The organism is Streptomyces sp. NPDC052042 (assembly GCF_044548345.1).
In the GTDB taxonomy this organism is placed as follows: domain Bacteria; phylum Actinomycetota; class Actinomycetes; order Streptomycetales; family Streptomycetaceae; genus Streptomyces.
In genome coordinates, this window is sequence record NZ_JBIUBU010000014.1 from 115,344 (window position 1) to 173,014 (window position 57,671).

Consider the following 57,671-nt stretch of genomic DNA (forward strand, 5'->3'; position numbering starts at 1 on the left):
CCCAGACGGCCGTATGCCTCGACCTGCTCGGGGTCGTCGGGAACGCCGTACACCGCCACCGGCACCTCCCGGTCGGCGAGGTCGCGCAGCCGCTCGATCTGCGGACCGAGCTTCTGGGGCGACTCGCCGAGCGCCAGCCAGGCGTCCCCGAAGCGGGCCACCCGCCGGAACGCTCCCTCCCCGCCGCCGACGTAGATCGGCGGATGGGGGCGCTGTACGGGCTTGGGCCAGCAGAAGACCGGGTCGAAGTCCACGAACTCACCGTGGAACTCGGCCTGTTCCTCGGTCCACAGCTCCCGCATGGCGCTCAGTCGCTCGTCGACGAGCCGTCCCCTGGTGGTGGGATCGGTGCCGTGGTTCCTCATCTCCTCGCGGTTCCAGCCGATGCCGACGCCGAGAATCACCCGGCCGCCCGAGATCAGGTCGAGCGAGGCGACTTCCTTGGCCGTGATGATCGGATCGCGCTGCGGGATCAGCGCGATGCCGGTAGCCAGCAGTAGCCGCTCGGTCACCACCGCGGCGGCGGTGAGGGCGACGAAGGGGTCGAGGGTCCGGTAGTAGATGTCCGGCAGCTCGCCCCCGCCGGGGTACGGCGTCTCGCGGCTCACCGGGATGTGGCTGTGCTCGGCGATGAACAACGAATCGAACGAACGTTCCTCAAGGGCGGTTCCGAGCGCGGTGGGGCTGATGCCCTGGTCGGTGATGAAGGTCGATACCCCGAATTTCACGACGGCTCCTCGAAGGGGGTTGTTGTGTACGGGACGGACGTGGAAGGCCGGGCACGGGCGGCCTTGGAGGCTGTGCACGGGCGGGGGCGTAAAAGGGCGCGGACGGGCCCACCGCTCTCCTGCCTACCCGCCCCGGACCGCCCCGCCCCGGACCGCCCCCATGACCACCCGGGAGAACCATCGCCAGCCGACGGGGCAGCCGGCGACGGGGCGTCCGTGACGCGGCGCCATCCATCCCGCAACGCCCCGTGCTGCGACCGGAAGGGTTCACCGGCTCGCGGCGTCCAGCACATCTTCCGATCCCAGCACGCGCTGGCGACGGTCACGTCACCAGGGCTGGGGCCCCATATCGAGAGTGCCACCGGGGTCCTGAGCCGTCCGCCCGAACGATGAGCGCAGCTCGGTGGCGTCCGGACCCATCCGTCGGATCTGCACGCGACACGAATCAGAATCGCCGCAATCCAGGATCCACTTTCGGTACACGCACCATGCACGTGACACCGCTGGCGAGCGATCCAAAATCACGTGCGGCCTGCGCCCAGGCATGCTGGGATCATTCGTTATGAATGTCCATTTGCTCAATGACACCGACTTGACGGACAGGATGGAGCAGAATCTGGCGGAACATGCCTGTCACCTGCATCGGAGCATGAGCGGTGCGACCGTTACAGAGACTGATGACCTCCTGGTCGCCGACAGCAGCCTGGACGACGACACTTTCAACATCGTTGCCGCGGCCCGCTTCACCGCCACCACCGCCACGGCCCGTATCGCCGAGACCGCCCGGACACTGGCTCGCACAGGCCGCCCCTTCTCCTGGTGGGTGGGGCCCGCCTCGATGCCACCGGACCTCACCGCCCGCCTGACGGAGGCTGGTCTGCCGGCATCCGAACGCGAGACGGCGATGTGGGCCGAGCTGGACGACACCCTGCCGCTGCCCGCCGCCCCGGGACTGGACATCCAGACGGTGGCCACGCCCGAACAGCTCGCCGACTACGCCGCGGTTCTCGCCGCGAACTGGTCCCCGCCTGCTGACACCGTCCGCCGCTTCTTCGCCCAGGCCGCCCCGCAGGCCCTGGCCGCGCACTGTCCGGCCCGTTACCTGGTCGGCTACGTAGACGGCCGTCCGGTCTGCTCGGCCGAAGTGTTTCATCACGCGGGGGTTGCCGGGATCTACAGCATCTGCACCCTGGCCGCCCACCGCCGACGCGGCTACGGCGGTGCCATCACACTCGCCGCACTCCACACGGCCCGCGACCGAGACCACCACATCGCGGTCCTACAGGCTTCCACCGACGGCGAGCCCGTCTACCGCCGCCTGGGATTCCGCTCCTGCGGCCGGTTCACCGAACACACCATCAACCCCTGAACACCCCGAACTCCACAAGCCGCCTGCCCACTTTCACAACGACCCTGGTCCCAGCCACTCGCTGATGGCCGCAACAAGAACGGACGGCCGCCGCTGCTGAGCTGAACGGTCGCCAGGGCATTACCGGCCGCACGGGTTGGAGCTGTTGACCGGCCAGGCCGACACATCGGGGGCGGACTGCACGCTGCCTCGTCGGTGGAACGGTCGGTGAACCCCGAGCGCCAACTCGGCAAGGCGACAAGACCGCGAAGTCAGGTTGGAGCGCCAGGTGCTACGGCAGATCCAGTTCGGCGCGGATCGTCTTTCCCGGTGACGGCACGCGTTCCAGCACCGCCCACCGGTCGGCCAATGCCTCGACCAGCACCAGCCCACGTCCGCCCTCGGCACCGGGCGACGGCACCGCCAACTCCCCCAGCCCCGGCGGACGCCGGTCCTCCCGGGTGTCGCTGACATCGATCCGCAGTGTGCCCGGCGCCTCCGGGGTGCCGTCGTCCGGCACACGGGTGAGCCGCAATTCGAAATCGCGGCCCGGCACCCGGCCATGCGTCACCGCATTGGTGGCCAGCTCGGCGACGATCAGCGCCGCCCGCTCCGAAGCGTCACTGCCGTACGGGATGCCCCAGTCGTGCAGCGCATGCAGGGCGAGGTGCCGGGCGAGCCGGGCACCCCTCGGAGTGGAACTGAACCGCTGCACGAACACACGTCCGGTGAACGGGGTTTGGGGGGAGAGTACGTCCATGCCCCCTACCGTCTCGACCGGAACGCCCTCGGACCAGCGCAGCGACTCGTACGCTGAGTCAGCGTACGAGCACAGACCGTAGACAGTACGCGTAACGGTCGGTGACCATGGGCGAGTTGCGGCCGGGAGAGGCACGAGTACGGGAGGTGGCCGGACATGACGGACGGCGTCGGTATGGCAGGTGGAGCGACGGGCTCGAACGGGGAGCCCGAGCCCTCGGACAGCCTGAAGACTTTCGGAGAGGTCGTCAAGGTCTTCCGCAAGCGGGCCCTGCTCACCCAGGAGCAGTTCGCCCCGAAGGTGCGGTATTCGCAGCCGACGGTCGCCTCGATCGAGCAGGGGCGACGGTTCCCGCCCCTGGCGTTCATCGAGCGGGCGGAGGAGGTGCTGGACGCGTTCGGGGCCATCAGGGCCGCCGCGAAGCATCTGTCCCGGCGCCCGGGGCTGGCCAGTTGGTTCCGTCAGTGGGCCCAACTGGAGACGGAGGCGATCAGCCTGTACACCTACGAATGCCGGTTGGTCCCGGGGCTGTTGCAACCGGAGTCGTACGCACGGACGCTGTTCGTCAATCAGCTTCCGCCGCTCGGTGACGAGCAGATCGCCGCCCAGCTCACGGCCCGGCTGGAGCGTCAACGGCTGCTCACGGAGCGGCCGAACACCAACTACAGCTTCATCCTCGAAGAGCATCTGTTCCTGCGGCATACCGGGGGCGCCGAGGTCACGAGGGAGCTGATCGGCCATGTGCTGGAGCTGTCACGGCTGCGCAACGTCGAGATCCAGATCATGCCGCAGGTGCAGGAGAACCACGCGGGGCTGCATGGCCCCATGCAACTGCTGGAGACTCCGGAGAACAAGTGGTTCGGCTACGGCGAAGGCCAGGAGAGCGGCAACTTCCATGCCGACCCGGCTGTAGTCAGCACGCTCCAGATGCGGTATGCCAGGATGCGTTCACAGGCTCACTCCCTCGAAGAATCCGTGAGCCTGTTGCAGCGGATGCGAGGAGCGGTATGAACACCACAGACCTGGCCTGGTTCAAGAGCAGCTACAGCGGCGGTTCCGGAGACTCCTGCGTGGAGGTGGCCCTCTCCTGGCACAAGTCCACCTACAGCAGCGGTTCCGGAGACTCCTGCGTAGAGGTCGCCGCCTGCCCCACCACCGTCCACGTCCGGGACTCCAAGGTCGAGCAGGGCCCGCAGCTCGCCCTCTCCCCCGCCGCCTGGACCGGTTTCATCGCGTACGCCGTGAGCGCCTGAGCCGACCGCGAGGACCCGACCACCACCGCGCCGTGCACCGGACCGCAACTCCGGTGCACGGCGCGGTGGTGGTCGGGACGCTTGAACTCCTCTCGGCCCGCGCCGGGTTCCGGACGGCCCGAGCATCGACTCCGCACCCCGCGACGCTCTCCGCCGCCGGTGGCCCACGCGTCCATCCAGCGTGTTACGTAAGGCAGTTGTGCCCTTGATAGCGTCGCTCCCGCGATCGTGAACTCCCTCTCCCCCGCCGGGGCCACCCCCGCGCCCCCGCACGACCCGCTCCGGCGAGCGGTCGACGGCGGCGGCGAGCACGGCGTCGGGCACGGGGAGGATCACGGTATGGACGAAGAGGGCCGACGGACGAAGAGGGCCGACGCATGAGCCTCGCGCAGTTGCACTACACCTCCGACCCGGCCGCCCCCGCGGGTGCCGCCGGGGCAACAGGGGCACGGTTCACGGCGGTCCGTGCCGGGCTGCCCACGCAGGTGCTGGCCGAGGCCGAACAGCTCCTCGGCTACGAGCCGCCGGCCGACGCTCCGCGCCACCCCACGGCCGACGAAATCCGCTCCTTCCCCGAGGCGTTGAGCTTCAGCGCGCTGTCCGACGGCGGTCATCTGCTCAGCCGCACGGTGGCGCGCGCCGGGTCCGGGGGAATCGGTTTCCACGCGCACGCGGTGCATCTCCCCGCCGGGACCCGGCTGCCGGGCGACGCGCTGCCGATCTCGGCCTGGCGGTCACCGGACTGGGCCGTCACCCCGCCGGACGGCACCGCGCCCGGCCCCATGGCGTCCCTGCGCGCGTCCGCCGCCTTCGGTCCGGAGGCGCTGAACGACTTCGCGGTCTCCCGGAGCCCCTGGCTGGCCGCCGTCCTCGCCGATCTGCGCCGGGTGTGCCAGGAGCCGTCGTCGGTGCGGGTCGTTCTCGTGGAGCGGCAGAGCGCCGACGTGGCCCGGTGGCTCACCCTCGCCGGGACCGTGCTCCCGTCGGAACACGCGCACCGGCTCACGTTCACGACCTACACCCGCCGCCCCGCCCACTCCCCGTACCAGGTCGTCGGGGTGCTGCCGCAGGACGCGCCGCGCCCGGGCGATGCGACCGACGGTCCGGTGCTGCGGATGCACGCCTGCGCCGGAACGCCTCCGGAGGAGAGGGTGGACGACGTCTGGGCCGAGACCTGTGCCCGGATCTGGCGGAGTCGGTCTCCCGAACTGTTCCGGGAGGCAGCGGAGTTGCCCGGCGCTCCGTTCTCCGCCGGACCGCTCGCCGTCACGGCACTCTGCGCGGGCGTGCCGCTCGGTCCCGACGGGCGTGCGGCGGCGGCCGATTGGGCGGCAGAACGCCCCTACGCGCTCGACGAGCAACGCACACGCCTGCTGACCGACGCCCTGACCGCTCCCGGTCTCGACCGGACGGCCCGCGAACTCGCCGGTGTCGCCCGTCTGTCGGCCGCGCTGGACGGCCGCGCCCCCTCGGCCGCCGCGGCCCGGCTCGGCGCCCTGCTCGTGACCGAGGCGGTGTGCGGCGACGGTGCCGTAGCCCTCGAACCGCCCGCGCGCTCGGTTTTCGCCGGACCGGACGGCTCACGCGTCGCCGCCGTGCTCGTCACGTCCCTGGGCGACGATCTGCGCACGGAGCTGACCACGGGGACGACGCTTCCGGAGGGAGCGGAGCCCGGCCGAAGCGTGGGGCGCGCGGTGCGGTTGCTGCGGATCGCGCGCCTGCTCGACGTGGACTGCACGGATCTGCTCCCCGATGTCGTGCACCGCATGGCACGGTCTCTGCTGGACGAGGGGGCGGGCGAGCACGCCCGGGGGCTGCTGGACCTTCTCGACGAGCAGTTCGACGTACGCACCGCTCTCCTGGGCGAGTTGGACCGGCTCGCCCCGCACGACGCGACGGCGGCGGAACGGCTGCTGAGCGAGATCGCCCTGCCGTTCACCGGGGCGCAGGCCCTGCCGCAACTGCGGATGTGTGCGGCGGCACCGTCCGCCAGGGCGGGATCCGGTGACGACCGGGTGCGGGCCCTGCACGCGGTGCTCCGTGCGGGCGGTCTGTCGCCGTTCACCGAGCCGCTGGTGCTGCGGACCGGGCTGGGGCTGGTCTGGGGCACGGGCACGCCCACCGCGAGCGAGGCGCGTCATCTGCTGGCCGCGACCACCTCCGACGCACACCGAACGGCCGGAACCTGGCAGGTTCTCGTCGACGCCGCGCTCGGCGCGTCCGCCGACGACGACGAGGCCCCCGAACTCGCCCACGACCTGCTGCGCGGCTTTCCGCAGGACATCGACGCGCGGGTACGCGGCGCCCTGCTGCTCCTGGATTTCGCGCGGGACCTGCGGTCCGGGGCGGCGGGGGCCGGCTGGACGGAACGGGTCCGCGAGCTGCGCTCCGGAGCCGAACCGGTCGAACAGGGTGTGCTCGACGCAGCGTTGAACGCCCTGGCCGTACGCCTGCTCGCCCCGGACCGGCCCGAGGCCGAACTGTACGCGTTCATACACAGTGACGACGCCGACCTCGTCACCGCCTACGGCCGGGCCGCCCGCGGTGCTCCGGTCCTCACCCGGCTGCGCACCGACCCGGCGTACGTGGCCGACTGCTTCACCGTGTGGAACTCCCACCCGCACGCGGGACGCGCCTGGTCCGAGACCCGGACGGCCCTGCTGGACGAGGTGCTGCGACCGGTGGTCCGCGCCCTGGCGAACGGTGACCTGGCGGCGGTGGAGCAAGCTGTCGAGCGCCTCGGCAGCAGCCGCACCGCCGAGGCGTTCCGCGCCTGGAACCGCCCGAGCGGCTTCGGCAGGCGCCTCGGCAGCCGACTGGCGGCGCGGGTGCGGAGGTCCTAGGCCCAGGCCGGTCATGGGGGCGGTCCGGCACCGTCGTACTGCGCGTCGAGTTGCCGACGGCCCCCTGGGCAACCCGTGCGGGGGGCCGCGATCAGTGCGGCGTCGTCCCGGTTCTCCGCCACGACGTTGCCGGGTGCGGCCTTCGGGGTGACGGTGAGGTGCTGGGCCCTCGTCCCCATTCTTCCTCGGGCACGAGGCAGGGAGCCGGTCCTCGCTCCGCCGGGGCCCACCCGGCCGGAACCACCCCCGGCTCAGGGGCTCGTCCGGAGGCAGTCCGTAACGTTCTGCGGCGTTTCTCCGACGGGCATCCGCCTCACGGCTCGCGCGAGGCGCGACGTGCGATGCGGCCCGCTGCGACGAACACGACGGTCGCGACCAGCAGATACGCCGGAACGAGCAGCGGCGCGTCCGGTGTCGTCCGCTCCACCGACAGGCCCGCACCACGCTCGTCACCCTCCAGCACGATCCGGTTGACGGTCAGAAAGGTGAGGTGCGCGCCGATGGCGGCCCACAGCGGGGCCTCGGTCACGGCCGTCCTCGCGGCGACGAGCATGAGGCCGAAAACCGTCAGCAGGACGAGGTAGTCGACCGGGTTCTGACCGCCCGGTGCCAGGCCGATAGGCGGGGAATCGTCCCCGAACAGCCGTGCCGCCCCGGCCTGCACCGCCGTCGAAGCACCGGGCACCATCAGGAAGACCGCTGTGGTGCCGAGGGCCGAGGCCGCCGCCCCGAACCGCTCGCGCAGCGAGGTCCAGGTGTAGCCGCGCAGCGTGGTCTCCTCCGGCAGGGCCTCCAGCAGAAACGCGACGACGGAGTTGGAGAGGAGGAAACCGGCCAGGGCGGTGACATCGGGCCGCGCCCAGTCCAGCATCCCCACCGCTGTACCCGCGCCCAGCACGAGTGCCGCCGCCGCGCCCGTCACGCCGGCTCCGGTGAGGAAGGCCCGCAGGCTCGGTCCCGGGCGGCCGAACCCGAGCGAACCGCGACGTGCCGTGCGAAGGATCAGGGGTACGGCCACCGCGGTGACGAGCACGGCCGGGACCAGTCGGGCCGGCAGCTGATCGAGCCCGGCGGCGTCGGCGAGGGCCGGGCCGAACCCGGTGCCGACGCCGAGCGCCACGGCCATGACGAGGCCGCCGCCCAGTGCCCGTGCGACCGCCCCGGCTCCACCGGACGGGGTCGAGGACACGAGCGAGGACGCGCGGAGGCGAGGTGAGGACACGATGCTCCCGGATCTCGGCCGCGGAGGAACGCGGAACTCGCCCGGGCGGCGGCACACGGCACCTCGGGCGCCCGTCCAGCCTCACCTGTCCGCGCGTCATGACCGTCGTCCGTGCGAAGGAATCCGCTGTACACCGTTCGACGGAGCACCGTCACCACGGAACCGGTGCGCCTCACAGAACTGCGGGCCGCCGTGGTCAGGAGCTGTCCGGGGCCGGATGCGGCGGCTCGGCATCGCGCAGTCGCCCATCCACGCGTACGGAACGGCCCTCGGCATCGCCGCCCCGGGCCGTTCGGTACGCACCGCGGCACGCCGCGTCGGACGTCAGGCGTCGGGGGTCAGGCGCAGCGAGATCGAGTTGATGCAGTACCGCTGGTCGGTCGGGGTCGGGTAGCCCTCGCCCTCGAAGACATGGCCGAGGTGCGATCCGCAGCGGGCGCAGCGGACCTCGGTGCGGACCATGCCGTGGCTGCGGTCCTCGATCAGTTCGACCGCGTCCGTGTCCTTGGGGTCGTAGAACGACGGCCAGCCGCAGTGCGACTCGAACTTGGTGTCGGAGCGGAACAGCTCCGCGCCGCAGGCGCGGCAGGAGTAGAGCCCAGCGGTCTTGGTGTCGGTGTATTCACCGACGAAGGCGGGTTCGGTGCCGGCCTGGCGCAGGACCGCGTACTCGGCGGGGGTCAGCTCCGCCCGCCACTGCTCGTCCGGCTTCTCGATGTCGTACGACACGTCGCTCCCTCAGCTCGACAGGTGGTCCAGGATGCGCGGGCCGAGGTCCGTGACGTCGCCCGCGCCCATGGTGAGAACGAGGTCGCCGGGCTTGGCCATTCCCGCGACGACGCCGGGGACCGCGGCCTTGTCGTGGACGGCGGTGACGTCGGCGCCCGCCGCGCGGGCCGCGTCGATGATCAGGTCGCTGGTGATGCCGGGGATCGGGTCCTCGCGGGCCGGGTAGATGTCCAGGACCACGGAGGCGTCGGCCAGGGCGAGGGCCCGGCCCATCTCGGTGCCCAGTTCCTGGGTGCGGGAGAAGAGGTGGGGCTGGAAGACGACCAGGAGGCGGGCGTCGGACGCGGCGCCGCGCATCGCTTCGAGGTCCGCGGCCATCTCGGTGGGGTGGTGCGCGTACGAGTCGATCACCTGCACGCCCGCGGCCTCGCCCTTGAGCTGGAGGCGGCGCTTGACCCCGGTGTACGTGCCGAGCGCGGAGGCGAGGTTGTGGGCCGGGATGCCGAGGGCGACACCGGAGGCGAGGGCCGCGACCGCGTTGAGCGCGAAGTGGCGGCCGGGCACGGAGACCGTGAAGGTGAGGTACTTCCCGTTCAGGAGGATCGTGACCTCGCTGGTCATCCCGCGCGGGGTGATCCGGTGGACGCGCACGTCGGCGGACTCGGCCTCGCCGTAGGTGACGACGTTCAGCCCGGAGCGGTCGCGCAGCCGCCCGGTCAGCTCGACGGCGCCGGGCTGGTCGGCGGAGACCACCAGCGTGCCGCCGGGGACGATCTTGGCGGTGAACGCCTCGAAGGACTCGTAGATCTCGTCCATCGAGGCGTAGTTCGCGTGGTGGTCCAGTTCGACGTTGAGGACGATGGCGACCTCGGGGTCGTACTTCTGGAAGCTGCGGTCGCTCTCGTCCGCCTCGGCGACGAAGATCTCGCCCTCGCCGTGCGTGGCGTTGGTGCCGGGGCCGTCGAGGTCGCCGCCGATGGCGTACGAGGGGTCGAGGCCCAGCCCGGACAGGGCGACGGCCAGCATCGAGGTGGTGGTCGTCTTGCCGTGCGTACCCGCGACCGCGATGGCGCGCAGGCCGCCCATGAGGGAGGCCAGCGCGTCGGAGCGGTGCACGACGGGGACGGACAGTTCGGCGGCGCGCACCAGCTCCGGGTTGTCGGGGCGGATGGCGCTGGAGACGACCACGCACGAGGCGTCGTCCGCCAGGTTCCCGGCGGCGTGCCCGATGTGGACGGTCGCCCCCAGCGCCCGGAGCGCCGCGGCCGTGTCCGACTCCTTGGCGTCGCTGCCCGCGACCTTCGCGCCACGCTGGGCGAGGATCTTCGCGATGCCCGACATTCCGGCGCCGCCGATGCCGATGAAGTGCGGCCGTTCCATGGCGGCAGGAATACCGGGTGCCATGTGTGAGTCCTCCGGGTACTGGGTGTCTTCTCGGTCGCGGACCGGTGCCAGTGCGGACCGCGGGCCAAGCCTATTCGCTGTGTGCGAAGAGCTTGAGCACCGGTACGCCGACCTTGTGACGGGCGCGCGAGGCCCAGTCCCGGTGGAAGAACTCCTCCACGTAGTGGGGCGCGGTCAGCACGATGACCTCGTCCGCCTCCGCCTCCTCGACCACGGACTTCAGCTTGTCCAGCGGATGATCCTCGACCACCTGTCCGACCGCTTCGGAGCCCGCCTGTCTCAGCGCTTCCAGCGACACTTCGAGTGCCAGTTCGGCCGACCGCCGGGCGTCCTTGCCCTCCGGCTCCTCGATCTCCCGGGCCGCCCCTCTCAGCTCGCCCATGGCCAGGTCGTCGATGGCGCGCAGCAGCACGTCGGCCTGGTCACCGCGCGGCTGTATGAGCACGACGAAGGAGGTCGCCTCGTCACCGTGCAAGGTGGTGACGAAGTCCACGTCCTCGGAAGTGAGGGCCTTCTCGATCATCAAAACGCTGGTGAACACCACGGGTGCCCTTCTGCATCAGTAACCGTCGCCGGTCTCTGCTGAAACCATCCTTCCCCGTGTTCCCACGGGGTCTGCGAGAGTAATTGTGCCCACCGGAAGTTAAACGGAACGATGAGTTCCGCCGCGTGTCAGCTCCGGCGGTCCTCGTGCCGACCCCGACGGTAACGGGTGAACAGGAACCCGTCCTCCTCCAGGACCGACGCCAAGGCGAATCGTTCCGGCACGGCCATCGACGGACCGCCCGCGATCCGCTGCGCGTCCCCGGCGGTCAGCATCGGCGCGACGGTCAGACAGAGCTCGTCCAGCACCCCCGCCGCCACGAACTGGCCCAGCAGCCTCGGCCCGCCCTCGGTCAGCAGCCGCCGGAAACCGCGGCCCGCCAGTTCCCGCACCACTCTGGCGGGGTCCACCCGGTTCCCCTCCCCGGCGATCACCACCTCGGCACCCGCGTCGCGCGCCGCCGCCATCCGGCCGGCCGGGGCCCCGGAGCCGGTGAGTACCAGGGTCGGGACGAGCGGCGACACGAAGAGCGGCAGCGAGAAGTCCAGGTCCAGGCCGCCGCTCACCACGGCGACCGCCGGGGCGGGCCCCTGTCCGGCCGCGGCCCGGCGAGCGGCGAACGCCTCACGGGCCCGGGCAGGCCGGTAGCCCTCCCGCCGCACCGTCTCCGCGCCCGCCACGACCACGTCGGCCAGGGCGCGCAGGGTGCCGAAGATCCGCATGTCGCTCGCGCAGGAGATCGGCTGGGAACGCCCGTCGTGCTGAGCGGCGCCGTCGAGCGTCGAGACCATGTTGGCGCGCAGCCAGGGACCGTCCGTCTCGGGGTACGCGTAGGCGTCGGCCAGGTCGTCCAGGCTCCACTCCCCTTCGTCGTCGGTCGGTGTCGGGTCGGTCACAGGGAACAGACGTCGCATGTCCGGCAGTCTTCCACGGCCCGTAGAGTGAGGGGTTGTGTCGTCCTCCACCGCCGTGCCGGGGCAGAGCCCCATAGCCGAAACGGCCCCGCTGTCCCTGTGCGCCCGCGAGCCGCACGTACCCGCCGATCGTCTGGTCGCCGAGATGGTGCCGCCGCCGCGCTTCGACGCCGTGCGTTTCGACACGTACGTACCGGACCCGAAGCAGCCGAGCCAGCGCGAGGCGGTCGACGTGCTGAGCGGCTTCGCGGCCGGGCTCGGCGGCGCGCACGCCACCGGCTCCGGGAAGCGGACGCGGTGGCTGTTCGGCCGGAAGACGGCCCCGGCCGGCGCCCCCCTCGGGGTCTATCTCGACGGCGGCTACGGTGTCGGCAAGACCCACCTGCTGGCCTCCCTCTGGCACGCCACGCCCGCCGCGCCCGCGCTGAAGGCGTTCGGCACCTTCGTCGAGCTGACGAACCTGGTCGGCGCGCTGGGCTTCCAGCAGACCGTGAAGACGCTGAGCGGACACCGGCTCCTGTGCATCGACGAGTTCGAACTGGACGACCCGGGTGACACGGTGCTGGTGTCGTCGCTGCTGAGCAGGCTGGTGGAGGAGGGGGTCGCCCTCGCGGCGACCTCCAACACACTGCCCGGCAAGCTCGGCGAGGGCCGGTTCGCCGCCGCCGACTTCATGCGGGAGATCCAGGGACTGTCCTCGCACTTCCGCCCACTGCGGATCGACGGCGAGGACTACCGCCACCGCGGACTGCCCGAAGCCCCGGCGCCGTTCTCCGAGGAGCAGGTCACCCGGGCCGCGTACGCCACCGAGGGCGCCAGCCTGGACGACTTCCCCTCGCTGCTCGCGCATCTCGCCCGGGTGCACCCGAGCCGCTACGGCGCGCTGACGGACGGCGTGCGGGCGGTCTGCCTCACCGAGGTCCAGGCGGTGCCCGACCAGGCGACCGCACTGCGGCTGGTCGTCCTCGCCGACCGGTTGTACGACCGCGAGGTGCCGGTGCTCGCCGCCGGGGTGCCCTTCGACGCGCTGTTCAGCGACGAGATGCTGAACGGCGGGTACCGCAAGAAGTATTTCCGGGCGATCTCCCGGCTCACGGCGCTGGCACGCGACGCGAAGGGGCTCGTGGCGCAGTAGGTTCGGGGGCGTGTCCCCCGTTCCGGGGAGCACGGATTCCGGGACGTTCCGCACGGGCGCCCCGGAGGCATCCCGTATCAACCGCGCACACCGTTCGAAGGGAAACCGGCATGGCTACCACACGTCAGGCGCACACGGTCTGGGAAGGCGATCTGCTCCAGGGCAAGGGCGTCGTCACCTTCGACTCCTCCGGCATCGGCGACCACGACGTCTCGTGGCCGTCCCGTGCGGAGCAGGCGAACGGGAAGACCAGCCCGGAGGAGCTCATCGCGGCGGCGCACTCCAGCTGCTTCTCGATGGCGCTGTCCAACGGGCTGGCGAAGGCGGGCACCCCGCCGACCCGGCTGAACACCCGTGCCGAGGTCACCTTCCAGCCCGGCACCGGCATCACCGGTATCCACCTCACCGTCCAGGGCGAGGTGCCGGGGATCGATGAGGCGGGCTTCGTCGAGGCCGCCGAGGGCGCCAAGGCGAACTGCCCGGTCAGCCAGGCGCTCACGGGCACGACGATCACGCTCAGCGCGTCCCTGGCCTGATCCCCGCGGGCCCCGGAGCCCGGCACCTCGGCGCCGTCCGCCACGTCCCACCGGCATGTGGCGGACACGACCTCGGTGGTTCCGGGGCCCGTTACACGCGTGAGGCACCGTGACGCGCACCGTTCCCGCGCGCCGACGCGCGTGGTACACACATGCGGGTCACTTCTCCTGTCCGCCAGCAGGGAGTCGCCTCATGCCATCCACAGCGCCACGAGACTCGTCACCCGCAGCATCGCAGGACACCTCGTCCCCCGCGTCGCGGGGCACGCCCCCCGCGGTGTCACGGCGCCCGGCCACCCGACGGCAGGTCCTGTCGGGCGGCGGTGCGGCCGTCGCCTCGATCGCCTTCGCCGGGGCTTTCTGCGAACTCTTCGCCAGAACCGCCGTCGCCCAGGCCCCCGGCCGCCCCGGGAACCGCGGCGGACACACCGTCCACAGCGGACACAGCGGCTACGGCCCGCTGGTCCCCGACCCCGACGGCCTGCTCGACCTCCCGAAGGGCTTCCGCCACCGGGTGCTGTCCCGGGAGGGCGACCCGCTCCGCTCCGGCGAGGGCCTGGTCCCCAGCCATCACGATGGCATGGCCGCCTTCGCGGACCGGCACGGGCACGTCCGTCTCGTGCGCAACCACGAGAACCGTGCCGACGCGGCGATCCCGGTCCCGGCCGTCGAGGGGATCACCTACGACCCGATGGGCAAGGGCGGCTGCACCGCACTGGAACTGGACGGCCGCGGCAACGTCCTGGGCGAACGCGTCGCCATCGCCGGTACGGCGGTCAACTGCGCGGGCGGACGCACCCCGTGGAACACCTGGCTCACCTGCGAGGAGACCGAGGACAAGGCCGGCACCGACGGCTACACCAAGGACCACGGCTTCGTCTTCGAGGTGGACGGCGCCGATCCGCGCCGCACCGGTGCGGTGCCCCTCACCGCGATGGGCCGCTTCCAGCACGAGGCGATCGCGATCGACCCGAGGTCCGGGATCGTGTACGAGACCGAGGACGCGTTCGAGAGGCCGTTCGGGCTCTTCTACCGCTTCCTGCCGCACCAGCCGCTCGGCGGGACCGGATCGCTGCGGGCCGGCGGCCGGCTGGAGGCCATGCGGGTGCCGGGCATCCCCGACCTGTCCGCGGTCCAGGAGGCCGGCGCGCGCTTCGACGGTGTCGAGTGGGTGCCCGTGCCAGACCCACTGGCGGCCGGGACCCCCATCCGCTTCCAGGACTTCGGGCCGAAGGGCATCACACACGCGCAGAAGCTGGAAGGCTGCTACTGGGGCGGTTCCTCCGTCTACTTCGTCTCCAGCTTCGCACGCGGCGCGGAGGGGTCGGCCGCCGACCACCAGGGCCAGGTGTGGCGGTACGAGCCGGGGCGGCGCCGGCTCACGCTGGTCGTCGCGTTCGGACCCGGCAAGGACGTCGACCTGCCCGGCGAATCGCCCGACAACATCTGCCTGGCCCCGGACGGCGGGCTGATGGTGTGCGAGGACGGCGACGGCGCGCAACACGTGTTCGGCCTGACGCGCGGCGGCGAGGTGTACCCGATGGCGCGGGGACGGCAGAACACCGGGACGGAGCAGAAGCCGGAGTGGGGCGAGTTCGCCGGAGTCACGTTCGCCCCGGACGGCAGGACGATGTACGTCAACTGCTACACGCCGGGGACGACGTTCGCGGTGACGGGGCCCTGGCACTGACACCGATGCCGATACTCAGGTTCCGGTGGCCGTGGCTTGGGCACTGACTGACGCCCTGCTGGGCCGTCCTCAAGTTGTTCTGTCCGGCCGCCGGGACCGGTTCTCATGGCTCCGGCCGGGCGGAACACGACCTGATAGGAGCTTGGTCAGAAGCCCCCTCGATGTCCGGTCTGAGCCACCCGGCCGACGCCCACCTTCGGCCGGGAAGGCAGTATCCACAACCCTGGCCTGCAAGCCGCCTACGGATTCGGCCCACCGGCCTGGCGCGACCTCGGCGGAGCAATCCACCGACATCTCTCCCGCGCCAAGAACAGGCAAAGCTCTTCTGAACGCCCACGTCAGAAGGGTCCGGCCGGTACGCGCAGGGGATGACCGCAACACAGCAGCTCGCCCCGGACGACAAGCCGCTCGCCGTGACGCTGACCGGCGGGAACCGGAGCGACGTCACTCAGCTCCTGCCGCTGCCGGACGCCGTCCCACCGATCCGGGGCTGAGGGGACGCCCCCGCCGTGGCGAGCAGCCCGAAGACGATGTCGCTGTAGCTCGCGATGTCGGTGACGATCGTCTCGGGGAAGGCAGCGTCAGCGGACCAGGCTCCGATGCCCGACAACGCCATCCCGGTCCGCCCACCCATCGGCTGAGGCCCGGCCGTCCACAGCCCTGTGAGCGGGCATGAACGGCCGGGCCTTCAGTGGTCAGGTCGCGTCAATCGCCAGTGGGGCGCCACGTTCGAGCGCGGCGCACGGCGATCTCACCACACACGACGGCGACGACGAGGCCACCGAAAGCGATCAAAAGAGAGCCGGTGGCAACGAGCCCGACTGAGAGCTCGCCGCCGTCGCCGATGGACAACAGCATCTGGCCGAGCACATAGGTGGCGGCGCCTGCGCCGACCCCGACGACCGCAAGCGGGACGGAAAGGTTCCAGAAGGCGACCTGCACGTAGAAGCGCCGATCATTGCGGAACGAGGCGATCGGGCCGAGGCTGCGTGCCTGGTCGTCGAAGACCGATGCCGCACCCACCATCCCGGCCAGGACGAGAGCAACCAAGCCGATGAGTGCCGCGTCCAGGACCCATTTGACATATCCGGCTCGCGCTTGTGCCCCCAGCATTCCTGACTCCACGGGCACTTCGAGCATGGGAAGGCCCAGGGTTCGGTAGGCCGCTGCCCAGACCCGGTCGGCTCCAGCGTCGTCCTCCGTGTTGAAGACGACGAGTGAGACCCTTTCAGGGTCCGTGATGTGGGGGTGCTTGGACGTGACGCTTACGCTGTCCGGAGTGAGCCCAAGGACGGCCAGCGCTCGTTGTGGGACCGGCCCGATATTTTTGGTGACGTCGGCCAGAGCCGTGTTCTTTTTGGGGCAGGCTGTCATCGGGCCAAAGAAGGCCAGCGACGTACAGGCACCGGAAAGCACGGTCCTATCGTTCTCCGAGTACAGGAGGACCGAGGGCTGTCCAGGGAGGTCCTTGCGGAGCCGGTCGAACCGGGAGGGGTCCCCGGAGGCGTTGATCAGTACCGCGTTGCGGTCCGTTGCGCCGGCCAGTTGTCTGGCGACGATTTCCGGCCCTTCGAGCTGGCTGGTGACGACCTGTCCCAGCGTTGTCAGCCCCAGCCCCACGATCATCGATGCGCTGAGCACGGCGAGGACGATCGGGCGGGCCGCGAGCCACCGTCCGGCGATCAGGCCGGCGGGACCTCCCCGGCGGGCGGAGAAGGAGGCGATAGCTGAACCGAGCGCACCCGACAAACGCCCCCCGAGGCTCGGCAGAACGCCGAGCACGAGCACGGCGCCCAGGAAGAAGAGGACCCGGCCGGGACCGTCCGCGCGCCACGTTCCGTATAGGCACAGTGTGGATCCGGTCCCGCAGAGGATCCACGTTGTTCGGCCCGATGTGGTCTTGGTCTGCTGAGGGCGGGTGGAGGTCCGCTTGGGCGGTCTGGCGTACCGCAGGGCGCTGATGCCCGTGACGAGAGCGGCTGTGGCCACGATCAGGATCGGGAGCCATGGACGCATGCGGCCGAGATCGTCAGCGCTGACGGTATACCCGGTGAAAGGAAGACGGGTGTCCCAGAGGGTCGTCGCCCACGCGGTGACCGCGGCCAGTAGCGAACCCGCGGCCACCGGGGCAGCGGCCTCACCGATCACCACGAGGAGCCGCGACATGCGGGAAGCACCGAGAGCTTCGAGCATCGAGATACGGCGGTCCCTCAGCTCCGAGCCTCCTCGTACGACAACTACGAGGGCGGCTGCCGTCGGCAGCACCGTGAACAGCAGAAGCAGTACCCACAGGTCTATTGGGGAGCGCTCGAACTGGTGACTGACCGTGAAATAGTCGAGGAATTGGGACCCCGGACGCCCGAAGCCGGAGACGAAGGTGTTATGGGTCGTCTCATCGAAGATCCCCTCGATGGGGGAGCGAGTGTAGACAAGCAACTCATCGGGCTCGGTCAGGCCCTGCCGACCGATGGTTCCCGCCATCGTGCCATAGCGAGAGACGAGTGCCCCATCGGCATGCTTGGCAGCCTGCGGGGAGAGGAACACCTCGCCCTTCTCTGGCCACCGGTCAAGACCCGGAGGACGGGGCGCGGAAGTACTCAGAGGTTCGGTGAAGATCACGGACACCGCTTCGCCGTCCGCGTAGTCCGGGCGCTCCAGCCACCGGGCCACGGCTTCCTGCCGCTGGTCGGTCAGGACCGGAGAGCGGGCATCCTGCCTCTCCTGTCTGGCTTCCAGACTGGCGTCCACCGCGAAGAGACTCCAGGCCACCATGAGAACGAGGAAGGACGCGGCGAAGAGCCCGAAGCGGTGCACCAGGCCGGACGCCCCACTCGCCCGCCCCACTCGGTGTCCCAGGCGGAGCATCGTCAGATGCCTGTTCACCCGGCCTCCCCCGAGTCGGCGACCAGTCGACCTTCCGCCAGCTCAAGGGACCGATCGGCGCGGTCTGCAATCTGCGGGTTGTGCGTGACCACGATCAAGGCGCACCCGAAGCGGGCCGGGAGACCGAACAGCAGGTCGGCCACCACGTCCCCGGTTCGCTGGTCAAGAGACCCTGTGGGTTCGTCCGCCAGTACCACAGAGGGCTTACCGATCAGCGCCCGCGCGACCGCAACGCGCTGACGTTCCCCGCCCGACAGCGCTGCCGTCGCCTTCGACGACGCACCCTGCACACCGAGTTCGTCCAGCAACTGCTGCGCGTCCGCGTACGCGCCCTTTGCGCTACCCCCAGCAAGGAGGACGGGCAGGGCCGCGTTCTCCAACGGAGACAGTTCTGGGATCAGTTCACCGAACTGATACACGGTCCCCACAGTGCGCAATCGCAGGGCGGCACGCTCACCTGCGGACGCCTTCGCGATATCGACGCCACCTACGCGCACCACGCCGGAGGAAGGGATGACCAAACCACTCAAACAGCACAGCAGCGTCGTCTTTCCCGAACCACTGGGACCCGTGACCGCGACAGACGACCCAGCAGGTACGTCGAGGGTCAGTCCGTCGAGGAGGCGGCGATCGCCGATGCCGTAGTGCAGGTTCTCAACTTCCACCGCGGCCGTCTTCCGGCTGCGCAACTCAGTACTCACGTGTCCTCTATCTAGGCCGGGCGGCGCGGAGCCGGCGCTCTTCACAGGCGCCGGCTCCGCGCGGTGGCTTACTGGTGATCAGACCCGGTACTGCCAGGGACCGTACGGGTCGGTGGCCCAGTCACGGATCTGCTGCGAACGGTGCTTGGCCACGCGGTTCTTGGTGTCGGAGCCGCTGGAGCTGCAGTACCCGTTGCCGCGCTGCTCGTGAACGGTGTACGACGAGGTGTTGTCACGCGTGAAGTGGCCCATGACGGAGTTGCCGTCGGTGTCCCCATCGCATGCCTTGACGCCTGCCCAGGACGTGCCGCTGTAGGAGAAGTCCTGGCTGTAGCTGTTGAAGACCCAGGATGTCTTGGCCTGAGCCATGGCGGGAGCGCTGAAGGCTGCCGCGGTGACGACGACGGCAGCCAGCTTCGCTATTCGACGCATTGGGTAGTCCTCCCCTTGGATGAGAGCCCTGGTGGGGCCCGATGTGACGCGAGGGTCATGTACGGCGCCTCTCGGCAGTGCACCGGCCTCCCCTGGCCGGGTGCACCCCATGAGCCCCTCGCGCACCGACATCCTCAGCAGATCTCGTCGGAAACACCATGGGCTATTCCCTCTTGGCCTGAAAAGGTCCGAGCCAATGAAAACGGACAAATCAGACCGCGGTCCACCTGGGGGACTCGGCATCCGGAATGGCCGGCACCGAGGCGCTGGGGCAGCAGCACACTCAGTTTTCGATCATCCGGAGCCCGGATTCCATGCTGAGGTTTCGGACTATTCCCATCAGGGTCACCGCGGCGGGAATGGCCTGATCAGGAACTGTGCTCAGCGGGCCGCCTCCCGTGATCGTCGAGGAATGGCTTTGTACGCGACAGGGGGTTCCGGCACAACTTCCGTATTCAATGACGCTCCGTTATGACTGGGCGTCGAGGAGGGCGATGGAAGGTGACGGCCCTCCGGGTGCTCCGAGCCGGGGCGTCGACCGCCGACGGTGCGGTCGACGCCCGACGCCCCGTCGGGCGACCGCCCGTCGGCGGGGCGGGTGATTCCGGTGCGGACGCGCGCCCGCCGCGATCCCCTGCGCCATCCCGCATCGCATCGGCGGATATTTTCCGTAAGTGACCAAATTCGCATGGAAACTGACGGACCTGGCCTTACTGGGGGTGGCGGGTGCGGTCCTCGGCGGCGGTCTCGTCGGATGCGGGAGCCCCGGCCCCTCCCCCACCGACGGGCACCCGTCCGCGACCGCCGCCTCCCGTCACGGCCTGTCGACCGCGCCCTCCCCTGGCGCCTCCCCCTCCACCGTGCCGTCGCCGCCCGTACTGGTCCCCGGCCCCGACGGGCTGACCCCGGTCTTCTCCCATGGGGCGAGGGGCGGCGGGAAGGTGGTGGCGCTGACCTTCGACGCCGATATGACCGCCGCCCAGGGACCGCGCGCGGCGGCGGGCGAACGCTTCGACAATCCCGGGCTGATCGACTTGCTGCGGAGGTCGCGGGTGCCCGCGACGGTGTTCATGACCGGCCGGTGGGCCGAGGAGTATCCGGCGCAGGCCCGTTCCATCGGCGCCGATCCGTTGTTCGAGGTCGCCAACCACTCGTACAGCCACTACGCCTTCGCGACCCCCTGCTTCGGGCTGCCGGCCCTGACGGAGGGCGATATGCGCAAGGACGTGGCGCGGGCCTTCTCCGCGTTCCGGAAGGCCGGGGTGCGTGCGGTGGTGCCGTACTTCCGTTTCCCCGGCGGCTGTTACGACGACACCGCGCGGCGCGCGCTCGCGGCTGAGCGGGTGACGGCGGTCCAGTGGGACGTGGTCGGCGGCGACGCCTTCGCGACGGACGCGGACGCGGTGGCCCGGCAGGTGCTGGACGGGGTGCGGCCGGGCTCACTGGTCGTGCTGCACTGCACGCTCAGCGCGGCGCCGGTCACCGAGGCGGCGATGCGCACGGTGGTGCCGGAACTGCGCAAGCGCGGGTACCGCTTCGTGAAGGTCTCCGACCTGATGCGCGGATGAACCGGACACGCGGACGAGCCTGCCGGACACACGGGTGGTCGGGGGTCGCTTCGGGGGCTTCTTCGGTGCTCGGCCCGATCGTGCCGTGCGCCGGGCCTCCCTCGTCCCGTTCAGCCGCGCGGCACCCGTGGTCCCCGCAGTCCGTAGCGGCGTCGCACCCCGTCCGTGCTCAGTTGGCCGACGGCCTCTCCTGCTTGAGCTCGCTGGGCCGTACGATCACGAAGCCCTCACCGTCCAGCCGCAGTTGGACGGCCTCGCCGGATCCGCCGCGCACCATCGAACCGAAGCTCTGCGAGCGGTGCAGCGAGGTGGTGAGGTGGGCGCTCCATCCGACCACCGCGTCCGTGTCGACGAACACCGGCTGCTGGGCCGTGACGGGTATCACGATGGGATACCCCTCGCACATCAGGCCGAGCTTGCCGTATCCGGTGAAGACGCTGTTGAAGAGGCCGCCGCCGACCATCCCCGCGCCCTTCACGGTCTTGATCTCGTAGGAGAGCGTGGGGTCGAAGCACAGGACGTTGCGGCCGTTGACGGTGAGGGCGTCGCCCTGCTCGATGTCCACGATGAAGCAGTTGGCGGCCTCGTGCGCGAACCACGCCTCGCCGTGGCCCCGGACGGCCATCAGCGGCAGCCCCTCACCGGTGACGGCGCGCTTGAGCAGACCGCCGATGCCCTGGCCCTTGCGCTCGAACTGCAGATTGCCGCGGAAGGCGATCATCGAACCCTGGCGGGCGTGCATCTCACCGTTGACGGCGTACTTGATGGACTTGGCGTTCTGCAGGGTCATCCCCGGGGCCGTGGCCGACTGCGCCAGGTACTCACTGGAAAAGAGATCGCTCTTCATGCGGTGCATCCTCGCCCGGAGCAGTCCGTTCCGACAACAGGAGCGTCCCGTGCTGCTGGCACACTGGTACGAGTGAACGACGACAACGCCCCCGTGCCCGCGACGTCCGGATCCTCGACGCCGTCCGGCCCCGTCCCGGCGGACAGCCCGTTCGAGTCCGCCCGGTCGAGCCGCGACGCGGCTCCGCAGTACGTCCTGCCGTTGGTCGTGCGCATCGAGAAGGCGACGCCCCCGGCCCGTACCGACGCGCTGCGCACCGCCGCCCGCGCGTTGCTCGTGCTGCTCAGCGACGAGCGCTCGGTGGGCGAGGGCGAGTGGTCCCGGGCGATCCGGGACTGGGAGGACGCCCGGATCCGCAAGGTGGTGCGGCGGGCCCGCGGCGCGGAGTGGCGCAGGGCGTCCGAGCTGCCCGGCATCACGGTCACGGGCGAGCGTGCCGAAGTGCGGGTCTTCCCGCCGGTCCCGCTGGACGGCTGGCCGAAGGAGCTGGCACGGCTCCAGGTGTCGGGAACGGACCTGAACGACCCGGAGCCGCCGGCCGGGCCCGACCCGGCGGAGCCGGTGCTGTGGCTCAGCCCCGAGCTGGACATGTCCGCGGGCAAGGCGATGGCGCAGGTCGGGCACGGTGCGCAACTTGCCTGGTGGGAACTGTCGGAGACGGAGCGCAAGGCATGGCGCGAGGCGGGCTTCCCGCTCTCCGTCGCCACCGCGGACCCGGACCGCTGGCGGGAACTCACGGCGAGCGGGCTCCCGCTGGTGCGTGACGCCGGTTTCACCGAGATCGCTCCGGGTTCGTGCACCGTGGTGGCCGACCATCCCGCGCTGCGCGGCTGAGCGGGGCGGTGCCACCGGCCGGGGCCCCGGATCACGCCGCGCGTCCCGGGGCCGGACCGGGCCCACCGGGACCGTGCGGGGCACCGTCCCGGACCGCCGGCCTCCGGACCGGGCGGGGAACCTCAGATCAAGCTCTGAACGTCCCCGCTTTCGGATTCGCCACCGTCGGCCGGGGCCATCACCCCGGCACGGCGGCGAAGCAAATGCCGTCACGGCACCTAGGAGGGGCGATGAGGCTGGGGATCGGCATCGGCTGGCGGCCGGAGATCGCGGACGCCGTCGAGACACTGCCGGGAATCGACTGGGTGGAGGCGGTTGCGGAGAACCTCTGCACCGGCCATCTGCCCGATGCGCTGCTGCGGTTGAGGGAACGCGGTGTCACCGTCGTCCCGCACGGTGTCTCGCTGGGCCTCGGCGGGGCCGAGCGCCCCGACGCCGGACGCCTGGCGGCGCTCGCGGCCCGCACCGAACTGCTCGGCGCGCCGCTGGTCACCGAGCACATCGCGTTCGTACGGGCCGGGGGGCCGCGCACCGCGTCGCCGCGGCTGGAGGCCGGCCATCTGCTGCCCGTGCCCCGCACCCGGGAGGCGCTGGACGTGCTGTGCGAGAACGTGCGGATCACCCAGGAGTCGCTTCCGGTGCCGCTGGCACTGGAGAACATCGCGGCACTGCTCTCCTGGCCCGGCGAGGAGCTGACGGAAGGGCAGTTCCTGGCGGAGCTGGTCGAGCGCACCGGGGTCCGGCTGCTGATCGATGTCGCCAATCTGTACACCAACCACGTCAACCGCGGGGAGGACCCCGCCACCGCGCTCGACGCGCTGCCGGTGGAGGCCATCGCGTACGTGCATGTGGCGGGCGGCGTCGAGAAGGACGGCGTGTGGCACGACACCCACGCCCATCCGGTCACCCGGCCGGTGCTCGACGTCCTCGCCGAACTCCGCTCCCGGGTCGACCCGCCCGGTGTCCTCCTGGAGCGCGACGACGCCTTCCCACCGGCCGAGGAGCTGGCGGGTGAACTGACCGCCATCCGCGCCACGCTGGACCGGGCGGCCGTCGCGCCCGCGCGCGGCGGAGGCATCGTGTCGTGTCCGGTCGCGGGCCCCGGCGCATCCGCCGGTCCAGACGCGTCCCCCGCGACCATGCTGCCCGCCCCTCCCGCGCCCCCGGACGCCGTTCGCGATCGGGTGGCTGCGGCGCAGACGGCCCTGCTGTCCGCCCTCGTCACGGGTGCTCCCGCCCCGCCCGGCTTCGACGAGCGCCGTCTCGGCGTCCAGAGCCGGGCCCTGGCCGCCAAGCGGGCCGGGGTGGTCGCCAAGGTGGCGCCGGAACTTCCGGAGATCCTGGGCACCGGCTACCGGAACGCCTTCCTCGCGTACGCCGAGCGCCGTCCGATGGCCGGGGGGTACCGGCGGGACGCTCTCGACTTCGCGGAGGCACTGCTGAGCACCGGTCGGCCCGCCGACGCAGCGGCCCGGCGCCGGCTCACCCACTGGTGGAAGGACCGGTCGGGCGCGCGTCCGCCCGGCCGCGCCACGCTGCTGCTGCGCGCCGTCCGCACGGCCCTGCTCGGCGGGTGATCCGGCGCTCCCCCGGAAGCGACGGGCGTGGAGTCGGGGAAGAGCCTTCCGGTGGGTACGGCGCCGTGCCCGATCGGATACGGCGCTGGGCCCGGCCTCGGATGAGGCCGGGCCCAGCGTGCCCCCGTACGTGCCGCGCGCCCGCACCTGGCAGGGCGGGACGGGACCGACGGGCGGGACGACGGACTCGTCCCTCGGGGCCCGGGGTCGCCGCGGGCCGAAGCCGCGACCGACCCGGGGCCGGACCCGGTGTCGCTGGAGCGACGGGCGGCGCGTGACGCGCCGGTGCCCGCCGTCTGATCTTCCGGGCCGGGGTGGTCGGAGCCCGTTCGCTACGCGAGCCCGGCCACCAGGTCTGCGACCGACTTCCTGCGCCCGGTGAAGAACGGGATCTCCTCGCGGACGTGCATCCGCGCCTCGGAGGCCCGCAGGTGACGCATGAGGTCGACGATGCGGTGCAGTTCGTCCGCCTCGAAGGCGAGGACCCACTCGTAGTCGCCGAGCGAGAAGGAGGCGACGGTGTTGGCCCGGACGTCCGGGTAGCCGCGGGCCATCTTGCCGTGGTCCGCGAGCATCCGGCGGCGGTCCTCGTCCGGCAGCAGGTACCAGTCGTAGGAGCGCACGAAGGGGTAGACGCTGACGTAGTTGCGCGGCGTCTCGTCGGCCAGGAACGCCGGGATGTGCGACTTGTTGAACTCGGCGGGGCGGTGCAGCGCCATGTTCGACCAGACCGGCTCCAGCGCCCGGCCCAGCTTGGTGCGCCTGAAGAGGTTGTACGCGTCCTGGAGCTCGTCCGAGGTCTCGGCGTGCCACCAGATCATGAGGTCGGCGTCGGCCCGCAGACCGGACAGGTCGTAGGTGCCACGGACGGTGATGTCCTTGGCCGCGAGCTGGTCGAACAGCTCCTGGACCTCGTCGGCGTAACCGGAGCGGTCGACGGGGAGCACATCACGAAGCTTGAAGACGGACCACAGCGTGTAGCGGATGACCTCGTTGAGGTCCTTGGCCTTCTTACCGGCGTTGGGAATCTTCTCAGGCGCACTCATACGGCTATTGTCCCGCCTCGCTCCCTGTGCCCTGAACCGGGGTCGGCGTGGCGGTGATCTCTTCTCCGGACCCGGCCGCGAGACCGGCGGCGATCTCGTCGGCGGCTCGGTGGGCGCTCGCCACGCAGGCCGGGATGCCGACCCCGTCGTAGACCGCGCCGCACACCCGCAGCGCGGGCAGCTTCACGATTTCGTCCCGGATCCGGGCCACCCGGGACAGGTGGCCCACGGGGTACTGGGGCAGTCCGCCGATCCACCGGGTGACCTCGGTGTCCACGGGCGCGGCGGCCAGTCCGGTCGCGGTCACGAGGTCGCGCAGCGACACGTCGACCAGTTCGCCGTCCTCGCGGTGCAGGTGGTCCTCCTCGCCGTACCGGCCGACCGAGGTGCGCAGCACGAACAGGTCGGGAGCGGCGTCGGCGACCCAGGTCCACTTGCGGGTGGAGAAGGTGGACGCCTTGATCGTGCGCCCGTCCACCGGCGGGACGAGGAAGCCGGAACGCCCGTCGAGCGCCGTCGTGCCGGCCACGTCGGAGCGGCGGAACGCCATGGTGACGAGCGCCATGGACGCGTACTCGACACCGGCCAGTTCGGCGGAGGCGGCCGGGGACTCGGCGGCGAGCAGGGTGGAGGCGGACCAGGCGGGAGTGGCCAGCACGACGCCGTCGGCGGTGATGGTACGGGCCTCGGTGCGCACCTCCCAGCCGGTGCCGGCACGGGTCAGGCCGAGGACGGGGACGCCGGTCAGGATCTCCCCTCCGGCCGTGCGCACCGCGTCGGCGACCGCGCCGGGGAGCGTACCGATCCCGCCCTCGATGCCCTGGAAGACCGGGCCGGTCCTCGGCCGTGCCGCGGCCCGTTCCTGGATGCGCCGGACACCGTCGAGGAGCGAGCCGCCCTCCCGCACGACCTCGAAGAGCTGCGGTACGGCGGCACGCATCGAAATCCGGTACGCGTCGCCCGCGTACACACCGCCGAGGAGCGGTTCCACGAGCCGGTCGACGACCTCGCGGCCCAGTCGGTCGGCGACGTACGCGCCGACCGCGACGTCGTCGCCGACGGCGGTCGGGGTGAGGTCGCGTTCCTCGGCGATGCGGGCGAGGCCCTCCGGGGAGATCACGTCGCCGAGCGCCGTCGGATCGCCCGGCACACCCATCACATGGCCCTTGGGCATGGGCCGCAGGGCGTCGCGCGTCCACACCGAGGCGGCGGCGGTGGCGGGCGGCTGGAGACGATCGCCGAGCCCGACGGCGCGCGCCAGGTCCACCGCTTCCGGGCGCGTGGCGAGCATCGACTCGGCGCCCAGGTCGACCTGCGTCCCGGCGATCTCGCCGGTCATGAGCTTGCCGCCGAGCCGGTCGGTGGCCTCCAGGAGGGTGACCCGCAGCCCGGCCCCGAGGAGCCGGTGGGCGGCGGCGAGACCGGCGATACCGCCGCCTATGACGACGACATGACCCGTACCTGTGTGCGCGCGATGCGGTGAACGCTCCATGCCCCCACTCTCTCAGACCCGGTTCGAGGCCCGAACGTGACCGCTTCGAAACCGGGATCGGGCAACCCGCGGACGGGCCCCGCACGTCGAACCGACAACGTCAACGGCCCTTCCTGGGGGGAACAGTCATGCACACAGCCCGATATTCGCGCCGCTCGGTTCCGCGCCGCGTCCGGCGTCGTTCGAGCACCGCCCTGGCCGCCGGGCTCCTGGCCGGCCTCCTCGCGCTGAGCGGCTGCGGCGCGAGCGGCGACGCGGGAGAAACGCGCTCCGCCGACAGCGCGCAGGCCGCCCCCGCGCGCGAACGGGGCGCCTCGGACGCCTCGGCCGGACGGGTGGCCGAGGGCGGTTCACCGGCGGCCGGGAGGAGGACCGACGGCCTGCCCGCCGGCGTCCACGTCATCCGCACCGCCACGCTCGCCGTCGAGGTGCGTGACGTACCGAAGGCCGCCGCGACCGCCCGGTCGGCGGCGACCGACGCGGGCGGCCTGGTGGCCGACGAGAAGACCGACCGGGTCGGCGGGAAGCGCGAGAGGTCGCACATCGTGCTGCGCGTACCGCAGGACGCGTACGAATCGGTGCTGGCGGATCTCGCGGGTACCGGCAAGCTGCTGTCGCGCACGTCGTCCGCGAAGGACGTCACCGACGAGGTGGTCGACGTGGAGAGCCGGATCGCCTCCCAGCGGGCGAGCGTGGCGCGGGTGCGCAAGCTGATGGACCGGGCCGACAGGCTCTCCGACGTGGTGACGCTGGAGGGCGAGCTGAGCAGCCGTCAGGCCGCCTTGGAGTCGCTGCTGGCCCAGCAGGCGTCGCTGAAGGACCGCACCTCGCTGGCGACGATCACCCTCGACCTCTCCGAGCCGGAGTCGGCACCGGCGACGAAGGGCGAGGACGGCCCGCCCGGCTTCCTGGACGCGCTCGGCGGCGGCTGGAACGCGTTCGTCACGGTGCTGTGGTGGGGTGCCGTCGTGGTGGGTGCCATGGCCCCGTTCCTGGCCGCGGGCGCTCTGCTCGTGGTGGCGGGGCGGCCGGTGCTGGGCCGGCTGCGCGGGCGCCGTGCAGCACGCACACCCGTCCCTCCGCACGTCTCGCCCGGGCCCCCGGCGTCGTAGCGTGGTCCTTCGGATCGGTGTCGAAGGGACCGGGAATGACGACGGAGCGACTGGTGGTCATCGGCGGTGACGCGGCGGGCATGTCCGCCGCGTCCCAGGCCCGCAGGCTCAAGGGCCCCGACGAGCTGGAGATCGTCGCCTTCGAGCGGGGCCACTTCTCCTCGTACTCCGCCTGCGGCATCCCGTACTGGGTCGGCGGCGACGTGACGGAGCGGGACGACCTCATCGCCCGTACGCCGCAGGAGCACCGGGCCCGCGACATCGACCTGCGCATGCGCACCGAGATCACGGAGATCGACGTGGCCGGGCGGCGGGTGCGGGCCCTGGACCTGGAGAGCGACGAGACGTACTGGACCGGCTTCGACAAGCTGGTGATCGCGACGGGGGCCCGCCCGGTGCGTCCGGCGCTGCCCGGCATCGACGCCCCCGGGGTGCACGGGGTGCAGACGCTGGACGACGGGCAGGCACTGCTGGAGTCGCTGGACCGGATTCCCCCAGGGCGCCGCCGGGCCGTCGTCGTCGGGGCGGGCTACATCGGCGTCGAGATGGCGGAGGCGATGCTGAAGCACGGCTTCGAGGTCACCGTGCTCAACCGCGGCGAGCAGCCGATGGCGACGCTCGACCCCGACATGGGGCGGCTGGTGCACGAGGCGATGGACGGTCTGGGCATCACCACGGTCAACCGGGCCGAGGTGACCGCCGTCCGCACCGGGCCGGACGGCCGGGCCGACGCGGTCGTCGCGGGCGGCACCGCCTACCCGGCGGACGTGGTGGTGCTCGGTATCGGGGTGGCGCCGGAGACGACGCTGGCCCGAGCCGTCGGCCTCCCGGTGGGCCCGCACGGCGGACTGCTCACCGATCTGTCGATGCGGGTCGTCGGGCACCCCCACATCTGGGCGGGCGGCGACTGCGTCGAGGTGCTCGACCTGGTGGCGGGCCGTACCCGGCACATCGCTCTCGGCACCCACGCCAACAAGCACGGCCAGGTCATCGGGTCCAATGTCGCGGGCGGCTACGGCACGTTCCCCGGGGTGGTGGGCACGGCGGTGAGCAAGGTGTGCGACCTGGAGATCGCCCGCACCGGGCTGCGCGAGAAGGACGCCCGCGCGGTGGGGCTGCGCTATGTCACGGCGACGATCGAGTCGACGGGCCGGGCCGGCTACTACCCGGGGGCCGCGCCGATGACGGTGAAGATGCTCGCGGAGTACCGCACCGGGCGGCTGCTCGGCGTGCAGATCGTGGGCCGGGAGGGGGCGGCCAAGCGGGTCGACGTCGCGGCCGTGGCGCTCACGGCCGCGATGACGGTGGAGCAGATGACCGCCCTGGACCTCGGCTACGCCCCACCGTTCTCACCGGTCTGGGATCCGGTCCTGGTGGCCGCCCGCAGGACGGTGGCGGCACTGCGGCGGGCGGGCAGCGCCTGAGCCCGGGCCGGCCGCCGCGGTGCGGGCGCCCGGCGGCCGGTCTTCCCGGCCCCGGGCGCCCGCCCAGACGTTCGCCTCAGCGTGCGCTGTGCTCGTGGACGTACTCCACGAGCCGGGTCAGGGCGTCCGGGTCCGTCGACGGCATCACGCCGTGGCCCAGGTTGAAGATGTGGCCCTCCAGACCGGCGGCGGCGTCCAGCACCTCCTGGGTCTTCTCCTCCACCGCCGCGGTCGGCGCGAAGAGCACCGCGGGGTCGAGGTTGCCCTGGAGCGCCTTGCCGGGGCCGACCCGGCGCGCGGCCTCGTCGAGCGGGACGCGCCAGTCGACGCCGACGACGTCCGCGCCCGCCTCGCCCAGCAGGCCGAGGAGTTCGCCGGTGCCGACGCCGAAGTGGATGCGCGGGATCTGGTAGGGGGCGACGGCCTCGAAGACCTTCGCGGAGGCCGGGAGCACCGAGCGCCGGTAGTCGGCGGGGGCCAGTGCGCCCACCCAGGAGTCGAAGAGCTGGACGGCCGAGACCCCGGCCTCGATCTGCACCTTGAGGAAGGCCCCGGTGATGTCGGCCAGCCGGTCGAGGAGCTCCGCCCACAGCTCCGGCTCGCCGTACATCATGGCCTTGGTGTGCTCGTGGTTGCGGGACGGGCCGCCCTCCACGAGGTAGCTGGCGAGCGTGAACGGGGCGCCCGCGAAGCCGATGAGCGGGGTGGCGCCCAGTTCGGCGGTGAGCAGGCCGACCGCCTCGGTGACGTAGGACACGTCCTCGGGCGTGAGGTCGCGCAGCCTGGCCAGGTCGGCGCGGGTACGGAAGGGCTCGGCCACGACCGGGCCGATGCCGGGCTTGATGTCGAGGTCGATCCCGATGGCCTTGAGGGGGACGACGATGTCGCTGAAGTAGATCGCCGCGTCCACCTTGTGGCGGCGGACGGGCTGCAGGGTGATCTCCGCGACGAGCTCCGGCATCATGCAGGAGTCGAGCATCGGGATGCCCTCGCGCACCTTCAGGTACTCGGGCAGCGAACGTCCCGCCTGGCGCATGAACCAGACGGGAGTGTGCGGCACCGGCTCGCGGCGGCACGCCTTGAGAAACGCCGACTCATGGGTGGCGGAGGTCGTCTTCTGCTGGCCCATGGGGCGATCGTTGGCACTCACACTCAGAATCTTCGCATGAAGCCGCAAGCGGCCGAGCCCGCCCGGGTGTCCCTCCCTGCACGCGGCTCCGGTTCCGCCTACTCTTCCCCGCATGGCTCCGGCTCAGGAACAGTTCTCCGATCGACCCGAAGGCGCTGACGACAAGGACAGCGCGGAGGGCGATTCCGTGCCGTCCGCGTTCCGATCGGCGCTGGAAGCGTTGCGCTCGGCGCGGCTGCGGCCCGAACTGGAGGTCGAACCGACCCGCCCGCCCAAGCGGCTCGCCCCGTACGCGTACGCGCTGGAGGCCGCGGTCGTGGAGGGCGAGGAGGACCTCGCCGACGGCCGTCTCGTACTGCTCCACGATCCGGATGGACACGAGAGCTGGCACGGAACCTTCCGCCTGGTGACGCTGGTGCGGGCGGAGCTGGAACCGGAGATGGCGTCCGATCCCCTGTTGCCGGAGGTGTGCTGGTCGTGGCTGACCGGTGCGCTGGAGGCGCGCGGACTGTCGTACGGGGCGGCGGGCGGCACGGTGACCCTGGCGGGGTCGCACTACTTCGGCGCGCTGGCGGCTCGGCGGTCGGCGACGCAGATCGAGATCCGGGCGTCGTGGACGCCGCGCGAAAGCCTGGGCGGGGTGCCGGACACGGCGGCGCACCTGATGGCGTGGGGGGATCTGCTGTGTCAGATCGCCGGCCTGCCGCCGTCGGGTCCGGCCGACGCGGCGGTGGTGACGCTCCCGCAGCGGCGCGGCCCCCAGGCCCTCTGACACCCGGGCGCCGGAGCCCCGACGACCCGAGCCTTACCCTGCCCTTAACACTGCGTCACATATTGCGCGGAATTACTGGCATTTTTTTCGTACAATCGATCGTGCGTCTGATTTGCCCGAATTGTTACTCAGCAAATCGCGATCTTCCTCTAAAGGAGGACGGGTCCGCTGCCGAAGAGGTCAATGACCCTTCAAGCACGGTGCGCCCCGGCTTCATCCCCGAGCCGGCCCGTCCCGCCACTTCCCAGGAGGCCTGGTGTCCGTTCTCCTTGAGCAGCCCGCAAGCCTGGTCGCCTACCGCCCGAACAAGCCGACGGCCATGGTCGTCGTAGCCGACCCGCGCGTCCGTTCCACCGTGACCCGCCATCTGTGGGCCCTCGGAGTACGTGACGTCATCGAGGCGTCGTCCATCGCGGAGGCCCGTCCCCGCGTCGGCAACCCGCGCGACATCTGCGTAGCCGACGTCCACCTGCCCGACGGTTCCGGGCTGACCCTGTTGTCCGAGACGAGGGCCGCAGGCTGGCCGAACGGCCTCGCCCTCTCCGCCGCCGACGACATCGGCGCGGTGCGCAACGCCCTCGCGGGCGGTGTGAAGGGCTACGTCGTCACCGGCACCCGGACCAATATCGGCCACCCCACCCGCCCCGGCGCCGCCCCCATCGGCGCCAACGCCGCCCGCATGCACCGCCGCCCCCCGGGCGCCCCGAGCCACCCGGGCGGCTACCGCGAGCTGTCCGGCCGTGAGGTCGAGGTCCTGCGGCTGGTCGCCGAGGGCCAGTCCAACAAGGCCATCGGCGTCTCCATGGGACTCTCGGCCCTCACGGTCAAGAGCCACCTCGCCCGGATCGCCCGCAAGCTCGGCACCGGCGACCGCGCCGGAATGGTCGCGGTCGCCCTGCGGACGGGCATCATCCACTGACCCCCGCCGCCCGGCGGCTCCCCCTACCGCCGGGACCGGCTGGTTTGCATGCATCGGCGCCCGTCGACGGAACGTTCCGTCGACGGGCGCCTTACATCCACGGATACCCTTGACACGTGACCGACGCCCAAGAGACCGCAGCAGACCCATCACTGCGAACCACCGGGGGCGCTCCCCCGGACGACGTCGCCCCGGCGCCGATCCCCTTGCTCGAACCTCGCGAGGGCATTCCCCCGGTGGTGGCCTCGGACGACGCCCTCGCCCGGGTGATCGCGGCCTTCGCCGCGGGCTCCGGCCCGGTGGCCGTCGATGCCGAGCGCGCCTCCGGCTACCGCTACGGCCAGCGCGCCTACCTCGTCCAGCTGCGCCGCCAGGGCGCGGGCAGCGCGCTGATCGACCCCGTGGGCTGCCCCGATCTGTCGGGCCTCGGACAGGTGCTGCACGGCAGCGAGTGGATCCTGCACGCCGCCACGCAGGACCTGCCCTGTCTGCGGGAGATAGGGATGACCCCCACGGGGCTCTTCGACACGGAGCTGGCCGGGCGGCTGGCCGGGTTCCCCCGCGTCGGCCTCGGGGCCATGGTCGAAAGCGTGCTCGGGTACTCCCTGGAGAAAGGGCACTCCGCCGTCGACTGGTCCACCCGGCCGCTGCCCGAGCCGTGGCTGCGCTACGCGGCTCTCGACGTGGAGCTGCTGATCGACCTCCGCGACGCCCTGGAGACGGAGCTGGACCAGCAGGGCAAGCTGGAGTGGGCCCGGGAGGAGTTCGACGCGATCGCCCTGGCGCCGCCCACGCCCCCGCGCAAGGACCCGTGGCGCCGCACCTCCGGCATGCACAAGCTCCGCCGCCGCCGTCAGCTCGCGGTGGTACGGGAGCTGTGGAACGCCCGCGACCGGGTGGCCCGTCGCCGGGATCTCTCGCCCGGCAAGGTGCTCAGCGACGCCGCGATCGTCGAGGCCGCGCTCGCGCTCCCGCCCAACGCGCACGCGCTGACCGCCCTGCCCGGCTTCGGCCACCGCATGGGGCGCCGGCAGCTGGAACAGTGGCAGACGGCCATCGACCGGGCCAAGGCCCTGCCGGACTCGGAACTCCCGCAGCCGGGCCAGACCGTCGCCGGTCCGCCGCCGCCCCGCGCCTGGGCGGACAAGGACCCGGCCGCTGCGGCCCGGCTGTCCGCCGCCCGCACCGCGGTGTCGGAACTCGCCGATCGTCTGCACATGCCCCAGGAGAACGTGATCACACCGGACACGGTGCGCCGGATCTGCTGGGAACCGCCCAGGAACCCGACGCCGGACGCGGTCGAGGCCGCGCTCTCCGGTCACGGGGCCCGGCGCTGGCAGATCGAACTGGTGGCCCCGCTTCTGGTGCGCGCATTTTCCTCGACCGCGTGAGAAACCGCCAACCGAGGGCCATCATCACGCCAGATTTGCCGGGCTCCGGACGCGCGACGAGCCGTGACGCGCCACTCGGCGGCGCGATGCCATGCCGCACCGAACGCCGGTCGGGCCGTATTCCCCGCCCCGACCGGCGTTCGGCGTTCCCGGACCGGTCGCGGTGGTCGCGGATGCCTGGACGATCACAGGCGCGCGGGTGCTCGGGACGTGCGCACGCCGCGGCCGAGGGCACGCGGAAGGCTCGCGTCCGCGGGCGTGTGCCCGGTCCATTCGCGTGTGACCTTCGCCGCTCCGATGGCAAGGGGTGGGCAGTCTGGTTACCCGCAAGTAGCATGAGGGGACGGCGTGCCCCCGGGCACGCCCCGCAGCAGTGCCATCCCGCACCCTGGAGGAGAGCCACCGTGCCTCGTACGATCCGGGACGTCGTCTTCGTCGACGGCGTCCGCACCCCGTTCGGCAAAGCGGGCCCGAAGGGCATCTACCACGAGACCCGCGCCGACGATCTCGTCGTGAAGGCCATCCGGGAGCTGCTGCGCCGCAACCCGGCCCTGGACCCCGCGAAGATCGACGAGGTCGCCATCGCCGCGACCACCCAGATCGGTGACCAGGGTCTGACGCTGGGCCGTACGGCCGGGATCCTGGCCGGTCTGCCGCAGTCCGTCCCCGGCTACTCCATCGACCGCATGTGCGCGGGCGCCATGACGGCCGTCACCACCACGGCCGGCTCCATCGCCTTCGGCGCGTACGACGTCGTCGTGGCCGGCGGTGTCGAGCACATGGGCCGCCACCCGATGGGCGAGGGCGTGGACCCGAACCCGCGCTTCGTGTCGGAGAAGCTGGTCGACGAGTCCGCCCTGTTCATGGGCATGACCGCGGAGAACCTGCACGACCGCTACCCGTCGATCACCAAGCTGCGGGCCGACGAGTACGCGGTCCGCTCGCAGGAGAAGGCCGCCAAGGCGTACGCCGACGGCAAGATCCAGCAGGACCTGGTGCCGATCTCCGTCCGCCGCACCAGCCCCGAGGGCGGCGAGACGGGCTGGGGCCTGGTCACCGCCGACGAGCCGATGCGTCCGGGCACCACGCTGGAGAACCTGGCGGGCCTCAAGACCCCGTTCCGCGTCCACGGCCGGGTCACCGCTGGTAACGCGGCCGGTCTGAACGACGGCGCGACCGCCTCGGTCATCGCCTCCGAGGACTTCGCCCGCGAGAACGGCCTGCCGGTCAGGATGCGCCTGGTGTCCTACGCCTTCGTGGGCGTCGAGCCCGAGGTGATGGGCTACGGCCCGATCCCGGCCACCGACAAGGCCCTCGCCAAGGCGGGCCTGTCGATCGGGGACATCGGCCTGTTCGAGATCAACGAGGCGTTCGCCGTGCAGGTGCTCGCCTTCCTCGAGCACTACGGCATCGCCGACGACGACGCGCGCGTCAACCAGTACGGCGGCGCCATCGCCTACGGCCACCCGCTGGCCTCCTCCGGCGTCCGGCTGATGACGCAGCTGGCCCGCCAGTTCGAGGAGCAGCCGGAGGTCCGCTACGGCCTCACCACCATGTGCGTCGGCTTCGGCATGGGCGCCACGGTCATCTGGGAGAACCCTCACCACAAGGACGCCGGAGGCAGCAAGTGAGCACCACCGCTGAGCTTTTGAAGGGCGCGGCCGAGCTGTTCCCCGACGAGGTCGTGACCCGGGCGCACGTGCGCCACCTCGACCTTCCGGCCGGTGCGGGCCGGTTCGCCCTCATCACGCTGGACAACGGCCTGGACCACACCAAGCCGACCACCTTCGGACCCCAGTCGCTGGCGAACCTGAACGCCGCGATCGACCAGGTCGAGAAGGAGGCCGCCGAGGGCTCGATCGTCGGCGCCGGCATCACCGGCAAGCCGTTCATCTTCGCGGTCGGCGCCGACCTCAAGGGCGTCGAACTACTGAAGAACCACGCCGACGCGCTGGCCATCGGTAAGGGCGGCCACGATGTCTTCCGCCGTCTCTCCGGCCTCGCGGTGCCCACGTTCGCGTACTACAACGGCGCGGCGATGGGCGGCGGGGTCGAGGTCGGGCTGCACTGCACGTACCGCACCGTCTCCAAGGCGCTGCCCGCCTTCTCGCTGCCCGAGGTCTTCCTCGGGCTGGTTCCGGGCTGGGGCGGCTGCGCGCTGCTCCCGAACCTGATCGGCGCCGACCGCGCGGTCTCGGTGATCATCGAGAACTCGCTGAACCAGAACCGTCAGCTCAAGGGCAAGCAGGTCTTCGAGCTCGGGATCGCCGACGCGCTCTTCGAGGGCGCGGACTTCCTGGAGCGTTCGCTGACGTGGACCGCCGACGTGCTGAACGGCACGGTCACGGTGGAGCGCCCGGAGATCGACCGCGGGGACGCCTGGGACCAGGCCGTCGCCCGGGGCCGGGCCATCGCCGACTCCAAGGTGCACGGCGCCGCCCCGGCCGCGTACCGCGCGCTGGACATCATCGCGGCGGCGAAGGACGGCGACCTGGGCGCCGGCTTCGACGCCGAGGACCAGGCCCTCGCGGACCTGATCATGGGCGGCGAGCTGCGTGCCGGGCTCTACTCCTTCAACCTGGTCCAGAAGCGCGCCAAGCGCCCGGCGGGCGCCCCGGACAAGAACCTGGCCCGTCCGGTCACCAAGGTCGGTGTCGTCGGCGCCGGTCTGATGGCCTCGCAGCTGGCCCTGCTGTTCCTGCGCCGCCTGGAGGTGCCGGTCGTGCTGACCGACATCGACCAGGAGCGGGTGGACAAGGGCGTGGGCTACGTCCACGCCGAGATCGAGAAGCTGCTCGGCAAGGGCCGTATCAACCAGGACAAGGCCAACCGTCTCAAGGCCCTGGTCACGGGGGTGCTGGACAAGGCGGAGGGCTTCTTTGACGCCGACTTCGTCATCGAGGCCGTCTTCGAGGAGATCGGTGTCAAGCAGCAGGTGTTCGCGGAGGTCGAGGCGGTCGCCCCGGCGCACGCGATCCTCGCCACGAACACCTCGTCCCTCTCGGTCACCGAGATGGCGTCGAAGCTGAAGCACCCGGAGCGGGTCGTCGGCTTCCACTTCTTCAACCCGGTCGCGATCCTCCCGCTGCTGGAGATCGTCCGGGGCGAGAAGACCGACGACGCCTCGCTGGCCACGGCTTTCGCCGTGGCGAAGAAGCTGAGGAAGACCGCGGTGCTGGTGAAGGACGCCCCGGCGTTCGTCGTCAACCGCATCCTCACCCGTTTCATGGGCGAGATCCAGAACGTCATCGACGAGGGCACCCCGGTCGAGACCGCGGAGAAGGCGGTCGAGCCGCTCGGCCTGCCGATGTCCCCGCTGGTGCTGCTGGAGCTGGTCGGCCCGGCGATCGGTCTGCACGTCTCCGAGACCCTGAACCGCGCCTTCCCGGACCGGTTCACCGTCTCCGAGAACCTCGCGGCGGTCGTCAAGGCGGGCAAGCGCGGCTTCTACGTGTACGACTCCGGCAAGCCGGAGCTGGACCCGGAGGTCGCCGCGCTCCTCAAGCAGGGCGACACCGTCCTGACCGAGGAGCAGGTCCGCGCCCGGGTCCTGGACGCGGTCGCGCAGGAGATCGGTCTCATGCTGGACGAGGGCGTCGTCGCCGAGGCCCAGGACATCGACCTCTGCCTGATCACCGGCGCCGGCTGGCCCTTCCACCTGGGCGGCATCACACCGTACCTGGACCGTGAGGGCGTCTCGGAGCGGGTGAACGGCAAGCGGTTCCTGGCCGAGGGTGTGGCGAGCGTTCCGGCGTAACACCACCGATCCGTACGACGGAGGGTGCCGCTCATGAGGGGTGGCACCCTCCGTCCGTCTCATCCCGCGCGTGGCGGGACGTCCCATGCCCCGCCACGCGCGGGTCGGCCCACCCGGCGCCACCGGCCGAGGGCGAGGCCCTCCCGGGCCGTCTTCTGACGGGTGATGTGCAGCGCGCCCCGCGTGTCGAGCGCGGCCACCGCCACCCGCCCGGCACCGTCGAGGACGATCTGGACCGACTGGGCGTCGGGTCCGCCGGTCGGCGCCCACCACAGGCCGTACTCCTCGTGCTCCGTGACGTAGGCGGCCACCTCTACTCCCCCGTTCACGGCGCACTGTGCGAGGACGGTGCAGTCGTGCCCCTCCATGACCACCCGGGTCACGGCGGGCGCGCCCCGTCCGCCCGCGCCCCCGAGTTCCGCCGGGCCTTCTCCGCCGGTGCTCGGCGGGCGCCACGCCACGACGGAGCCGTCGCCGGGGCGGCGCCAGAAGAACGTGGCCCGTTCGGGCCCGGTCTCGTAGGCCGTGGCGCTGCCGGGGACGAGGGTGGCGGGAACACGGTCCACGCGTTCGAGATGGCCCTGTGGGCGCCCCACCCAGCGATCGGCCGCCGACGTGCCCCGGACCAGGACCTCCAGCGCACCGCCCTCCGCCAGGACCGTGACCGGCTCGCCCGCTTCCGGGTCGTTCATGACGCTCTTCCAGCCGCCCCAGTTCCCCTGGGGGTTGCGGCTGCGCCGGTAGATCTCGCCGGTGCGTGTGGCGACGAGCACGTGTACGGATCCGGTGGCGGGATTCACTTCGGTCAGCGGCCCGAAGGCGAGGGAACGGCCCGCGTCCGGCGCGGAGCCCGGCGCGCCGAGGTTGTGCCAGGGGGTCAGTGCGCGGCCGGTCTGGAACTGGGTGGCCACGACGATCTCCTGCCGAGCGGGGTCAGCGGCCGACGAACGGCGGGCGGCGATGTGCACATAGCCCTCGCGGGTGCGGGCCATGCCCGGATGCCCGGTCCAGCGCGGCACCTCGATCCACTCCGGCCCCGTCCACGTCTCACCGGCGCCCGTGCGCTCGGTCCAGCGGACCAGCCCGTGCGGCGCGACCGCGTACGCCGTCATGAGGCCGTCGGGGCGGGTGAACAGCCAGCGTCCGTGCGGCACCGGGGTCACCGGGAAGGCGTGTCGGGCGGCCCCGCCCGTGTCCGCCCCCGGGCCCATGGACCTTCCGGTACCTTTCCGGGAACCCATGGTGCTGCCGGCCCCGCCACGATTCATGAGCCCGTCCTGCCCTTTCCGCAGCCCCGTCGGTGTTCCCCGGCCCTCGGGGAAGCCCCGTCGCACTGGTCCGACGGACGCTCACCTGCCCGTGGAAACCCTGGCACCGGCCACTGTCCGAGTGTCTGTCTATCATTCGCGCGGTCCCGCTCCGGGCGGGTGGGCCGGTGTCACGAGGCCATCCGGTTGCTTCATGGGCGCCTGCTCGTCCCGGAGCGTCACGAGCCTCACCGCACAGTCCGCTCACCGCGCGCGGGGCAACGTTCCGGGAAGACGCCCGGAGCCGGGAGCCAGCGACGAAGACGCCCCGACCGGCGGGCGGTGCGGCGTGCGCATGGCACGCTTCCGGCATGGTGAGCGAACGGACCCTGGTGATCGTCGACGCGGCCAACGTGGTCGGATCGGTGCCGGACGGATGGTGGCGGGACCGGCACGGGGCGGCCGTACGGCTGCGCGACGCGCTGGCCCCGCTGGCCGAGGACGGTTTGCCGGGCGTCCCCGGGCCCGTCGAACTGGTACTGGTCGTCGAGGGGGCGGCGCGAGGCGTCGCCCCGGTGCCCGGGGTGCGGGTCGATCCCGCTCCCGGAAGCGGTGACGACCGGATCGTGGAGTTGGTGGCGGCGGAGGAGGGCCGCGCCTGTGTCGTCGTCACCGCGGACCGGGAACTGCGGCGGCGGGTCGAGGCGTACGGGGCGCGGTGTGCGGGTCCGCGCACGGTACGGCCGTCGCCGCCGCGTAGGTGACCGGGGCGGTACGGGGCACCAGGAGCTACGGACGGTCGGCAGGCTTGTTGAGCCGGCTGTGCCGTCGCCCGTACACGAAGTAGAGGATCACTCCGAGGATCATCCAGCCGGCGAACCGCAGCCAGGTCTCCACCGGCAGATTGATCATCAGCCAGAGCGAGGCGGCCACCGACAGGGCGGGGATGAGCGGTACCCACGGGGTGCGGAAGGCACGGGGCAGTTCGGGACGGGTGCGGCGCAGCACCAAGACACCCAGGGCGACGACGACGAACGCGAAGAGCGTGCCGATGTTCACCAGCGTCGCGAGTTCGTTGATGCTGGTGAACCCGGCGACGACCGCGATGATCACGCCGAGCAGGATGGTCGGGCGGTACGGGGTGCGGAAGCGGGGGTGCGTCCTGGAGAAGAACCGCGGCAGCAGCCCGTCACGGCTCATCGCGAAGAACACCCGGGTCTGGCCGAGCAACAGGATCAGGCAGACCGTGGTGAGGCCGACCGCGGCGCCGAAGCTGATGAGCCCGGCGTAGACGGGATGGCCCACGGCCTTGAACGCGTCGGCCAGCGGAGCCTCGACGGACAGCTCGCTGTAGTGCTCCATCCCCGTGACCACCAGGGAGACGGCGACGTAGAGCGCGGTGCAGATGAAGAGGGAGGCGAGGATGCCGCGCGGCATGTCGCGCTGCGGGAGCTTCGTCTCCTCCGCCGCGGTCGCCACCACGTCGAAGCCGATGAAGGCGAAGAAGACGACGGAGGCGGCGGTGAAGATGCCCAGGACACCGAAGTTCGTGGGCGCGTACCCGGACATCAGCTGGACCAGGGGCGCTGTCAGCCCGGAACCGGCGGGCTGCGGCTGTGCCTCGGGGATGAACGGCGTGTAGTTCGCGGCCTTGACGAAGAACAGCCCCGCGATGATCACGATGAGCACCACGGCGACCTTGATGGCGACCACGACGGACGTGACCCGGGCCGAGAGCTTCATGCCCAGCACCAGCACCGCGGTCAGGACGAGGACCAGGGCGAAGGCCAGGATGTCGAAGCCGAATCCTTTCGCCACGTCGGTTCCCGAGAGCACCCCGGGCAAGTTCCAGCCGAAGTTGTCCATCAGCGAGCGGACGTAGCCGGACCAGCCGACCGCCACGACCGCCGTGCCGAGCGCGAATTCCAGCACCAGGTCCCAGCCGATGATCCAGGCGACGAGTTCGCCGAGCGAGGCATAGGCGAAGGTGTAGGCGGAACCGGCGACCGGGACCGTGGAGGCGAACTCCGCGTAGCAGAGCGCGGCCAGGGCGCAGACGATTCCGGCGACGACGAACGCGATGGCGGTGGCCGGGCCGGCGGTCTCCTTGGCCACCTTGCCGGTGAGCACGAAGATGCCGGTGCCGATGATGACCCCCACCCCGAAGACGGTGAGGTCCAGCGCGGAGAGGGATTTCCTGAGCGCGTGCTCCGGTTCCTCGGTGTCCCGGATGGACTGCTCGACCGTCTTGGTCCGGAACAGTCCATCCCTGCTGGGGGGTGTGTCCTGCTGGGCGGTCACCGGCGTACCTCCACGCGCTCGTCGTGTACGCCATGATTTGGGACCCCCGGCGGCAAGGGTCCGCGCGCGGGAGGATTTCACGCGAACGGGCCGCTCGAACCACCCGCACAGGGTGGCTGAACGGCCCGTTCGGGCGTGCCGTCGATCGCTCGTACGGACCGGGTCATGGGCCGCGGTCGTCCGCGGGGACCGGACCGCGCGCATCGCCCGGACCGTGGGAACGGGCCGGGCCGCGCCGTGCGGACCGGGCCGCGTGCGCGGCTCTCCGGTCCGCACGGGAACGCTCGCGCGGACGCCGGTCGCGAACGGATGGCGGCCGAGGGCGGATGCCGGTCCGAGCCGGTGTCAGTCGCGAACCGGCTCGATCACGGATCCGCCGTCCATGGTGCCGTCGTCCGCGTCCGTCCCGAAGCGTCCGTCGAGCTTGGCGACCAGGCCGGTGACCTGGCGGGCGATGTCCGGCGCGGTCAGCCCGATCTCGGCCAGGACCTCCTTGCGGGAGGCGTGGTCGAGGAAGCGCGGGGGGATGCCGAAGTCGCGCAGGGGCACGTCCACCCCGGCGTCGCGCAGCGCCTGGGAGACGGCGGAGCCGACGCCTCCGGCCCGGCTGTTGTCCTCGACGGTGACGACGACCCGGTGCCGTTCGGCGAGCGGGGCCATGGCGTCGTCGACCGGCTTGACCCAGCGCGGGTCGACGACGGTCGTCGAGATGCCCTGGGCGTCGAGCAGGTCGGCGATCTCCAGGCACATCGGGGCGAGCGCGCCGACGGACACCAGCAGGACGTCCGGCCGGTCGGTGCCGGGCTCGCGCAGGACGTCCATGCCGCCGATCCGGCTCACGGCCTTGACCGCCGGGCCCACCGCACCCTTGGAGAAGCGGACCACGGTCGGCGCGTCGTCGATGTCGACGGCCTCGCGGAGCTGGGCGCGGACCTGGTCGGCGTCGCGCGGCGCGGCGATCCGGAGCCCGGGGACGCACTGGAGGATGGACATGTCCCACATGCCGTTGTGCGAGGCGCCGTCGGTGCCGGTGATCCCGGCCCGGTCCAGGACGAAGGTCACCCCGCAGTTGTGCAGCGCGACGTCCATCAGAACCTGGTCGAAGGCGCGGTTGAGGAAGGTGGCGTACACCGCGAAGACCGGGTGCAGCCCGCCGGTGGCGAGGCCGGCCGCGGAGACCGCGCCGTGCTGCTCGGCGATGCCGACGTCGTAGATCCGGTCCGGGAACTCCTTCTCGAACTGGGTCAGGCCGACCGGCTGGAGCATGGCCGCGGTGATCGCGACGATGTCCTTGCGCTCCTTGCCGAGCTTGACCATCTCCTCGCCGAAGACGGAGGTCCAGTCGAGGCCGGCGGTGGCGACCGGAAGACCGGTGTCGGGGTGGATCTTCCCGACTGCGTGGAAGCGGTCGGCCTCGTCCTGGAGCGCGGGCGTGTAGCCGCGGCCCTTCTCGGTGAGGCAGTGCACGATGACGGGGCCGCCGAACCGCTTGGCGCGCTGGAGCGCGGACTCCAGGGCCTCGATGTCGTGGCCGTCGATCGGACCCACGTACTTCAGGCCGAGGTCCTCGAACATGCCCTGGGGCGCGATGAAGTCCTTCAGCCCCTTCTTCGCGCCGTGCAGCGTCTCGTACAGCGGCTTCCCGACGACGGGGGTGCGCTCCAGGATGTCCTTGCCGCGGGCCAGGAAGCGTTCGTAGCCGTCGGTGGTGCGCAGCGTCGCGAGGTGGTTGGCGAGGCCGCCGATGGTCGGGGCGTAGGAGCGCTCGTTGTCGTTGACGACGATGACGAGCGGGCGGTCCTTGGCGGCGGCGATGTTGTTGAGCGCCTCCCAGGCCATGCCGCCGGTGAGCGCCCCGTCCCCGATGACGGCCACGACGTGGTCGTCCCGGCCGAGGAGCTCGTTCGCCTTGGCCAGGCCGTCGGCCCAGCCGAGCACGGTGGAGGCGTGCGAGTTCTCGATGACGTCGTGCGCGGACTCCGCGCGGGAGGGGTAGCCGGACAGGCCGCCCTTGCTCTTGAGCTTCGAGAAGTCCTGGCGGCCGGTGAGGAGCTTGTGCACATAGCTCTGGTGACCGGTGTCGAACAGCACCTTGTCCTTCGGCGAGTCGAAGACCCGGTGCAGGGCGATGGTGAGCTCGACCACACCCAGGTTGGGGCCGAGGTGGCCGCCGGTCTTCGAGACGGCTTCGACGAGGAAGGTCCGGATCTCTTCGGCGAGCTGGTCCAGCTGTTCGGGAGTGAGCCGGTCCAGGTCACGCGGTCCAGCGATGCGGGTCAGCAGATTCCACCCGCCCGCTGCCGCCCTTGCACGTCGCGCTTCGCGCGGCTGTGTCACCGTGCCTCCTTGCGTATTGAGCTGGTCGAGCATGCCGATCCGACGAGTCTAGTGTTCCGTCCGTGCGGGGAGTCATCGGGCGGGGCGTTCGGGACGCACTCGGTACAGGACCGGGACACGGCCGCGTACGCGCCCCGTGCACGACGGGCGCGCGACTGCGCGGGCCCGTCCCGCCGTACACATGGCGCGACAGGTCCGCCACCGCACGGGCGCCCGGTGCGCGACGGCCGACGCCCGGTGCCGGGACGGCGGCCCGGCATCGGCACCGGGCCACCGGAGGCGCTCACCCGCCTCTCCCGCCCTCACCACATGGGGTCACGCGCGTCCTGCGGTCTTCTGGGTACGGCGGGAGACCGAGTCGATGACCACGGCGGCCAGCAGCACCGCACCGGTGATCATGTACTGGATGGCGTTGGCCATACCGATCATGTTGAGGCCCTGCTGGATCGACTGGATCACGATCATGCCGAGCAGCGCCGACCAGACCTTGCCCCGCCCGCCGAAGAGGCTGGTGCCACCGATGACGGCCGCGGCGATGACCAGCATCAGTGTGTTGCCGCCGCCCACGCTCTTGGTGGCGCCGCCGGACAGGCTGGCGATGAACAGACCGCCGAAGGCGCCGAGCATCCCGGACAGGGCGAAGACGGCGATCCGGACCCGGGCGACGTCGATGCCGGCGCGCCGCGCGGCCTCCGGGCTGCCGCCGACCGCGAAGACCCGGCGGCCGAAGCCCGTGCGCCGGGCGACGAAGTCCGCGACGACCAGGACCGCGAGGAAGAGCACCAGGGCCAGCGGCAGCCCGCGGGCGCCCGCGGGTTCGTTCAGAACGTACGCGACGGCGAAACACAGGACCGCGACGACCGCGGTGCGCAGCACCACCTCGCCGTTGGTGCGGGCGGGCAGACCCGCGGCCCGGCGGCGCCGGCCGTCCACCAGGAGCGAGGCGGCGTACGCGAGGACCGCGACCAGGGCGAGCCCGTATGCGGCGGCCTTGTCCTCGAAGAAGTAGTTGGTCAGGTCCTCGACGACGCTGCCGGACGGGGTGTTGATCGACCCTTCGCCGCCCATCATCCAGTCCTGGAGCCCGCTCCAGCCGAGGAAACCGGCCAAGGTCACCACGAACGCCGGTACACCGATCCGGGCGAAGAAGAAGCCGTGCAGCGCGCCGAGCGCCGCGCCGGTGAGCAGGGCGGCACCGATCGCCAACCACTCGTTCCAGCCGCGGTTGACATCGAGGACGGCCCAGACGGCGGCGCCGACGCCCGCGACGGAACCGACCGAGAGATCGATCTCGCCGAGCAGCAGGACGAACACGATCCCGACCGCCATGATGCCGAGGCCGGAGCTGTAGACGGCGATATTGGCGACGGAACCCGCGGAGAGGAAGTTGTCGTTCTGGAGCTGGAAGACGATGGCGATGACGACCAGGCCGACGAGGACCGGCAGCGAGCCCAGGTCGCCGCCGCGCACCTTGCGGCCGAATTCGGACCAGTAGCCCTTGAACCCCGTCTCACGCACGAGGAGTCGCGGATCGACCCCGGAGGACGCGACGGTTCCGCGGCTCTCGGAGGTCTCGGGCGACTTGGAGGTTTCGGGGGCTTCAGCGGGCTCGGGGGTCTCGGAGATCCCGGGAGAATCGGAAGCCTCGCGGAGTTCGGGGGGCTCGGAGGACTCGGGGGTCTTGGCCAGGTCGCTCACTTCACGTCCTCCTTCGCGGCCCTGCGTGCCTGGCGGCGCGTGACGGCGTTGTCGGTGGCGCCGGTGATGGCGGCGATGATCTCCTCATGGGTGGTGCTCTCGATGTCGAAGAAGCCGTTGTTGCGGCCGAGACGGAGCACCGCCACCCGGTCCGCCACGGCCCGCACGTCCGCCATGTTGTGGCTGATGAGGATGACGCCGTGGCCACGCTCGCGCAGCCGCTCCACCAGGTCGAGCACCTGCGCCGTCTGCTCGACGCCGAGGGCCGCGGTCGGCTCGTCCAGAATGACGATCTTCGGATCGCCGATCAACGCGCGTGCGATGGCCACCACTTGGCGCTGGCCGCCGGAGAGCGAGGCGACGGGTATCCGGACACTCGGGATGCGGATGGAGAGGGTGTCCAGGAGCTCCTTGGCCCGCTTCTCCATCGCGATCTCGTCGAGGACGGACGCCTTGCGCAGTTCACTGCCCAGGAAGAGGTTGGCGACGACGTCGAGATTGTCGCAGAGCGCCAAGTCCTGGTAGACGGTGGCGACTCCGAGGGCCTGGGCGTCGTTGGGCCGGTTGATGCGGACCGGTACGCCCTCCCATTCGATGACGCCTTCGTCGATCGGGTGGACACCCGAAATGGTCTTCACGAGCGTCGACTTGCCGGCGCCGTTGTCGCCGACCAGGGCGACGACCTCACCGGAGCGGATCTCCAGGTCCACGTCGGTGAGCGCCTGAACGGCGCCGAACCGCTTGGAGATTCCGCACAACGCCAGCACGGGCGGAGCGGACACGTGAATCATCTCCTTCACCGCCTGACCGGCGGGGATGATGGTGCCGAGCACGGGGTGTGCGTGGGGGGAGGTCCGGCGCCCGCCCCGGTGTGCGGGGCGTTGACGGAACGGACGCCGGACCGGCTGTGACCCGCGGTAGTGACCCGACCGCGGGGACGTACCCGTACGGAATCGGCACGAGGTACGGAACCGGCACGAGGTGCGCGGCCCCCGCCTGCGGGGTCGTACCGCGAACGCGGAGCCGCCCGGGTACCGGGCGGCGGGAGCGCGGCGCCCTACTTGATTCCGGCAGCCTCGCAGGCCGCCTTGTACTCGGGCGTACAGATCTCCTCGGCCTTGTACACCTGGTCGGCGATGATGGTGCTCACGACGTTCTCCCCGGTCACGATCTGCGCGTCGTACAGCCTGGCCGGGATTCCCTTGAACTCCCCGGAAAGACTGTCGACCCGAGTGGATGTCAGGCCGTCGAGACTCTTGCCCTTGAGCAGCCTGACCGCGATCTCGGCGGTGGTCTCCGCCTCCGGCTTGATCTGCTTGTAGATCGTGAACGCCTGGTCCCCCTTGAGGATGCGCTGGAGACCGGCGAGTTCGGAGTCCTGGCCGCCGACCGGGACCTTGATGCCCCGCTTGTTCAGTGCCGTGATGATGCCGCCCGCCATGCCGTCGTTGGCGGAGTAGACGCCCTGAAAACCGTTCTTGCCCAGGGAGTCGATGGCCGCGCCCATCTTCTTGTTGGCCTCGTCCGGGGACCAGTCCGGGATGTCCTGCTCGTAGACGACCTTCTTGACCTGGGTGTCCAGGACGCTGTGCGCGCCCTTCTTGAAGAACGGGGCGTTGGGGTCGGTCGGCGAGCCGTTGATCATGACGACACTGCTCTCCACGGCCTTCGCGCCGAGCGCCTTGACCAGCGCCTCGCCCTGGAGACGGCCGATCTTCTCGTTGTCGTACGAGACATAGGCGGAGATCGGGCCCTCGGCGAGGCGGTCGTAGGCGACGACCTTGACACCCTTCTTCTCCGCCTGCTGCACCCAGGACTTGGTGGCCTTGTAGTCGACGGAGTCCAGGATGATGACCTTCACGCCCTGCGTGACGAGCGCGTCGAACTGCTTCTTCTGGGTGTCGCTCTCCTGCGCCGCGTTGCTGTACTTGACCTTGCAGTCACCGCACAACTGCTCCACCTTGGCCTCGATGAGCGGGCGGTCGAAGGTCTCGTAACGGGTGGTCTTGTTCTCCGGCAGCAGCAGACCGATGGTCTTGCCGTCACCTCCGCTGCCGGCGTCGTCACCGCCCGCCTTGCCGCAGGCGGCGAGGGAGACGGCCATGGAGAGTGCGGCCGTTCCTATGACGATGCGACGTGTCGTTGCGTTCATACGGATTGCCTCCCTGACGAGGCCGCGGCAGCGCGGCCGAGGTGACAGGCAGTCAACTCGGCCTCATAGTCAGCGTCAAGGAGTAAATCATTAACGAGATGACAACGGTGCCATTCATTTTCTAAGTGAAGACGGGCCCTTGGCCGGCACGGTGCTTTCCAAAAGGGTGGAATCCCCCATCTCGCTCAGTACGAGGGCGAGCGCGCCCAGCACTTCGGCCCGGCCGCCCAGCGCCCCCGGCAGCACCGAAAGCTGTCTGGCGGCACTGGGGATGGCATAGCGGGAGACGGAATCCCGAATCGGCCCGAGCACCAGTTCGCCCGCCTCGGCGAGCGGTCCGCCGAGCACCACCCGGCTGGGGTTGAGCAGATTGCAGAGATTGGCCACCCCGCTGCCGATGTGGCGTCCGGCGTCGACGATCACCCGGCGGCAGCCCGGATCCCCCTCGCGGGCCAGCCGGACCATCCGTTCCATGGTCAGGTCGGGGCCGTGCCCCGGCCGGAGCAGCGGCAGGACGTAGCGCGCCGCCGTGAACGTCTCCAGGCAGCCCCGGTTGCCGCAGCGGCACACCGGTCCCGACTCGTCGAGCGTGATGTGCCCGATCTCTCCGGCCGTGCCGCCCGGCCCCCGGTAGACGCGGCCGTCGATCACCAGGCCCGCCCCGACCCCGTCGGCGACCTTGATGTACGCGAGGTCCTTGACGCCGCGACCGCTCCCCCAGACCAGTTCCCCGAGTGCCCCGAGGTTGGCGTCGTTGTCGACGTGTACCGGCACGCCGAGCCGGCCCGACAGCTCCTCTCCGGGGTTGATGCCCTTCCAGCCCGGCAGGATCGATGTGGAGCCCAGAGTTCCGGACTCGACGTCGATTGGGCCCGGCACGCCGAGGCCCACCCCGATCACCTTGTCCGGGCCGATCCCGGTCGCCTCGATCAGCCGCTCGACCAGCCGCTGGGCCCGCCCGAGCCCCTCCTCGGACGAGGCGTCGACGTCCAGCGGCTCGGCCTCTTCGGCGAGCACCTGGTGGGCGAGGTTGCCGACCGCCACCCGCAGATGCGTGTGACCGAAGTCGACGCCGACCACGATGCCCGCGTCACCGCTGAGCGAGACGCTGCGGGCCCGGCGCCCGCCCGCCGAGGTGGGGGTCACCTCGACCGTGCCGCCTTCCTTCAGTTCACGAACGATATTGGAGACGGTGGCCGCCGAAAGGCCGGTGGTACGGGCGATCTCCGCCTGGGTGAGCGAGCCCGCCATGCGCACCGCGCGCACGACTCGTTCGAGGTTGGCACGATGCAGAGATGTCTGCGACCCCGGAGTCTCCATCGACTCACTCCTACCATTCTCTCCAACATGTGAAGTCTAAGCTGAGCGTTTTGTGGTACCCCCCGTCAAGGCCTTGACCCTACGACGACGCTCGAAAGCACCCGGTGCCGCCTGCCCGCGGGGCCGCGCGGGACAGGTGGTACCGGGGCGCCGGTCGCGGCCCGTACACGCGGAACCGCCCGCCGGCACGGGGCCGGCGGGCGGTTCGGAGGGGACTGCCGCGGGGCGGGGCGCGGCGGCTACTTCACCGCGCCCGCGGTGAGCCCCGCCACGACCTGGCGCTGGAAGACGATGTACGCCCCGAGGACCGGCAGCATCGCCATCACCAGACCGGCGAACAGACCGGACCAGTCGCCCTTGTAGCCCTGGCTGTTGGCCAGTTCGACCAGGCCCTGCGAGAGCACCCGCTGGTTCGGGTCGGCGTTGAGCACCGTCGGCAGCATGTACTGGTTCCACTGCCCGAGAAAGTTGAAGATGCCGACGCTGATCAGTCCGGGCCGCGCCATCGGCAGCATCACCTGGAAGAACGTCCGGGTGTGCGAGGCGCCGTCGAGCATCGCCGCCTCCGCCACCGAGGTCGGCAGCGTCCGGAAGAACGAGGTCAGGAAGAAGACGGTGAACGGCAGCGAGTACGCGATGTAGACCGTGATCAGCCCGTGCCGCGTGTTCAGCAGGTCCATGTTGTTCATGACGAAGAACAACGGAACCAGCGCCAGGATGATCGGGAAGCTCATCCCCCCGATGAACAGGAAGTAGATGAACCGGTTGCCCGGGAAGTCGAACCGCGCCAGCACGTACGCCGCCATCGAGCCCAGCAGCAGGGTGCCCACCAGCGAGCAGCCCACCACCACGATGGTGTTGAAGAAGTAGTCGCTCATGTGCGCCTGGCTCCAGGCGCGCGACCAGTTCTCGAAGTGCAGTTTGTCGGGGAGCTTCCACGGCGTCGACAGGATCGAGTCGTCCGTCTTGAACGCCGACATGACCGCCCAGAGCAGCGGCATGACGACGAGGATCGCCCAGATGATCAGCACGCCGTGCGAGAAGACATTGAGGACCTGGCCCTCGTTCTTCTTCCCCCCAACCGCGGGCGCGGGCGCCTTGGTCACGGGGGCGGGCCGTGCCGCCGGGTCGGCGGGAGGGGTGTCAGTGGTCTTCACGCGTACTCATCTCGTCCTGTCGAGCCGGACACGAAGGCCGACCCGTGGTGCCTGCCGGGGGGCTGGGGTCCGGGGGGCGTGCCCCGTCGGTCGCCGCATCAGAACTCCAGCCGCTCGCGCCGGCCCAGTCGCATCACGATGGCGGCGAAGGCCATGGTGACGATGAGCAGTCCGACACCGATCGTCGTCGCGTATCCGGCCTGACCGTCGCGGAAAGCCGTCTGGTACACGTACAGCGGGAGCACGGTGGTGGAGTAGTCGGGGCCGCCGGGGCCCACGGTCATGACCTGTACGGCGGTGAATGCCTCGACGCCGAGGGCCAGGATGCCCATGTAGACCCAGCCCGACTGCACCGTGTCCCAGAGCAGCGGAAGCGTGATCCGGAAGAACGTGGTGAAGCGGTTGGCGCCGTCGAGGAGCGCCGCCTCGTAGAAGTCCTTCGGGATGGAGGCCATGCCGGCCGAGAAGAGGACGACGAAGAACCCGACCGTCGACCAGACCAGCACCATCATGACGCAGATGAGCGCCAGGTTCGGATCGCCGAGCCACTCCGGTTTGACCGAGCCCAGGCCGAACCCCTTCAGCGTCGCGTTGATCATCCCGTCGCGGGGGTTGAACGCGAACTGGAAGAGCAGGGCGACGATGACGATCGAAAGCACCTGCGGGAAGAAGTAGGCGATCTTGTAGAAGCTCGATCCACGTACTCCGGAGACCGTCGCGTTCCGGCGCCGTCGACCCCCCACGTTGAGCATGAAGGCGAAGAACAGCGCCAGGCCAAGCGTCACCAGCGGCAGCAGCAACACGAGCAGCACGCTGTGCTGCAAGGACTTCCAGAAGACGTCGTCCTTCAGCATTCTCGTGTAGTTGTCGAACCCGACCACCGAGAAGTCGGCACTCAGGCCGGTCCAGTCCGTGAACGAGTAGTAGATGGACTGGACGAACGGCCAGAGCACGAAGACCGCGTACAGCGCCAGTGGGGCTGCCAGGAACCCCACGATGAAACGGTACTTGCCATGCTGCATCGTTTACCGACCCCGATCTTTCCGCGGGTGCCGCCGCTGGTGACGGTTGCTCACTGGTGCTTGTAGTGCTTGATGGACTGGTCCTTGGCCGCCGCGTCGGCGAAGGCCTGGATCTTCTTGATGGTCTCCGCCGGGGTCGCGCGGCCGGCCATCATCTCGCCGAGTCCGGCGACGCCGATCTGCTCCTTCTGGAGCTTCACGTACCAGTCCTGGAGGCGCGGGTTCACCACGTTGTCGCCGGCCAGCTTGAGCGCGTCGACACCGGCCTGCAGGGCCGTCGACAGGCTCAGGCCGTCCGTGCCGCCGTTGAAGGCACTGAGCGACTTGACCTGCTGGGTGAAGTTCTTCGAAGACTCCTCGGAGAGCATGATGCGCAGCTGCTCCATGGCGCCCTCGGGGTTCTTCGCCTGGGAGGGGACGACGAAGGGCTCACCACCGGAGGCCCAGATGGTGCCGAACGGCATCTTGTCGGACGCGTCCAGGCCCGACGGCGGCGCGACCATCATCTTGAAGTCCTCGGGCGTCGTCGGCGCCGCCTCGTTCTCCACCCACGAACCGTTCGGGATGAAGAGCGCCTTGCCCTTCGTCCACTCGGTCTGCGACTGGATGTGCGTCAGGCCCGGCGTGCCCTGGAGGATGTACCCCTTCTGGTACAGCTCGTAGTACGCCTCGAACGCCGCCTTGACCGCGGGGTCCTTCCAGGCGTTCGGCTCCAGGTTGTCGATCTTGTCGAGGACCTCCCGGCCACCGATCTTGCCGATGAACGGGTAGAGCGAGAACGGCAGGTAGTAGGGGTACTTGCCCGGGTACGTCCAGCCGGCGATGCCCTTCTTCTTCGCCTTGGCGCACAGGGCGAGCATGTCGTCCCAGGTCTCCGGGTACTCCGCGTCGAGCTTCTCCAGCGCGGTCTGCGAGTACCAGACGCCGTACACCGTGTACGCGTAGTACATGATCCAGACCTGCTCGCCGTCGAACTGGCCCATCTCCAGGACGCCGGGACGCAGGGTGTCGCGGACCTTCTTGTTCGGGTCGTCGATGGACGGGGCGTCCATCAGCGGTGTCAGGTCGGCCAACTGCTTCTTGCCGACCAGGACTCCCATGTCCATCTGCTCGGCACCCGAGTTGTCGATCAGGTCCGGCGGGTTGCCGCCGTTGAAGCGCGGCTGCAGCTGTGTGGCGATCTTCTGCGTCGCGACGTGCTTGACCTTGGGGGCCTTCGGGAACGCCTCGTTGTACTTCTTCTCCGCGTCGATCGCGTACTGCTCACCGAATCCGCCGTTGAAGATGACGACTTCGAGCGGGGCCGTCTCGTTGACGCCGAGCGGGTTCTCCTTGGTGACCTTGCCCTTCTCGACCTTCGCGTCGCCGCCGCTGCTGCCGCTCGCGCACGATGCCAGGAAGCTCATCGTCGGCACGCCGATCAGGCCGAGTGCGGCGGATCGCTTGATCACATCGCGACGGCCGAGGCCCTCATTCTTGTGGGCGGAGGTGGATCCCATGCTCAAGTCCTCGCCTTCTCCAGGACTCAGGCGGTGTGTACCGGTCGCCCGTCGATATTCGCCTCAGGCGAAGGGCCCCGCCACCGCGGTCAGTTGCGCTTGGGTGGTACTGATCTCTTTTCAGGCTAGCCACGTGCTGCGGGAGTTCGGGAAGATCGACCGAAGAACACACGTCCGCGCCCTTGGGTCCCACCCCGCACCCCCTTGCCCGCGTGTGTACGAAACCCCGCGCGGACGCCGACAGGTATAGTCCACTTCCGGTCGGCTGAGCAAGATCGAATGCAAGGTTGAGCAGCAGTCTTTCCCGAGTTGAGACCTCGGGGAATAGGTGGCCCTCGCACGTTCCACCCCATGACGCGGGGAATTTCACGGAACGGTAAATTCTGCCGATACTTTACCTTCAACACCCTTGACACATGGGGGGCTTGACGGCCCGCTACGCCGTGCGCACCGGGTCGACAGCGCCGTCCGCCGCAGTTCTCCGGGAGGAATGGCTCGGCATGCGGCCCTGCACGGACCTCACGGAGAATCCGTCGTACGGCCGCGCTCTTCGCGGCTTCTTCGGCCCTGATCACGAACGCCCCGCCATGGCCGCCGCACCATGATCGAAATACGGGGCGACCAGCCCAATGGCCCCGACGGCATGGACATTCCGCGCCTCTTTCGAAGAAAGCGAAATGCAACCGGACCGGCGCAACACCGTCGAAGCAGGCCCCGGTGGAAAGAAGCGGTCATCAGGTATCGACAGCGGATTCTCCACAGCAATGAGGATTCTCCACAGGAATACCGGGCAATATCACCGACAAGGTGACAGACGTCCGGGCCGACGCCGAGCACACCTGGCGGCGGGGAGGTGTGGCCGGCCCCTCCTCCCCTCGCACCGGCCCCGGCGCCCCCGTCTCCCGCCGCACGGGGCTCGCCCCCGGCACCCGGCGCCCGGCCCCTGCGGAGGTGCCCGGTCGCGTCACCGGTACTCAGCCGCGCTGCGGGCCGTCCGGCGCGGTCCAGGGGAACAGGCTCTCGGGCAGGGTCACGTTCCACGCCGTGATCACCGGCTTCCCGTGCTCGGTGCCGAGCCGGGAGACGGCGCCCGTGGCGAGCTGGAACAACGTGCCCTCGGCCGGTGTGAGCCCGAGGTAGCGGGCCGTGAGCACCCTCAGGAAGTGGGAGTGGGCGACGAGGGCGATGTCCTCGTCCCCGTTCCGGTCGGCCTCCCGCGCCACCTCCGCCAGCACCCGGTCGGCGCGGGCGCCGACCTCGGCGGGGGTCTCACCGGGGTGCGTCTGGGGGCCGGGGTCGACGCCGTCGGTCCACAGGTTCCAGTCGGGCCGGGTGCGGCGGATCTCGTCGGTGGTGACGCCCTCGTACCCCCCGTAGTCCCATTCGTGGAGGTCGGAAATGACGTGCGGGGCGGCGAGCCCGGCGAGTTCGGCGGTGCGCCGGGCTCGCGCCGAGGGGCTGACCAGGGTGAGCGCGATCCGCCGGTCGGCGAGCAGGGGCGTCAGCGCACGGGCCTGGTGCTCGCCGTAGGGCGTCAGGGGCAGATCGGTGTAGCTGGTGTGCTGACCGGACCGCGACCACTCGGTCTCACCGTGCCGGATCAGGATCAACTCGCCCATGGGTGCGTTCCGCCTTCTGTGCCGTCTCCGTGCCAGTGGCTGTGCCTTGCCGGTGCCAGTGGCTCTGTGCGGAGAACCCGCGCGCCCACGATCGCATTCCGACGGCCGGTGAACGGTGTGCCGCCCGGGGTGTCGCGCCGAACGGGCGGGGCCGCACCCCGGTGTTCCGGGATGCGGCCCCTTGCCGTCCGGTCGGCCGCCTGGACCGCTCGGTCGGCTGCCCGACGTCGCTTACTTGCGGATCAGGCCGCGCAGCACGTACTGCATGATGCCGCCGTTGCGGTAGTAGTCCGCCTCACCGGGGGTGTCGATGCGGACGACCGCGTCGAGCTCCACACCGGTGTCGGTGGTGACCTTGACCGTGCGCGGGGTGGTGCCGTTGTTCAGCTCGGTCACGCCGGTGATGGAGAAGGTCTCCTGGCCGGTCAGGCCGAGGGACTCGGCGGTCGTGCCCTCCGGGAACTGGAGCGGGAGAACGCCCATGCCGATGAGGTTCGAGCGGTGGATGCGCTCGTACGACTCGGCGATGACGGCCTTGACGCCGAGGAGCGCGGTGCCCTTGGCCGCCCAGTCGCGGGAGGAGCCGGAGCCGTACTCCTTGCCGGCCAGGACGACCAGCGGGGTGCCGGCGGCCTGGTAGTTCTGCGAGGCGTCGTAGATGAAGGAGACCGGGCCGCCATCCTGCGTGAAGTCGCGGGTGTAGCCGCCCTCGGTGCCCGGCGCGATCTGGTTGCGCAGGCGGATGTTGGCGAACGTACCGCGGATCATGACCTCGTGGTTGCCACGGCGCGAGCCGTAGGAGTTGAAGTCACGACGCTCCACACCGTGCTCGGTGAGGTACTTGCCGGCCGGGGTGTCGGCCTTGATGGCGCCGGCCGGGGAGATGTGGTCGGTGGTGACCGAGTCGCTCAGCTTGGCGAGGACCCGGGCGCCGGCGATGTCCTCGACCGGGGCCGGGTCCATCGTCATGCCCTCGAAGTACGGGGGCTTGCGGACGTAGGTCGACTCGGCGTCCCACTCGAAGGTGTTGCCGGTCGGGATCGGCAGGGCCTGCCACTGGGCGTCGCCCGCGAACACGTCCTGGTAGGACTTGTTGAACATGTCCTCGCCGATGGCGTTGGCGACGACGTCGTTCACCTCGGCCTCGGTCGGCCAGATGTCCGAGAGGTGGACCGGCTTGCCGTCCTGGTCGACACCGAGGGCGTCCCTGGTGATGTCCACCTTCATGGAGCCCGCGAGGGCGTACGCGACGACCAGCGGCGGGGACGCCAGGTAGTTCATCTTGACATCGGGGTTGATGCGGCCCTCGAAGTTGCGGTTTCCGGAGAGCACCGACGTCACGGCGAGGTCGTGGTCGTTGACGGCCTTGGAGACCTCCTCCGGCAGCGGGCCGGAGTTGCCGATGCAGGTGGTGCAGCCGTAGCCGACGAGGTTGAAGCCGACCTTGTCCAGGTACGGGGTCAGGCCCGCCTTGTCGAAGTAGTCGGTGACGACCTTCGAGCCCGGGGCGAGGGTGGTCTTGACCCACGGCTTGCGGGTCAGGCCCTTCTCGACCGCCTTCTTCGCCACGAGCGCGGCGGCGACCATGACGTACGGGTTCGAGGTGTTGGTGCAGGAGGTGATCGCGGCGACGGTGACGGCGCCGTGGTCCAGCTGGTAGCTGGTGCCGTCGGGGGCGGTCACGGTGACCGGGTTCGACGGGACGCCGTTGGTGGCGGCCGGGGCGTCGGAGGCGGGGAAGGACTCCTCGCCCGCCTCGTCGGCGGTGGAGACGTAGTTCAGGACGTCGTTCTTGAACTGCTCGGCGGCATTGGCGAGGACGATGCGGTCCTGCGGGCGCTTCGGGCCGGCGATCGACGGGACGACCGTGGAGAGGTCGAGCTCCAGCTTCTCGGAGAAGTCCGGCTCGGCGGCCGGGTCCAGCCAGAGGCCCTGCTCCTTGGCGTACGCCTCGACGAGCGCGACCTGCTGCGGGCTGCGGCCGGTCAGACGCATGTAGTTCAGGGTCTCGTCGTCGATCGGGAAGATCGCGGCGGTGGAACCGAACTCCGGCGACATATTGCCGATGGTGGCGCGGTTGGCGAGCGAGGTGGCGGCGACGCCCTCGCCGTAGAACTCGACGAACTTGCCGACGACACCGTGCTTGCGCAGCATCTCGGTGATGGTCAGCACCAGGTCGGTGGCGGTGGTGCCGGGCTTCAGTTCGCCGGTCAGCTTGAAGCCGACGACGCGCGGGATGAGCATGGAGACCGGCTGGCCGAGCATGGCGGCCTCGGCCTCGATGCCGCCGACGCCCCAGCCCAGCACGCCCAGGCCGTTGACCATGGTGGTGTGCGAGTCGGTGCCGACCAGGGTGTCGGGGTAGGCCTTGCCGTCACGGACCATGACGACGCGGGCCAGCTTCTCGATGTTGACCTGGTGGACGATGCCGGTCCCCGGCGGAACGACCTTGAACTCGTCGAACGCGGTCTGGCCCCAGCGCAGGAACTGGTAGCGCTCCTTGTTGCGGCCGTACTCCAGCTCGACGTTCTGCTTGAAGGCGTCGTTCGTGCCGAACTTGTCGGCGATGACGGAGTGGTCGATGACCAGCTCGGCCGGGGCGAGGGGGTTGATCTTGGTGGCGTCGCCGCCGAGTTCCTTCACGGCCTCACGCATGGTGGCGAGGTCCACGACGCACGGCACGCCGGTGAAGTCCTGCATGATCACGCGGGCCGGGGTGAACTGGATCTCCTGGCTGGGCTGCGCCTGGGAGTCCCAGCCACCGAGCGCCCGGATGTGGTCGGCGGTGATGTTCGCGCCGTCCTCGGTGCGGAGCAGATTCTCCAGGAGCACCTTCAGGCTGTACGGGAGGCGCGCGGAGCCCTCGACCTTGTCCAGCCTGAAGATCTCGTACGACTCGTCGCCCACGCGCAGCGTGCTGCGGGCGTCGAAGCTGTTCGCCGACACGACAGTCTCCTTCATCAATGTGCGCGTACTCCGCGCCGCGCCTCATTACGGCGGGCGCCGCGTGGTGCCGCCTGCGGCCCCTCGCCCATCCGTTAAGGTAAGACTTAGTTAGGTAACCCTTACCCGATGGCGGACTGCGGTGCGCCTTCGGCAAATATCTCGATGTCGAGATAACTCTAGTACATCACCGCCGTACGGTCATGTGCGGGCACCCGTGTCCGCCGCTGCCCTGCGCCGATGCCCGTGCGCGGTGTCCGACAGGTGAGACCGCCCGGACCTCGTACCCCCGGGGCACCTCTCGGGCTCCGGAGCGCTCCCGCACGACGGATCCCTCGCCGGGGGTCGAGGCAGGGGTTCGGGTGCCGGACGGAACGGCGGCACGAGCCGAGGCGGAGGCGGAACCAGACCGCCGGAGTTCGAGCCGCGCCGGGTCCTGCCCCGGGCGTACGTGCGGCAGAGGCCGGCCCCGGCCGTACGTGGGGCAGGGGCCACCCCGGGCTGCGTGGGGCAGGGGCCGGCCGTCCCCGGGGTACGTGCAGCGGCGGGATCAGAGAGTGCGGGCCAGCAACATCACGCCCATCAGCAGCATGGTGGCCGCGACCAGCGCATCCAGCACCCGCCAGGCGCCGGGACGGGACAGGACGCCGCCGAGGAGCCGGGCGCCGTAGCCGAGGCCGGTGAACCACGCCAGGCTCGCCAGCATCGCGCCGAGACCGAAGACCCAGCGCAGCGGGCCGCGGTCGGCGGCGACCGAGCCGAGCAGCAGCACGGTGTCCAGGTAGACATGCGGGTTCAGCCAGGTCAGGGCCAGGCAGGTGAGCACCGCCGTGCGGACGGAGCCCGCGGCGGCGCCATGCGTCGTCAGCCCCTGCCCGGGGACGGGGCGCAGCACTCGGCGGGCGGCCAGAACGCTGTAACAGATGAGGAAGCCGCCGCCGGCCACACCGACCGCGGTCAGCACCGCGGGCCAAGCGGTGACGACGGCGCCGAGCCCGGCGACACCGAGGCCGATGAGGACCACGTCGGACACGGCACAGATGCCGACGACCGCGAGCACGGCGTGTTTGCGCGCCCCCTGGCGTAGGACGAACGCGTTCTGTGCGCCGATGGCCACGATGAGGGACAGACCCGTACCGAATCCGGCGATGGCTGCTGGGAGGACGCCGCTGTTCATGTCGCCCGACGCTATGGGCGACCGAGCCGTCAGTACAGCTAAAGTTTCTTATCTAGCATTAGCTGTCGTGATGAACGAGCTTCCCTTCGACCAGGTGCGGACGCTGCTCGCCGTCGTCGAGGAGGGCACCTTCGACGCCGCCGCCGCGGCCCTGTATGTGACACCGTCCGCGGTCAGCCAGCGGGTCAAGGCGCTGGAGCAGCGCACCG

48 protein-coding genes and 2 pseudogenes (2 of these 50 cut by a window edge) are annotated in these 57,671 nt (G+C 70.7%); 22 read left to right on the forward strand and 28 right to left on the reverse strand.

The features are described from left to right. On the reverse strand, positions 1 to 728 hold the 5' portion of the coding sequence (locus tag ACIHCL_RS22870) for an LLM class F420-dependent oxidoreductase (protein ID WP_399864333.1). It extends 97 nt beyond the left edge of the window; the window shows 728 of its 825 coding nt (coding positions 1-728); the start codon lies at positions 726 to 728; its stop codon lies off the left edge, out of view. Between the two features lie 604 nt (positions 729 to 1,332). Here ACIHCL_RS22870 and ACIHCL_RS22875 point away from each other — a divergent pair. Then, on the forward strand, positions 1,333 to 2,097 hold the full coding sequence (locus ACIHCL_RS22875) for a GNAT family N-acetyltransferase (protein ID WP_399864408.1): 765 nt from the start codon (positions 1,333 to 1,335) through the stop codon (positions 2,095 to 2,097). Positions 2,098 to 2,368: 271 nt separating this feature from the next. On the opposite strand, the gene ACIHCL_RS22880 is transcribed toward ACIHCL_RS22875, so the two are convergent. Beyond that, a complete protein-coding gene (locus ACIHCL_RS22880) occupies positions 2,369 to 2,836 on the reverse strand; it encodes an ATP-binding protein (protein ID WP_399864334.1) in 468 nt (155 codons plus the stop codon). Between the two features lie 156 nt (positions 2,837 to 2,992). On the opposite strand from ACIHCL_RS22880, the gene ACIHCL_RS22885 reads away from it, so the two are divergent. The 3 genes from ACIHCL_RS22885 (at position 2,993) to ACIHCL_RS22895 (ending at position 6,932) form a co-directional block, all read left to right on the forward strand. Then, entirely contained in the window at positions 2,993 to 3,847 is an 855-nt protein-coding gene (locus ACIHCL_RS22885) for a Scr1 family TA system antitoxin-like transcriptional regulator (protein ID WP_399864335.1), read from the forward strand. Further along, positions 3,844 to 4,089: a DUF397 domain-containing protein gene (locus tag ACIHCL_RS22890; protein WP_399864336.1), complete on the forward strand. Its 246-nt coding sequence runs from the start codon at positions 3,844 to 3,846 to the stop codon at positions 4,087 to 4,089. The genes ACIHCL_RS22885 and ACIHCL_RS22890 overlap by 4 nt, the downstream gene beginning before the upstream one ends. Positions 4,090 to 4,466: 377 nt before the next feature. Then, positions 4,467 to 6,932 carry a GTPase-associated protein 1-related protein gene (locus ACIHCL_RS22895; RefSeq protein ID WP_399864337.1) on the forward strand — a complete coding sequence of 822 codons (2,466 nt, stop codon included), beginning with the start codon at positions 4,467 to 4,469 and terminating at the stop codon, positions 6,930 to 6,932. Between the two features lie 11 nt (positions 6,933 to 6,943). Here ACIHCL_RS22895 and ACIHCL_RS22900 read toward each other — a convergent pair whose 3' ends face one another. The 6 genes from ACIHCL_RS22900 to ACIHCL_RS22925 all read right to left on the reverse strand — a co-directional run bounded on the left by ACIHCL_RS22900 (position 6,944) and on the right by ACIHCL_RS22925 (position 11,745). Then, entirely contained in the window at positions 6,944 to 7,111 is a 168-nt protein-coding gene (locus ACIHCL_RS22900; protein ID WP_399864338.1) for a hypothetical protein, read from the reverse strand. A 134-nt stretch (positions 7,112 to 7,245) separates the two neighbouring features. Then, complete coding sequence (locus tag ACIHCL_RS22905) at positions 7,246 to 8,154, reverse strand: type II CAAX prenyl endopeptidase Rce1 family protein (RefSeq protein WP_399864339.1); 909 nt, start codon at positions 8,152 to 8,154, stop codon at positions 7,246 to 7,248. Between the two features lie 324 nt (positions 8,155 to 8,478). Beyond that, positions 8,479 to 8,883, reverse strand: coding sequence for a peptide-methionine (R)-S-oxide reductase MsrB (gene msrB, locus ACIHCL_RS22910; protein ID WP_399864341.1), 405 nt, complete (start codon positions 8,881 to 8,883; stop codon positions 8,479 to 8,481). A gap of 9 nt (positions 8,884 to 8,892) precedes the next feature. Continuing rightward, on the reverse strand, positions 8,893 to 10,287 hold the full coding sequence (gene murC / locus ACIHCL_RS22915) for a UDP-N-acetylmuramate--L-alanine ligase (RefSeq protein ID WP_399864342.1): 1,395 nt from the start codon (positions 10,285 to 10,287) through the stop codon (positions 8,893 to 8,895). Between the two features lie 70 nt (positions 10,288 to 10,357). Further along, entirely contained in the window at positions 10,358 to 10,810 is a 453-nt protein-coding gene (locus ACIHCL_RS22920; RefSeq protein WP_399864409.1) for an indole-3-glycerol phosphate synthase, read from the reverse strand. 149 nt (positions 10,811 to 10,959) lie between these two features. Beyond that, a complete protein-coding gene (locus ACIHCL_RS22925) occupies positions 10,960 to 11,745 on the reverse strand; it encodes a pyrimidine reductase family protein (RefSeq protein WP_399864344.1) in 786 nt (261 codons plus the stop codon). Between the two features lie 37 nt (positions 11,746 to 11,782). Between ACIHCL_RS22925 and zapE the strand changes: the two genes are divergently transcribed. The 4 genes and pseudogenes from zapE to ACIHCL_RS22945 form a co-directional block, all read left to right on the forward strand. After that, entirely contained in the window at positions 11,783 to 12,880 is a 1,098-nt protein-coding gene (gene zapE / locus ACIHCL_RS22930; protein ID WP_399864345.1) for a cell division protein ZapE, read from the forward strand. Positions 12,881 to 12,990: 110 nt separating this feature from the next. Next, on the forward strand, positions 12,991 to 13,416 hold the full coding sequence (locus tag ACIHCL_RS22935; protein WP_399864346.1) for an OsmC family protein: 426 nt from the start codon (positions 12,991 to 12,993) through the stop codon (positions 13,414 to 13,416). A gap of 277 nt (positions 13,417 to 13,693) precedes the next feature. After that, a complete protein-coding gene (locus ACIHCL_RS22940; protein ID WP_399864348.1) occupies positions 13,694 to 15,106 on the forward strand; it encodes an alkaline phosphatase PhoX in 1,413 nt (470 codons plus the stop codon). A gap of 404 nt (positions 15,107 to 15,510) precedes the next feature. After that, a pseudogene (locus ACIHCL_RS22945) lies at positions 15,511 to 15,597 on the forward strand (IS5/IS1182 family transposase); the annotation flags it as partial. Positions 15,598 to 15,811: 214 nt separating this feature from the next. On the opposite strand, the gene ACIHCL_RS22950 reads toward ACIHCL_RS22945, so the two are convergent. From ACIHCL_RS22950 to ACIHCL_RS22960, 3 genes are all read right to left on the reverse strand, one after another. Next, on the reverse strand, positions 15,812 to 17,989 hold the full coding sequence (locus tag ACIHCL_RS22950; protein ID WP_399864349.1) for an FtsX-like permease family protein: 2,178 nt from the start codon (positions 17,987 to 17,989) through the stop codon (positions 15,812 to 15,814). Continuing rightward, on the reverse strand, positions 17,986 to 18,690 hold the full coding sequence (locus ACIHCL_RS22955) for an ABC transporter ATP-binding protein (RefSeq protein ID WP_399864351.1): 705 nt from the start codon (positions 18,688 to 18,690) through the stop codon (positions 17,986 to 17,988). The genes ACIHCL_RS22950 and ACIHCL_RS22955 overlap by 4 nt, the downstream gene beginning before the upstream one ends. Positions 18,691 to 18,768: 78 nt before the next feature. Further along, the gene (locus ACIHCL_RS22960; RefSeq protein WP_399864352.1) at positions 18,769 to 19,122 is read right to left on the reverse strand and encodes a hypothetical protein; all 354 of its coding nucleotides are present in this window, start codon (positions 19,120 to 19,122) and stop codon (positions 18,769 to 18,771) included. 674 nt (positions 19,123 to 19,796) lie between these two features. Here ACIHCL_RS22960 and ACIHCL_RS22965 point away from each other — a divergent pair. Further along, complete coding sequence (locus tag ACIHCL_RS22965) at positions 19,797 to 20,690, forward strand: polysaccharide deacetylase family protein (RefSeq protein WP_399864353.1); 894 nt, start codon at positions 19,797 to 19,799, stop codon at positions 20,688 to 20,690. A 169-nt stretch (positions 20,691 to 20,859) separates the two neighbouring features. Here the strand turns inward: ACIHCL_RS22965 and ACIHCL_RS22970 are convergent, their stop codons facing one another. Next, complete coding sequence (locus ACIHCL_RS22970; RefSeq protein ID WP_399864354.1) at positions 20,860 to 21,537, reverse strand: AIM24 family protein; 678 nt, start codon at positions 21,535 to 21,537, stop codon at positions 20,860 to 20,862. Positions 21,538 to 21,630: 93 nt separating this feature from the next. Between ACIHCL_RS22970 and ACIHCL_RS22975 the strand changes: the two genes are divergently transcribed. Both ACIHCL_RS22975 and ACIHCL_RS22980 read left to right on the forward strand, forming a co-directional pair. Then, entirely contained in the window at positions 21,631 to 22,371 is a 741-nt protein-coding gene (locus tag ACIHCL_RS22975; RefSeq protein ID WP_399864410.1) for a peptidyl-tRNA hydrolase, read from the forward strand. Positions 22,372 to 22,601: 230 nt separating this feature from the next. Beyond that, entirely contained in the window at positions 22,602 to 23,948 is a 1,347-nt protein-coding gene (locus tag ACIHCL_RS22980) for a DUF692 domain-containing protein (RefSeq protein ID WP_399864355.1), read from the forward strand. A 332-nt stretch (positions 23,949 to 24,280) separates the two neighbouring features. Here ACIHCL_RS22980 and hemQ read toward each other — a convergent pair whose 3' ends face one another. Together hemQ and hemG are read right to left on the reverse strand one after the other, a co-directional pair. Beyond that, complete coding sequence (gene hemQ / locus ACIHCL_RS22985) at positions 24,281 to 24,994, reverse strand: hydrogen peroxide-dependent heme synthase (protein ID WP_399864357.1); 714 nt, start codon at positions 24,992 to 24,994, stop codon at positions 24,281 to 24,283. Positions 24,995 to 24,998: 4 nt separating this feature from the next. Beyond that, positions 24,999 to 26,486 (reverse strand): protoporphyrinogen oxidase, encoded by a 1,488-nt coding sequence (gene hemG, locus ACIHCL_RS22990; protein ID WP_399864359.1) that lies wholly within the window; start codon positions 26,484 to 26,486, stop codon positions 24,999 to 25,001. 128 nt (positions 26,487 to 26,614) lie between these two features. Between hemG and ACIHCL_RS22995 the strand changes: the two genes are divergently transcribed. Both ACIHCL_RS22995 and ACIHCL_RS23000 read left to right on the forward strand, forming a co-directional pair. Continuing rightward, positions 26,615 to 27,598, forward strand: coding sequence for a DUF4349 domain-containing protein (locus ACIHCL_RS22995; RefSeq protein WP_399864360.1), 984 nt, complete (start codon positions 26,615 to 26,617; stop codon positions 27,596 to 27,598). 35 nt (positions 27,599 to 27,633) lie between these two features. Beyond that, a complete protein-coding gene (locus ACIHCL_RS23000) occupies positions 27,634 to 29,022 on the forward strand; it encodes an FAD-dependent oxidoreductase (protein WP_399864362.1) in 1,389 nt (462 codons plus the stop codon). 76 nt (positions 29,023 to 29,098) lie between these two features. On the opposite strand, the gene hemE is transcribed toward ACIHCL_RS23000, so the two are convergent. Beyond that, the gene (gene hemE / locus ACIHCL_RS23005; protein WP_399864363.1) at positions 29,099 to 30,172 is read right to left on the reverse strand and encodes a uroporphyrinogen decarboxylase; all 1,074 of its coding nucleotides are present in this window, start codon (positions 30,170 to 30,172) and stop codon (positions 29,099 to 29,101) included. A gap of 91 nt (positions 30,173 to 30,263) precedes the next feature. Here hemE and ACIHCL_RS23010 point away from each other — a divergent pair, with 91 nt between their 5' ends. The 5 genes from ACIHCL_RS23010 (at position 30,264) to ACIHCL_RS23030 (ending at position 36,990) form a co-directional block, all read left to right on the forward strand. Next, a complete protein-coding gene (locus ACIHCL_RS23010) occupies positions 30,264 to 30,923 on the forward strand; it encodes a DUF3000 domain-containing protein (protein ID WP_399864365.1) in 660 nt (219 codons plus the stop codon). A gap of 256 nt (positions 30,924 to 31,179) precedes the next feature. Further along, on the forward strand, positions 31,180 to 31,842 hold the full coding sequence (locus tag ACIHCL_RS23015; RefSeq protein WP_335938792.1) for a response regulator transcription factor: 663 nt from the start codon (positions 31,180 to 31,182) through the stop codon (positions 31,840 to 31,842). Positions 31,843 to 31,958: 116 nt separating this feature from the next. Beyond that, complete coding sequence (locus ACIHCL_RS23020; protein ID WP_399864366.1) at positions 31,959 to 33,233, forward strand: HRDC domain-containing protein; 1,275 nt, start codon at positions 31,959 to 31,961, stop codon at positions 33,231 to 33,233. Between the two features lie 404 nt (positions 33,234 to 33,637). Then, positions 33,638 to 34,864 (forward strand): thiolase family protein, encoded by a 1,227-nt coding sequence (locus ACIHCL_RS23025; protein ID WP_399864367.1) that lies wholly within the window; start codon positions 33,638 to 33,640, stop codon positions 34,862 to 34,864. Next, positions 34,861 to 36,990 (forward strand): 3-hydroxyacyl-CoA dehydrogenase NAD-binding domain-containing protein, encoded by a 2,130-nt coding sequence (locus ACIHCL_RS23030; RefSeq protein ID WP_399864368.1) that lies wholly within the window; start codon positions 34,861 to 34,863, stop codon positions 36,988 to 36,990. Before ACIHCL_RS23025 ends, ACIHCL_RS23030 begins: the two co-directional genes overlap by 4 nt. A 59-nt stretch (positions 36,991 to 37,049) precedes the next feature. Here the strand turns inward: ACIHCL_RS23030 and ACIHCL_RS23035 are convergent, their stop codons facing one another. Continuing rightward, on the reverse strand, positions 37,050 to 38,201 hold the full coding sequence (locus ACIHCL_RS23035; RefSeq protein ID WP_399864370.1) for a hypothetical protein: 1,152 nt from the start codon (positions 38,199 to 38,201) through the stop codon (positions 37,050 to 37,052). Positions 38,202 to 38,608: 407 nt separating this feature from the next. Here ACIHCL_RS23035 and ACIHCL_RS23040 point away from each other — a divergent pair, with 407 nt between their 5' ends. Beyond that, on the forward strand, positions 38,609 to 39,001 hold the full coding sequence (locus ACIHCL_RS23040) for an NTP pyrophosphohydrolase (RefSeq protein WP_399864371.1): 393 nt from the start codon (positions 38,609 to 38,611) through the stop codon (positions 38,999 to 39,001). A gap of 25 nt (positions 39,002 to 39,026) precedes the next feature. Here ACIHCL_RS23040 and ACIHCL_RS23045 read toward each other — a convergent pair whose 3' ends face one another. The 9 genes from ACIHCL_RS23045 to ngcE form a co-directional block, all read right to left on the reverse strand. Next, the gene (locus ACIHCL_RS23045; protein WP_399864373.1) at positions 39,027 to 40,538 is read right to left on the reverse strand and encodes an amino acid permease; all 1,512 of its coding nucleotides are present in this window, start codon (positions 40,536 to 40,538) and stop codon (positions 39,027 to 39,029) included. A gap of 345 nt (positions 40,539 to 40,883) precedes the next feature. After that, positions 40,884 to 42,821: a 1-deoxy-D-xylulose-5-phosphate synthase gene (gene dxs / locus ACIHCL_RS23050; RefSeq protein WP_399864411.1), complete on the reverse strand. Its 1,938-nt coding sequence runs from the start codon at positions 42,819 to 42,821 to the stop codon at positions 40,884 to 40,886. Positions 42,822 to 43,190: 369 nt separating this feature from the next. Beyond that, a complete protein-coding gene (locus ACIHCL_RS23055; RefSeq protein ID WP_399864374.1) occupies positions 43,191 to 44,573 on the reverse strand; it encodes a sugar ABC transporter permease in 1,383 nt (460 codons plus the stop codon). Further along, positions 44,570 to 45,364: an ATP-binding cassette domain-containing protein gene (locus tag ACIHCL_RS23060; protein WP_399864412.1), complete on the reverse strand. Its 795-nt coding sequence runs from the start codon at positions 45,362 to 45,364 to the stop codon at positions 44,570 to 44,572. Before ACIHCL_RS23060 ends, ACIHCL_RS23055 begins: the two co-directional genes overlap by 4 nt. Positions 45,365 to 45,630: 266 nt before the next feature. After that, entirely contained in the window at positions 45,631 to 46,725 is a 1,095-nt protein-coding gene (locus tag ACIHCL_RS23065) for a substrate-binding domain-containing protein (protein WP_399864376.1), read from the reverse strand. 114 nt (positions 46,726 to 46,839) lie between these two features. Then, positions 46,840 to 48,045, reverse strand: a complete 1,206-nt coding sequence (locus ACIHCL_RS23070) for an ROK family transcriptional regulator (RefSeq protein WP_399864377.1) — start codon at positions 48,043 to 48,045, stop codon at positions 46,840 to 46,842. Positions 48,046 to 48,284: 239 nt separating this feature from the next. Further along, positions 48,285 to 49,202 (reverse strand): carbohydrate ABC transporter permease, encoded by a 918-nt coding sequence (locus ACIHCL_RS23075; protein ID WP_399864378.1) that lies wholly within the window; start codon positions 49,200 to 49,202, stop codon positions 48,285 to 48,287. Between the two features lie 98 nt (positions 49,203 to 49,300). After that, positions 49,301 to 50,224: a carbohydrate ABC transporter permease gene (locus tag ACIHCL_RS23080; protein ID WP_399864379.1), complete on the reverse strand. Its 924-nt coding sequence runs from the start codon at positions 50,222 to 50,224 to the stop codon at positions 49,301 to 49,303. A gap of 50 nt (positions 50,225 to 50,274) precedes the next feature. Then, on the reverse strand, positions 50,275 to 51,723 hold the full coding sequence (ngcE, locus tag ACIHCL_RS23085; protein ID WP_399864381.1) for an N-acetylglucosamine/diacetylchitobiose ABC transporter substrate-binding protein: 1,449 nt from the start codon (positions 51,721 to 51,723) through the stop codon (positions 50,275 to 50,277). 416 nt (positions 51,724 to 52,139) lie between these two features. On the opposite strand from ngcE, the gene ACIHCL_RS23090 reads away from it, so the two are divergent. Together ACIHCL_RS23090 and ACIHCL_RS23095 are read left to right on the forward strand one after the other, a co-directional pair. Further along, positions 52,140 to 52,328 carry a hypothetical protein gene (locus tag ACIHCL_RS23090; RefSeq protein ID WP_399864383.1) on the forward strand — a complete coding sequence of 63 codons (189 nt, stop codon included), beginning with the start codon at positions 52,140 to 52,142 and terminating at the stop codon, positions 52,326 to 52,328. A 24-nt stretch (positions 52,329 to 52,352) separates the two neighbouring features. Further along, a pseudogene (locus tag ACIHCL_RS23095) lies at positions 52,353 to 52,563 on the forward strand (hypothetical protein); the annotation flags it as partial. 134 nt (positions 52,564 to 52,697) lie between these two features. Here ACIHCL_RS23095 and ACIHCL_RS23100 read toward each other — a convergent pair. The 3 genes from ACIHCL_RS23100 to ACIHCL_RS23110 form a co-directional block, all read right to left on the reverse strand. Then, positions 52,698 to 53,342, reverse strand: a complete 645-nt coding sequence (locus ACIHCL_RS23100) for a histidine phosphatase family protein (protein WP_399864384.1) — start codon at positions 53,340 to 53,342, stop codon at positions 52,698 to 52,700. 231 nt (positions 53,343 to 53,573) lie between these two features. Further along, positions 53,574 to 56,288: an aconitate hydratase AcnA gene (gene acnA / locus ACIHCL_RS23105; RefSeq protein WP_399864385.1), complete on the reverse strand. Its 2,715-nt coding sequence runs from the start codon at positions 56,286 to 56,288 to the stop codon at positions 53,574 to 53,576. A gap of 547 nt (positions 56,289 to 56,835) precedes the next feature. Next, on the reverse strand, positions 56,836 to 57,462 hold the full coding sequence (locus ACIHCL_RS23110; RefSeq protein ID WP_399864386.1) for a LysE/ArgO family amino acid transporter: 627 nt from the start codon (positions 57,460 to 57,462) through the stop codon (positions 56,836 to 56,838). Positions 57,463 to 57,532: 70 nt separating this feature from the next. Here ACIHCL_RS23110 and ACIHCL_RS23115 point away from each other — a divergent pair, with 70 nt between their 5' ends. Then, a protein-coding gene (locus ACIHCL_RS23115) for a LysR family transcriptional regulator ArgP (RefSeq protein WP_399864388.1) crosses the window boundary here: on the forward strand, positions 57,533 to 57,671 show its 5' portion. Its footprint extends 767 nt past the window's final position; only the first 139 of its 906 coding nucleotides appear in the window; the start codon lies at positions 57,533 to 57,535; its stop codon lies beyond the right edge, outside the window.

Excerpts from the sequence above, each read along its gene's own strand:
- ACIHCL_RS22875 (WP_399864408.1), top strand. The coding sequence starts at position 1,333 with ATGGAGCAGAATCTGGCGGAACATGCCTGTCACCTGCATCGGAGCATG.
- ACIHCL_RS22880 (WP_399864334.1), bottom strand. The coding sequence starts at position 2,836 with ATGGACGTACTCTCCCCCCAAACCCCGTTCACCGGACGTGTGTTCGTG.
- ACIHCL_RS22885 (WP_399864335.1), top strand. The coding sequence starts at position 2,993 with ATGACGGACGGCGTCGGTATGGCAGGTGGAGCGACGGGCTCGAACGGG.
- ACIHCL_RS22890 (WP_399864336.1), top strand. The coding sequence starts at position 3,844 with ATGAACACCACAGACCTGGCCTGGTTCAAGAGCAGCTACAGCGGCGGT.
- ACIHCL_RS22895 (WP_399864337.1), top strand. The coding sequence starts at position 4,467 with ATGAGCCTCGCGCAGTTGCACTACACCTCCGACCCGGCCGCCCCCGCG.
- ACIHCL_RS22900 (WP_399864338.1), bottom strand. The coding sequence starts at position 7,111 with ATGGGGACGAGGGCCCAGCACCTCACCGTCACCCCGAAGGCCGCACCC.
- murC (WP_399864342.1), bottom strand. The coding sequence starts at position 10,287 with ATGGCACCCGGTATTCCTGCCGCCATGGAACGGCCGCACTTCATCGGC.
- ACIHCL_RS22920 (WP_399864409.1), bottom strand. The coding sequence starts at position 10,810 with ATGATCGAGAAGGCCCTCACTTCCGAGGACGTGGACTTCGTCACCACC.
- ACIHCL_RS22925 (WP_399864344.1), bottom strand. The coding sequence starts at position 11,745 with ATGCGACGTCTGTTCCCTGTGACCGACCCGACACCGACCGACGACGAA.
- ACIHCL_RS22935 (WP_399864346.1), top strand. The coding sequence starts at position 12,991 with ATGGCTACCACACGTCAGGCGCACACGGTCTGGGAAGGCGATCTGCTC.
- ACIHCL_RS22960 (WP_399864352.1), bottom strand. The coding sequence starts at position 19,122 with ATGCGTCGAATAGCGAAGCTGGCTGCCGTCGTCGTCACCGCGGCAGCC.
- ACIHCL_RS22970 (WP_399864354.1), bottom strand. The coding sequence starts at position 21,537 with ATGAAGAGCGATCTCTTTTCCAGTGAGTACCTGGCGCAGTCGGCCACG.
- ACIHCL_RS22980 (WP_399864355.1), top strand. The coding sequence starts at position 22,602 with ATGAGGCTGGGGATCGGCATCGGCTGGCGGCCGGAGATCGCGGACGCC.
- hemQ (WP_399864357.1), bottom strand. The coding sequence starts at position 24,994 with ATGAGTGCGCCTGAGAAGATTCCCAACGCCGGTAAGAAGGCCAAGGAC.
- hemG (WP_399864359.1), bottom strand. The coding sequence starts at position 26,486 with ATGGAGCGTTCACCGCATCGCGCGCACACAGGTACGGGTCATGTCGTC.
- ACIHCL_RS22995 (WP_399864360.1), top strand. The coding sequence starts at position 26,615 with ATGCACACAGCCCGATATTCGCGCCGCTCGGTTCCGCGCCGCGTCCGG.
- ACIHCL_RS23000 (WP_399864362.1), top strand. The coding sequence starts at position 27,634 with ATGACGACGGAGCGACTGGTGGTCATCGGCGGTGACGCGGCGGGCATG.
- ACIHCL_RS23010 (WP_399864365.1), top strand. The coding sequence starts at position 30,264 with ATGGCTCCGGCTCAGGAACAGTTCTCCGATCGACCCGAAGGCGCTGAC.
- ACIHCL_RS23035 (WP_399864370.1), bottom strand. The coding sequence starts at position 38,201 with ATGGGCCCGGGGGCGGACACGGGCGGGGCCGCCCGACACGCCTTCCCG.
- ACIHCL_RS23040 (WP_399864371.1), top strand. The coding sequence starts at position 38,609 with ATGGTGAGCGAACGGACCCTGGTGATCGTCGACGCGGCCAACGTGGTC.
- ACIHCL_RS23060 (WP_399864412.1), bottom strand. The coding sequence starts at position 45,364 with ATGATTCACGTGTCCGCTCCGCCCGTGCTGGCGTTGTGCGGAATCTCC.
- ACIHCL_RS23065 (WP_399864376.1), bottom strand. The coding sequence starts at position 46,725 with ATGAACGCAACGACACGTCGCATCGTCATAGGAACGGCCGCACTCTCC.
- ACIHCL_RS23070 (WP_399864377.1), bottom strand. The coding sequence starts at position 48,045 with ATGGAGACTCCGGGGTCGCAGACATCTCTGCATCGTGCCAACCTCGAA.
- ACIHCL_RS23080 (WP_399864379.1), bottom strand. The coding sequence starts at position 50,224 with ATGCAGCATGGCAAGTACCGTTTCATCGTGGGGTTCCTGGCAGCCCCA.
- ngcE (WP_399864381.1), bottom strand. The coding sequence starts at position 51,723 with ATGGGATCCACCTCCGCCCACAAGAATGAGGGCCTCGGCCGTCGCGAT.
- ACIHCL_RS23090 (WP_399864383.1), top strand. The coding sequence starts at position 52,140 with ATGGGGGGCTTGACGGCCCGCTACGCCGTGCGCACCGGGTCGACAGCG.
- ACIHCL_RS23100 (WP_399864384.1), bottom strand. The coding sequence starts at position 53,342 with ATGGGCGAGTTGATCCTGATCCGGCACGGTGAGACCGAGTGGTCGCGG.
- ACIHCL_RS23110 (WP_399864386.1), bottom strand. The coding sequence starts at position 57,462 with ATGAACAGCGGCGTCCTCCCAGCAGCCATCGCCGGATTCGGTACGGGT.